The following is a 57272-nucleotide window of genomic DNA, read 5'->3' as shown; positions in this document are numbered from 1 at the left end:
AAATGCCAAGGCTAGCATACAAGAGCGCCAGCAGCGCGGGCTGACCTGGTACCCCGTCACGATTACGCAGGAAGACGTAGGCTTCGGCGGCAAAATCGTGCTGGAGCTGGAGCGCCCCGCAGGGCAGCAGGGGCTGCACCTGTTTCAGGTGGGCAAAAACGCGGCCTTGTTTGGCAACATCCCGGGCCGCGCCGCCACCGACCGCCCCACGCTCAGCGGCGTGATTACCAGCGTGCGGCGCAATAAGCTGCTACTGGCTACTAGTAAGGAAGACCTGCCCGACTGGGTACACGAGGGTGGCAAGTTAGGCATCGACCTCACCTTCGATGAGGTGAGCTACCGCGAGATGGACTACGCCCTAGGTAAAGTAATGGGCGCCTACGGCGACCGCCTGGCCGAGCTGCGCGACATCTTGCTCGGGGCCAAGCCCGCCCGCTTCCGCGCCGAAAAAGCCGATGACCTCTTCTACCCTAGCCCCCTCAACGAAAGCCAGCTGGCGGCCGTGCGCCACGTGCAAGCTGCCCAAGATGTAGCCATTATCCACGGGCCGCCCGGCACGGGCAAGACCACTACGCTGGTGCAGGCCATTCTAGAAACCATCCGGCGCGAGCGCCGGGTGCTGGTGTGCGCACCTAGCAACACGGCCGTGGACCTACTGACCGAAAAGCTGGCCGAGCGCGGCGTCAACGTTATCCGGATGGGCAACCCTTCGCGAGTGTCGGACCTGCTGCTCGAGCACACCCTCGATGCTCAGGTGATGAGCCACAAGCGCTACGGCGAGCTGCGTAGTATGCGTCAAACGGCCGAGCAGTACCGCGAAGAAGCCGGCAAGCACGTACGTCACTTTGGCTGGGAAGAGCGCGAACAACGCCGCCTGCTGAAGGAAGAGGCCCGCGCCCTGCACCAGGAGGCCGACGGCCTAGAGCGCTACATCACCGAAGACCTGCTCGAGCAGGTGCAGGTAATTACGTGCACCCTCGTGGGCGCTTCGAACCGTAACATCCGCCACCTCACCTACGAAACCGTCTTTATTGACGAGGCCGCTCAGGCCCTGGAGCCGGGCTGCTGGATACCGATTGCCAAGGCCCAGCGCGTGGTGCTGGCCGGCGACCACCAGCAGCTGCCGCCCACCGTGAAAAGCGAAAAAGCTGCCAAGGAAGGCCTGCGCGAAACGCTGTTTGAAAAGTGCATCAAGCGCCAGCCCGACGTGAGCCGCATGCTGACCGTGCAGTACCGCATGCACGAGCAGATTATGGAGTTCAGCTCCGAGCAGTTTTACGATGGCCGCCTGGTGGCTGCGCCCACCGTGGCGCACGTGGGCCTAGAGGCCTACGACCTACGCTTCGCGCCCGACCTGCCCGTGGAGTTTCTGGACACGGCGGGTTTCGGCATGCAGGAGATTACCATTCCGGAAAGCCGCTCTACGGCCAACCCCGAGGAGGCCGACCTGCTGCTCAAGCGCCTGGCCCAGCTACTGGAGCCCTATGACGCGCCCGACCACGAAGAAGACCCGCTTAGCATTGGGGTCATTGCCCCCTACCGTGCCCAGATTAATTATCTCAAAGACGCGGTGGAAGAAAACGACGAGCTCAGCGGCCTGCTGCTGCACCGGCAGCTCAGCATCGGCACCGTCGATGCCTTCCAGGGCCAGGAGCGCGACATCATCGCCATTAGCCTCACGCGCAGCAACGGGCACGGCGAAATCGGCTTTCTCTCCGACATTCGCCGCATGAACGTGGCTATGACGCGCGCCCGCAAGAAGCTGCTGCTCATCGGCGACTCTAGCACCCTAGGCGCGCATCCGTTTTATAAGGCTTTCCTAGAATACGTCGAGCGCGTGGGCGGCTACCGCACTGCCTGGGAGCTGCAAGAGTAAGCGCCATAGGTTGCTTCTTAACCAAAAAAGCGGCCGGCTGCCCTAGGGGCAGCCGGCCGCTTTTTTACTTTTCAGTCGCCATACCCACCCTAGGGCAGGTCCAGCACCGACTCGGTGTGCGGGGCGTCTGATTTGGTATTAACGAAGTGCTTTTCGGGCTTGTCGTAGTCCGACACTATCAGCTGCTTGCCTTTGAGCAACACTTCAGCGGGCTGGTCGAGCTTGCCGCCGGCACCATCCGTGTCACCGTTGCCGGCCAATATGGTGTGGGCATTGGTGTTGAGGTCGATGACTTCTATCGCGTTCAGGCGCGAATCACAGATGTAGGCCTTGTCGGTGGCGCGGTCGATAACGAGGCCATCGATGCACGGAATCTTGGGCGCAGCCACGGGCACCACCTCCTGCTTGGCGAGGCTACCATCGGGGTTGAGGGTGAGGCGGTGGAAGGTGCCATCGCCAAAAAAGCCCGTGTACAGGCGGCCTTTGCTATCGTAGTCGAGCCCGTCGGCGCCGTTATCCACACCCGTTTCGTTGACGGTGGTCGTGAACTGGGCCAGCACGTGCGGGTCCTTGGTTTTGGGCTTGAGGTGAATGGTAGTACCAGGCTTCAGCTCGGCCAGTGTAAAGCGCATAACGGCGCTGCCCTTGTCGTTGTCGGGCATATCCCACTGACTGTCCGTTACATACAGGGTGTTGCCTTTCCATACCGTCGCATTAGCGAGGCAAAAATTATCTACGGCCGTTTCGATGGTGCCGGTGGGCTGGCCGTTTTTCATCAGCACCCGCATCAGACGCGATTTATAGTCCTTGCTGTTTTCGTACTGGTTTTCGGCGTAGTAGAGGTTGCCGTCGGGGCCAAAGGCCAGGTCCATCGGCGTGGCCTTTTTGGTGGTCGGCTCTACCGGCAGGCGCCCGATAAACGGCTTGTAGCCAGTGGCCGTTAGCTCCACAATCTGGGCCGGATACTTATTGTTGGCCAAGTTGGGCACCGACAGCAGCACCCGTCCATCGGGGGCCAGCACGAGGCCATCGGGGGTGTTGAGCGAGTCGGGGAAGGTGGCCAGCAGCCGCGGCGTGGCGCCCTGGTTGGTCGTGTCGGCTTTGGCCTGGGTATCGGCCGCTTTGTCGGTAGCCTTGGCAGCGGCTTGCTGCTCAGCTGATTGCTGGGGGCCGCATGCAGCCAGCAGGCTGCCGCTGGCTAGTAGCACAGCCGCAACACGAAAGGAAGAAGAGAACATAGCGCAGGTAGAAGTAGCGGGATGAAATACTGCGTGCTGGTACGCACCCGCGGCCACCTAAGTTTTTACTACACCTTCATATTCACTTCATTATCACGAAGTGCCATCATCCGTTTCAGCTAGCAAGCTTAAATTTTGCTTAAAATTTAAGCACCTTTTTAAATAGGACTGTATTGCGAATAGGCGCCCTGGTGCTTAACAGATTATCCTAACCAAACGCCCTAGGTATGCTGCAACGCTCACCGCGGCGACACTAACCTTAACCGTAACGGTTCGTTTAGGCGCGTACTGTCACGCTTATTTCCTATTTCTTATTCGTATCATGCACGACAAACCTCTTGCCAAGCAAAATCACCAGGATAAGGTGAGCAACCCCAAAACCGAGCAGCTGGCCCAGCACAGCGACGACGGCTACGGTAAGTATCTGACCAGCAACCAGGGCCTGCGCATCAACGACGACCAGAACTCGCTGAAGGGCGGCGAGCGCGGCCCCACGCTGCTCGAAGACTTCCTCTTCCGCGAGAAGATGACCCACTTCGACCACGAGCGTATTCCGGAGCGCGCGGTGCACGCCCGCGGCGTAGGAGCCCACGGCTACTTCGAGGCCTACGGCAACGCCACCGAGCTGACCAAAGCCCACTTTTTGCAGCCCGGCGTAGTGACGCCCGTGTTCACGCGCTTCTCCACGGTGGCCGGCTCACGCGGTGCCAGCGACCTAGCCCGCGACGTGCGCGGCTTCGCCGTGAAGTTCTATACCCAGGAAGGGGTATATGACCTGGTAGGCAACAACATGCCCGTGTTCTTCATTCAGGACTCCATTAAGTTTCCCGATTTTGTGCACGCCGTGAAGCCGGAGCCGCACAACGAGATTCCGCAGGGTGCCTCGGCCCACGATACGTTCTACGACTTTATATCGACCAACCCCGAAAGCACCCACATGCTGCTGTGGGCCATGAGCGACCGCGCCCTGCCCCGCAGCCTGCGTATGATGGAGGGCTTCGGCGTGCACACCTTCCGCTTTGTGAACGCCCAAGGCAAGTGGCGCTTCGTGAAATTTCACTGGAAGCCGCTGCTCGGTACCCACTCGGTGCTGTGGGACGAGGCCCAGCAGATTTCGGGCAAAGACCAAGACTTTCACCGCCGCGACCTGTGGGCCAACATCGAGATGGGCGCCTACCCCGAATGGGAACTGGGCGTGCAGGTAGTAGAAGAGGAAGACGAGCACAAGTTCGACTTCGACATTCTGGATTCTACCAAGCTCATCCCCGAAGAGCTAGTGCCGGTGCAGGCCATTGGTAAGATGGTGCTGAACCGCAACGTAGATAACTACTTTGCCGAGACCGAGCAAGTGGCGTTCTGCCTCAGCCACATCGTGCCAGGCATCGACTTCTCCAATGACCCGCTGCTACAAGGTCGCCTGTTTTCGTACCTCGACACCCAGCTCAAGCGCCTAGGTGGCCCCAACTTCCACGAGATTCCGATTAACCGCTCGCTGGCCCCGGTGCACAACAACCAGCGCGACGGGCACATGCGCCAGACCATCAACAAAGGCAAAGTAGCCTACGGTCCCAACCTGCTCAACGACCAGTACCCCAAGCAAGCCCCGCAAAGCGAAGGCGGCTTCAACTCGGTGTATGAGCGCGTGGAAGGCCCCAAGATTCGGCGCCGCAGCAAGAGCTTTATCGACTTCTACAGCCAGGCCCGCCTGTTCTGGAACAGCCAGAGCGCACCCGAGAAGACCCACATTGTGAAGGCCTTGCGCTTTGAGCTGAGCCACGTGCAAACCGATTGGATTCGGGAGCGCACCATTGTGCAGCTGGCGCAGGTAGACCACGACCTAGCTAGCCGCGTGGCCGAAGGCCTGGGCATGGACGTGCCCTCGGCCGAAGGCATGCAGCTCAACTACGGCGCCATCGGTGCCGACGATAAGGCCGCCGACTTCCAATCGGCTCCGGCCAAAGCTAGCGTGGGCAGCTCGCCGCACCTAAGCATTGCCACCGACAGCCCCATCAACCAGGGTAAGGGGAGCGTAAAAACGCGTCAGATTGCCATTCTGGCCACCGACGGAGCCGACGTGGCCGCTATCAGCGAGTTCATGAAAACCTTTATGGACCAGGGCGCCCAAACGGCTATCATCGCCACCCACCTAGGTACGATTAAAGGCCAGGACGGCACGCAAATTCTTGTCAACTGGACGTTCCAGAGCACGTCGTCGGCGCTGTTTGATGCCGTGTACGTGGCCGCCGGCGCCCAAAGCGTGAGTAAGCTCAAGCAGGATTTTGACGCCGTGCGCTTCGTCAATGAGGCTTTCCGCCACTGCAAGCCGCTGGCCGCCTCGGCCGAGGGCATAGAGCTACTGCAAGCCGCTGCTTACCCCGGCGCCGAGGGCATCTTGGATGCCGATGGCGTAGTGACCAGCGCCGACACAAACGTGGCCGGCTTGGCCGAAGAGTTCGCTGAGGCCATCAAGCAGCACCGCTTCTTTAGCCGCGAACTAGAGGCTGTGCCTGCCTAGGCACGTTTTTTTGAATAACTGAATCCCCCGTCTCCCGTTAAGTGAGGCGGGGGATTTCTTTATGCCGTAGCTTGCGGCTACCGCCGGGCGGGCCACTTATGCAATTAGCGTAGTTGGTTGCTGCCCCTACCTTTGTTTTACACCCTAACCCCCACCCCATTTTATGGCCGCCGTTGCCCAAAACTCCGTCGTAACGCTTACCTACGACCTATCCGTCACCGACGACAACCAACAGAAAGTACTAGTTGAGCAAGCCGAAGCTGAAGAGCCCATGGTATTCCTCTTCGGCCACAGCGGCCTGCCCGAAGAGTTTGAGCGCCAGCTCGATGGCAAAAACACGGGCGATGCATTCAGCTTCTCGCTCACCCCCGACCAAGCCTATGGCGACTACGACCCCCAGGCCGTAGTGCAGATTCCGAAGCAGGTATTTGAAATCGATGGCAAAATCGATGACCAAATGCTGGAAATCGGCAACTACCTACCCATGGCCGACAACGAGGGTAACCACATGCAAGCCAAGGTAGTAGAAGTTGGCGACGAGATGGTAACCATGGACTTCAACCACCCGCTGGCCGGCATGGTGATGCACTTTGATGGCAAAGTGGTGGAGGTGCGCCCCGCCACCGCCGAAGAGCTCAGCCACGGCCACGTGCATGGCGAAGGCGGTCACCAGCACTAGACCAGCGCTCAACTAATTTTCTAACGGGAGCTACTTGCTAAGCAGGTAGTTCCCGTTATTCTTTTGGGCTCAGCCGACCCGCCAGGGACTCTCGTCTTGTTCTTGCTAGCGTTATTTTTCGCGGCTGGCCGCCTTCCGTCCTCTCGCCGCCTACGTGCCGCGCGCGCAAAGCCATCAAACACCGCTCGACTAACAGCATCTCGCTGCACACTTGCACAGTGCTTTTCTGGGAGCTTGCTAGTACCTAGAGCACGCCCTGCACCCCAATAATGGGCCTGTGCTAGCCTTCGATGCGGTTATCGCGCTGTTGGCGGGTGTTATCTTATGTTTAAAATTCAGGGCTTGGCTTCCTAGGGCCAGCTAGCTGGCCCTAGGTCGAAGAAATGGCGCAGTGGCGGCCCGGCCGCTACTTTTACGGCCGTATCTCACCTTTAGCCTCGTTGCTCATGTCGCTGCCCACTGCCCCAGCCACCACCCTACAAGACCAGGAAAAACAGCTTGCCGCCGCCGCCGCCCTGCGCTGGGTACGCGATGGGATGATACTGGGCTTGGGCACTGGCAGCACTTCGGCCCAATTTATTAAGCAGCTTGGCGTGGCCGTGCAAAACGGCCTGCGCGTGCAGGGCACCGCCACTTCGCTAGCCAGCGAGGCGCTGGCGCGCCAGCTGGGCATTCCGCTGCTTGAGCCCCGGCGCGGCCTGCGCTTCGACCTAGCCGTGGACGGGGCCGATGAGCTAGACTACCAGCTACGCCTCATTAAGGGCGGTGGCGGGGCCTTGCTGCGCGAGAAAACGCTAGAAACCGCTTCTGACTACTTGCTCGTTATTGCCGACTCCTCCAAACTGGTGCCCACGCTCGGCCGTTTTCCGCTGCCCTTGGAGGTGGTACCTTTTACCCTGCCCTGGGTGCTTGATGCGGTGGAAAAGCTGGGCGGCGCGCCCGTAGTGCGCCCTGCCGTGGGCGACCCCACCGCCGACTACCTCACCGACCAGCGCAATAACATCGTAGACTGCCACTTCGGCCAAATTGCCGACCCCGAGCGCCTGGCCCGGCAGCTAGAGCAAATACCAGGCGTGGTAGAGCACGGGCTGTTCCTAGGTCTTGCCAAGGCGGCTATTGTGGTGCAAGGCGGTCAGCCCATGGTGCTGAAGCCCGGCGAAGCCGCTCGTCCCGCCAGCGACTTTGCGGAGCTGCCCTAGATAAGTCCCTTGCTAAATCGCTTGTTTTGAGCAGGAGCTGGCTAGTTATTCTTGCGACAAGGCCCCAGTGGGCGCTTCCATACGATAGCATGGAAGCGCCCACTGGGGCCTTGTGTTTTAATAGTTATCACGCAGGCCACCGATAGGTCGCCCTCACCGAAAGTAAGCAGCGGCAGCGCTTACCAGGGCGTGGGGCCGTCCGCAGAGGAGGCCGTGCCCGTAGGGCCATCGGCCGGCAGCAGAGCCAGCCGGATAGCTTCGGCAGCTCCCTGCTCGGGGGTGTCGGTGCCAGCAAAGCCGTTGAGGTCGGTGGCCGTGTAGCCGGGGTTAGCCGAGTTCACTTTGATGGCCGTATCGCGCAGCTCGTAGGCTAGCTTCACGGTTAGCATGTTCAATGCCGCCTTCGAGGCAGAGTACCCGAGCAGGCCCCAATCGTGCTGCCCAACCAGGGTGAGCGAGCCCAACGGGCTGGATACGTTGACAATGCGCCCCGCCGCGGCCTGCTTGACGAGGGGCAACAGCGTTTGGGTGACGGCCAGGGTACCTAGGAAATTAGTTTTCATCGCCTGCTCGACGCTGCTCACGGCAACTGTACTAGCCTCCCCATCGCCAGCAACGTTGATACCGGCGTTGTTCACCAAAATATCTAGGTGACCCACCTCGCGCTGCAGCCAGGCAGCGGCTGCGTCGAGGGTAGCCTGGTTGTTCAGGTCTAGGTCGATGGCTACTACATCGCCTTCGGCCGCTAGAGCGGCTACGGCTTGCTGGCCATTGGCAGCATCGCGTGCCCCTAGGTACACCCGGCAGCCCGCCCGCAGCAGGCCACGCACTATTTCCAGGCCGATGCCTTTGTTGCCGCCAGTTACCAGCGCTATTTTCTTGTTTTCCATGTTTCCGATGTGGTTAGCCTCCTCCGTATGGCGGAGCAGGAATACCTCACAAAGGTCCGGCTAGGGTTCAGCGGGCAGACTTCGCCAGTCAAACCATCTTCTTTAGATTTCAAACGCGGCCGTACTTCGGAAGTCGCCCGGCGTCTGGGTTACCTGCCGCTTGAAAAACGTGCAGAAGTGCGCCACATCGGCAAAGCCGAGGCTATCGCCAATTTCTGAGATGGTCCAGTTGGTTTGCTTGAGCAATATTTTGGCTTCCTGCGCCAAGCGGCTGCTGATGAGCGCCGTGGTGGTTTGGCCAGTCGTTTCCTTAAGCACGCGGTTGAGGTGGTTGACATGCACCGCTAGTTGGTTAGCATAGTCGGTGGCCGTGCGCAGGCGCAGCGGCGGCTGCGGGCTCGTGCGCGGGAATTGCTGCTCTAGTAAGTCGGTAAACTGGGTCGCCACCCGCTCTGCCGCGCTGTGGGTAGCCAGCAAGGCCGGGGCCGGCTGCAACTTTTGCACGAGGTGTATCAGCTCCCACAAGTACGTGCGCAGGAGGTCGTATTTGTAAGCGTAGGTAGACTTAATTTCCTGCTCCATCTTCTGAAAAATGGCTTCCACGGCCGCGCAGTCGGCCTCGCTCACTTCCCACACGGGATAGGCCGTGGGCTGAAAAATGGGCAGCTCATCTAGCACCACGCCGCCCGCCCGGGCGGGAAGTAAGAAAGCCTCGTTGAAAATGCAGAAATACCCCTCGGGCGTTTCGGTCAGCGGCAACCAGCGGTAGGGCACGCGGGGCGTCACCAGAAACAAGGTATTCGGCCCGTCGTGCGGCGCCCGGTCGGCGTACTCCACCCGGCTGCGCCCCCGGCAGAGCGTTATTTTGTGGTAGGCCCGCCGGTTGAACGTCATTGGGGGCTGCTCGCTGGTGCGGGGCATAAAATCGGCCAGCCGAAACACATTGAAATGCCCCACGGCCTGCGCTATATCCGGCGGCGGCACGGTCCGGGGCTGGGAGGCGCTGTAAAACGTATCGAGCGTGTTAGGTTTCATCGAGATAAGGAGGGCGAGTTCGGCAGCTTCGAGTTAATACACAAGCAACTACAACCACGTGCTGCCGTGTATCAGCGCTGCGCATCTATACGCTAACTCAGTAGCATGTGTCTTACTGCTCAGCTGCATCTAAACTCCGCAGCTGCCCTATTTGTATGCTTCTTTCCACCGAAAAAGGCTCCCCGCATGACACGGAGAGCCTTCTTAATCAGGGCTGCTAATTCGCCTACCTAGGGCCTGACGTAGTGCTAGGCGCTGCGCTGCAAGTTCTTGGCAGCGGCCTCGTCCAAAAACCACGCTAGCTCGCCGCTGCTGGGCTCAATGAGCTGCGCTGGATATTGCTCGATGTCGCGGTCATGCTCCAGTATTTGCTGCACGGCTTCGGCCTTGCCGGCGCCATACACCAAGAAGGCTATGGCGCGCGCCTGGTTGATGAGCGGCGCCGTGAAGGTGATGCGGTACACTTGCTGCTCGGGCAACCATACTTCTTTCACGCCCACTGTTTTATCGTGCAGCACGGGCGTGTGCGGAAACAGAGAGGCTGTGTGCGCGTTGTCGCCCAGGCCCAGGAGCACAAGGTCAAACTTGGCTTTCTTCTCCCCAAAAAACTCTTCGATGTCCACGCAGTATTGCGCGGCAGCTTCGGCGGGCTTTAGCTCGGTATCGACGTCGAACACCTGGCTGGGGCGCACCCCTAGGGGGTCGAGCAGGGCCTTTTTCGCCATCAGGTAGTTGCTGTCAGGCGAGGACTGGGGTACGTTGCGCTCGTCGCCAAAGAAGAAATACGTTTGCTCCCATTGCACGCGCTCGCGGTAGGCGGGCGAGGCTAGCAGCTCGTAGAGCTTTTTAGGCGAGCTGCCGCCCGACAAGGCCACCGCAAACCGCCCGCGGCGCTCAATAGCTTGCGCGGCGCGGTCTACAAAGTACTCGGCCAGAGCAGTTAATACGTCGTCGGGCGTCGAAAGAATATGCAAATCCATAGGAAAAAGAACTAGGGAACAAGAAAGCTGGGTGAGTGGAGCAAGGGCAAGTAACTACCCACAGCCGGTATCTGCAGCCATTCTTATTCCCTAGGTCACTTATTTTTTGCTGCTGAGCGGAATGGTGAACCAGTGAAATCCGTCTTTAGCCACCAGCGCTTCGGCCACTTCGGGGCCCCACGAGTCGGCCGAGTAGTTGGGGAAGTTCTGGCTCGCGCGGTTCTGCCACGCGTTCAAAATCGGCATTACTAGGTCCCAGGCTTCCTCTACTTGGTCGGCGCGCATAAACAGTGTTTGGTCGCCGAGCATCACATCGAGTAGCAGGGTTTCGTAAGCCTCGGGGGCCTGCGCCACATAGGTGCCCTTATAGTCGAATACCATGTCCACGGTGTTGAGCACCATGTCCACGCCGGGGCGCTTGGCCTGCACCTGCAAACGAATGCTCATTTCGGGCTGTATACTGATAACCAGCCGGTTCTTGCGCATCGTATCCGCCATTTCGGGCGGAAAGATGGAGTGCGGCACATCCTTGAACTGGATGGTGATAATGGAGGCCGAGCGGTGCAGGCGCTTGCCGGTGCGCAAGTAAAACGGCACACCCTGCCACCGCCAGTTGTCCACGAAAAACTTCACAGCAGCGAAGGTTTCGGTGTTCGATTCGGGGTTGGCGCCAGGCTCCTCGCGGTAGCCGGGCACTTTCTCGCCCTCTATCCAGCCGGGGCCATACTGGCCGCGCACCGCCGAGTCGCGCACCGAGTCGGGCGTGAAGCGGCGCATGGCGCGCAGCACGTCTACCTTGCGGTCGCGCACTTCCTCGGCCGTGAAGTTCACGGGCGGCTCCATGGCCACAATGCACAGCAGCTGCAGCAAGTGGTTCTGAATCATGTCGCGCAGGGCGCCCGAGCCATCGTAGTAGCCCGTGCGCTCGCCCACGCCCAGCTGCTCGGTCACCGAAATCTGCACGTGCTCGATGTTGTTGCGGTTCCAGAGCGGCTCCATAATGGCGTTCGCAAAGCGGAAAGCCATTATGTTCTGCACTGTTTCCTTGCCGAGGTAGTGGTCGATGCGGTAAATCTGCTTTTCCTGAAAAATGCAGCCCAGCAGTTTGTTCAGCTCCTTGGCCGACTCTAGGTCATGGCCAAAAGGCTTCTCAATGACAATGCGCGTGCGCTCGACATCGGTAGTGAGGCCCGCCTTGGCGAGGTTCTCGGCAATGACGGGGAAGAAATTGGGTGCTACGGCCAGGTAGTAAATAACGTTGGCCTCCGTTTTCCACTCCTCTTCCAACTGCTTGATGCGGTTAGCAAATTCCTGGTAGGTATCAGCATTTTGCACGTCGGCGGCCTGGTAGTGGATGTTGGGGCCAAAGCCGGCCCACTTATCCTCTTTAGCCTCGCCGCTGCGCGAAAACTCGTTGATATCGCTCAGCATCCGCTCCCGAAACTCGTCGTCGTTGAGCTTGCTACGGCCCGTGCCGATGAGGGCAAACTGCTCGGGCAACCAGCCTTCGAGGTACAGGTTGTACAGCGCCGGCGCCAGCTTGCGGGCATTCAGGTCGCCAGTGCCGCCAAAAATGACGAAGATGGTCGGCTGCGATTTTATCTTGCTATTCATTTGGTTTAGTGCTTAGTGCTTGGTGCCTGGTACTTAGGTAGTGGTGCTCAGTGCATGGCGCCTAGGTCAACTTGTCCTAAGCACCATGCACTAAGCACTATGCACTAAACCTATTCCTTAGGCACGGGGGGCTTTTGGTTGGCTTGCTCGCCGGCCGGGGCCTCGGGCGTGCTGCGCAGGCCCGTCCACTGGGTGTGGAAGGTGCCTTCTTTACCAATGAGTTCGTAGGTGTGCGCGCCAAAGTAGTCGCGCTGGGCCTGAATGAGGTTCGAGGGCAGGCGGCCGGTGCGGAAGGCATCGAAGTAGCCAATGGCCGAAGTATAGGCCGGCACCGGCAGCCCGGCCGCGATAGCGGCCACGGCTACAGCCCGCGCCCCACCAGCCGACTCCTGCACCAGTTTCTGAACAGCGCCATCTAACAGCAAGTGCGCCAGCTCGTTATTACCTTTAAACGCATTATAAATGTCGTTCAAAAACTCGGAGCGGATGATGCAGCCGCCGCGCCAGATGCGGGCAATGGTAGCCAGCTTCAGGTCGTACTTGAACTCTACCGAGGCCCGGCTCAGCATGTGCATGCCTTGGGCGTAGGTAATAACCATGCTGAAGTAAAACGCCTGCTCTAGCTGACCTAGGAGCTCGTCGCGGTTGCCGGCCAGCTGCCCAGCGGCGGGCTGGTACTGCTGCCCCAGTTGCTCGCGCAGCTGCTTGTACTTTGAGAGGTCACGCATCGACACGGCCGTGTCCACGGTCGGGATGGGCGCCTGCAGGTCCATCGCTACCTGCGACGTCCACTTGCCAGTGCCCTTGGCGCGGGCCTCGTCCTTGATGTCGTTGAGCAGCAGGTGGTCGCTGTCGGGGTTTTTAAAGGCAAAAATGTCCTTCGTAATATCAATCAGGAAAGACTTGAGGCGGCCGTTGTTCCACTTGGTAAATACCTCGCCAATGGCCGCGTCGTCGAGACCTAGGCCAGTTTTGAGCACGCCGTAGGTTTCGGCAATCAACTCCATCAGGCCGTACTCGATGCCGTTGTGCACCATTTTCACGAAGTGGCCAGCCGCGCCGGGGCCCATGTAAGCCACGCAGGGCTCGCCGTTCACTTTGGCCGCGATGGCATCGAACACGGGCTCCATCACTTTGTAGGCTTCGGCGTCGCCGCCGGGCATCATGCTGGGGCCAAAGCGGGCGCCTTCTTCGCCGCCGCTCACGCCCATACCAAAGAAGTGCAGGCCTTTTGCGTCTAGGTCCTTATCGCGGCGCTCGGTATCGGTATAGTACGAGTTGCCACCGTCGATGAGGATATCGCCGGGGCTGAGCAGCGGCGTCATTTCGGCAATTACGCTATCCACGATGGCCCCCGCGGGCACCAGCATCATAATGGCGCGAGGCGTTTTGATGCTTTTTACGAACTCGGCGGGGTCGCTGAAGCCCTTCACAGGCTTGTCTTTACCTTCCTGGCCGAGCAGGTCAATCTGCTTCTGGCTCTTGTCGTAGCCGGCTACCGCGAAGCCGTGGTCGGCCATATTCAGTAGCAGGTTGCGGCCCATTGTGCCCAGGCCAATCATGCCAAAGGCGTATTCCGTGGGGGTGTCGCTCATCGGGAAATTAGGGATGTTGAAAGAAAAAGGGTGTCGGGAGATGCGTTCTATAACTGCCGCCCGAGGGTCCACCAGGCGGCTATACGTAAGAATGACCGGCCGTTGGCCGATTTTGGCTAGGGCGAAGATGGCCCAGCTTTGACAAATGCCAGCAATTCGGGGAAGAATACCCGAAAATCAGCCTCGTAGGCCGCGTAGTTTCGGCGTAGCTCCGCGCCCGCGGTTTCCATGCCCGAGCCCGGCGAGGCCCGGCGGCTCAGGCCCTGCAAGGCCCGCTCGATGCCTGCTATTTCGGCGTAGCCAAGCAGCCAGTTTTGCTGCACCAGATACGGAAAAAACCGCTGCACCGGGGCCGGAAACTCGGCCGCCCGGCCAGCCAGCACTGCATACACGCGCTGGGTAAATCCACCTAGGGCTTCGCCCGCATACTCCTCGAAGTTGCGCGCCAGAAAATGGTCGTAGAACATGTCGGCCACCACGCCGGCGTACTTGCCATAGCCCGCATCGCGCAGGCGGGCGGTGGTGCGGCGCACCACGGGGTGCTGGTCGGTGAAGGTATCGATGGCCCGGTGCATCCTGATACCAGCCTGCACTTCAGGTAAATACTGCTCAAACTGGCGGCCGGGTACCGAGTCGGCAATAAACTGCCCTAGCAGGTGGTCGGCGTAGGCCGGCGCGGTGGCGTCGGGGCCAGCCAGGTACAGATGAGCCAAAAAATTCATAGCAGCCGCACTGGTCCTAGTACCAGCGCTGAGGTAGTAACCGGGAAACTAGAAACCAGTTCGGCCGTAAGCACAACCCACCACCGGGCGGTGCCCTAGGCGCTTCCATGGTATTTCTTCTTTCAAAAATTCTCTTTCCATGTCTGAATCTCAAACGCCCGTCACCCACGACCTAGGCAAGCTGTTCGAAAAAATTAAGGATGTACGCATCGCTATGCTCTCGACCTACGACGAGGAGCACAAGCTGCACAGCCGCCCCATGGCCACCATCAAGCCCGACGCCGATGGCTCGCTGCTGTTCCTCACCGACAAGGACTCGGCCAAGGTGTACGAGGTGAAACAGGATAACCAAGTAAACCTGAGCTACTCTAACCCCAGCGACAACGTGTACGCTTCGGTATCGGGCACGGCCAGCGCTTACCGCGACGAAGCCAAAATCGCCGAGCTGTACACTGAGGACATGCGCGCCTGGTTCCCGAAGGGCAAAGAAGACCCAAACATCATGATTTTGAAAGTCAAAATCGAGAAAGCAGAGTATTGGGATTCGCCGAGCGGCGTGCTGTCGCGTGCTTATGGCTACCTACGTGCCGTAGCTACGGGCGAAGGCAGCGACTCGAACGACGTGAACCAACACGCTCAGGTAAAAGTGTAACTGCTTTCTGACCTGTCAGCTTTCGATTGCCGTTAAATTTTTGATTTGCAAGCGAAAGCGAGCCGCCTGTCTACAACATTACGAACAGCCACTGGAGATTCTAATCGAATTTCTAGTGGCTGTTTTGGCATTCTGCCATTTATTAAGAGCGTGTGTAGCATCTTAATGTTCGGTCATGCTAAGCCTCGCGAAGCATCTCTACTACCTTATCGAGCAGCTTTCCAGCGATGCAGTAGAGATGCTTCGCGGGGCTCAACATGACAAACAAATAAGGTGCTTTTTATAATTTCTAGACACGCCCTTAGCTAAGACCTTATGACCATTCCGCCAGAAGTAGCCGAGTTTATTGAACGAGGGATTGAGGTTGGTAAAATGTGTTTGCCGGACCATTACCCTACACCCGATAAATTCACTGAATTTCAGGCGGGTTATCGCTACAACGCCGTTACCGGCGAACCACTAACGGGAGAGCAAGCGGGCGATTTTCGGCCCTCGTGGTACGTAGTAGCGGCTAACTATTTTGATGACCCTTTTTACGTCGATTTCCTGGAGCAGGAAGCGGGCTTTCCGGTTTACTTTTCTTATCACGGGGCCGGCACCTGGACACCGCTCCGAGTTGCGGCTACGCTGCTCGACTTTACCCACCTACTTACCGAACTGGCCAAAACGGCGGACGATGCCGCGGCCTCCGTACAGCTCTTGCGCAGTATTCCTGACGCGAAAAACGAATTCTGGCAAGAAGTAATAGGAGAATATGAAACAAGTGAGCCGGAGTAGTAGGTTAGACAAAACGAATGCTCACGACCATTACTATTTTCACCCTGCAGCCCGGCCAGCGGCGCTGGGGCCTGGCCCAAATGGGCACCTCGCCCGGCACGCTAAGGAAGGTAGCGGGCCTGCGTTTTTTTCAGCTGCTGGGCAGCGGCGCGGCCAACGGCTTCGGCTTTCTGCCCAACCTCGACCGCTACGGCTTCCTAGGTGTCTGGGACACGGCCGAGGACGCTACGGCCTTCTTCACGGCGCACCCACTGTGGGCTGATTACCAGCGGCGCAGCCGCGAAATCTGGACCGCCGAATTGGCCCCCCTGCGCTCACATGGGCTCTGGAACGGTTCCAATCCCTTTGACTACCCGACCGATACCCTAGGCGACGCCTCAGAGGCCGGGCCGGTGGCGGTGCTCACGCGGGCCAGCATCCGGCTGCGGCGCGCAGCGCGGTTTTGGGGCTACGTCGAGCCCACAAGCCGGGCGCTGGCCGAGGCGCCGGGCGTGCGGCTAGCCATCGGGCTGGGCGAGCTACCGCTGGTGCGGCAGGCCACGTTCAGCATCTGGGAGTCGGCCGCGGCCATGCAGCAGTATGCCTACCGCGACGCGCGCCACCGTGAGGTGATTCAGCTCACGCGCCGCGAAGGCTGGTACGGCGAGGAACTATTTGCCCGCTTCCGGGTGCTAAGCAGCCGGGGTACGGTAGACGGCCAGGCTCCCCTGGTCAGCGACGTGGCGGCGCAGTAAAAGCCGCCCCGGCGCAAACCCAATTTCGGCCCCGCCCGTATCTTCGCATCAATCCCCGAAACCTCATCTATTCACTCTCTACTGCCCTTTTTAGCCATGCGACAGTACGATAACCTGGACGACGATAACCTCGACGACGACGATAACCTCGACACGTTTGCCCGCACGGGCGGCGCCAAAACCCGCGGCTCGGGCGAGGACCAGCTTTCGGCCAAGTACGCCGATTACCTGATGTGGCGCGACACCGGCTCCTCGCACGATGAGGCGCTGGACCTGGCCGCCATGACCGAAGAAGAATTTGCCACCGCCGAAGCCGCCGAAGACCCCGACGGAGCCAGCGGCCTTGGCCCCCTCGACGATGACGACGACCTCGACAACGACGACGATGATGACGACTTCGGCGGTAGCAGCTCATCTCGCAGCCGCAGCCGCGGCGACGACTACGACAGTGACTACTAAGCGCTGAATTTTTGAAATGCGAAAAGGCCCCGCTACTCGGTTGAGTGGCGGGGCCTTTTTTGCTAATCCTTTCCAGAACTGTCATGCAGAGCGCAGCGAAGCATCTCGCGTGGCGCAGTAAATTTTTACGTTATTAGTTACTGCACCACGCCAGATGCTTCGCTGCGCTCTGCATGACCTAGGTTACTTTTTGCCGAACACGCGCTGCAAAATGGCGGTGCTCTGTGCGGCCGGGTTTTGACGAATCTTGGCTTCTTGCTGGGCCAGCAAGATGAAGAGACCGTCCACGGTTTGGGCCGTCACGTAGTCGGTAAGGTTATTTTTGGCCGGCGTCATCAGCGGAATTTTGTTGTAGCGGTCGATGAGCTTGGCGTAGGCGGCGTTGGCGCCCACTTGGTCGAGGCTCTGCACGATGCTGGGGCGCAGGGCGGCCACCAGTGCAGCTTCCGAGTTTTTGCGCAGCAGCTGGGTGGCGGCGTCTTTGTTGCCGCTGGTCACGAGCGTGAGGGCGTCGGTGAGGGTAAGCTGCTGCACGGCATTGAGGAAGATGTCTTTAGCAGCGGGCGCGGCCACCTCAGCAGCGCGGTTCATGAGGTTAGTAGCTTGCTCCACAGCCACCTTGCCCACCGGGCCGGGCAGCGCGCTGAGAGTGGTAGCCACGAGCTGCGCATCGGCCGGGAACGGGATGCGAATGTCGTCGTTGAGGTTAAAACCGTCCTTTTCGGAAGCAAAGGCCACCGCTTTGGTTACGCCGGTAGTCAGGGCCTCTTTGAGGCCGGTATTGGCTTCGGCCTCGGTGAGCGGCGCTACGGGCGCGGGGGCCGGGGTGGCGACGGCCGCAGCTTTGGTAGCAGTGGTAGTTTTCTTTGTGGTCGTGGTTTTAGCAGCAGGTTTGGCTGCGGCTTTTTTGGTGGTTGTCGTTTTTTTGGTCGTGGTGGTCTTTTTGGTCTGGGCCACGGCCGGCGCGGCGGCGAGCAGGGCCAGGGCTAGTAGGAGATTTTTCATATAAATCAGTAGGAAAAGGCGGGCTCAAAAACCAGACGGCTCGTATAGCTGTCCTGCAAGCACCACTACGCAAAGTTGCCTAAAAAACCTTGCCAAACTCCGCACTCCCCCCTTCATGGACGTTGAAATCATGACCATCGGCGACGAGCTGCTCTATGGGCAGGTCGTAGACACCAATTCGGCCTTCATGGGCCAGCAGCTCGGCCGCCTCGGCTTGCGCGTGCGCCAGATAACCAGCGTGAGCGACCGCGCCGACGAAATAGTAGCTGCCTTGGACCAAGCCCGGCAGCGCGCCAAAGTTATCCTCACCACCGGTGGCCTAGGTCCTACCAAAGACGACCTCACCAAGCACGTGCTGGCGCGCTACTTCGGCCGCGAACTGGTGCTGCACGAGCCCACGCTGCACCACGTAGAGGAGATTTTCAAGCGCTTCAACCGCCCTATGCTCGACGTGAACCGCCAGCAGGCGATGGTGCCCGAGGGCACCGAGGTGCTGCACAACGCCGTAGGCACCGCCCCCGGCATGTGGATAGAAGACCAGGGCACCGTATTTATCAGCATGCCCGGCGTGCCCTTCGAGATGAAGCGCCTGATGCAGGATGAAGTGCTGCCCAAGCTCCAGCAGAAATTTGACCTCGCTCCTATCGAGCACGTCGTGGTCATGACGGCCGGCCTAGGAGAATCTTTCCTGGCCGAAAAAATTAAAGACTGGGAAAGCGCCCTGCCGCCCAACATCAAGCTGGCCTACCTGCCCAGCCTGGGCAGTGTACGCCTGCGCCTCACCGGCACCCCTGATGGCCAGCCCGACCTGCGCGTCCGCATGCTGGCCCTGCTGCCCGCCCTGCGCGAGCACATTGGCGAGTACATTTTTGCCGAAGAAGACTCGCCTCTCGAAGTGGTAGTGGGCCAAATCCTGAAAGCCCACAACTGGCAGCTCGGCACTGCCGAAAGCTGCACCGGCGGCGCGGTGGCGGCCCGCATCACCAGCGTACCGGGCAGCTCGGCCTACTTCCGCGGCAGCGTAGTGGCCTACGACAACGACATTAAGGAGAGCCTCCTAGGTGTGAATGCCGAGACGCTGGCCCAACACGGCGCCGTGAGCGAGGCCACCGTGCGCGAGATGGCCGAGGGCGCCCGCGCCCGCCTAGGGTGCGATTTTGCGCTGGCCACCAGCGGTATCGCTGGCCCCGGCGGCGGCACGCCGCTCAAGCCAGTGGGTACTATTTGCATTGCCTGCGCCACCCCCCACGGCACCGTGAGCCGGCAGATTAACATCGACCGCGGCCGGCAAACCAACATCGAGTACACCGCCCAGGCCGTGCTGATATTGCTGTGGCAGCAGTTGGCGGGGCATAAGGAAGCCGCGTTGCTGAAGGTGTAGCTAGTTCTAGCTTGCCTATTACCATCTGTCATTGCGAGCGCAGCGAAGCAATCGCACCTGAACGGCCGCGCTAAACAAATGCTGTTACTTTGCTCCACTACCGGAGAAGAAACCAATAAAAAACGGCTTTCAGCATCTGCTGAAAGCCGTTTTGCTTTTGTTGAAAGTCGTCCGGTTCTCTTTTTGAGAGAAGATTGAGGAATGAGGCGCGCAAGCCTGACGAGCAGCAACTTAGGCAGCCATCAACACTGGCGCTTCTACCTTGACTTCAACAGCCTGCGCTACTACCGGTGCACCGGCTAATATTTCCTCATTCGCAGCAGCGGCGTATTTCTCGAAGTTGGTGATAAACTTCGTTGCCAGCTGATTGGCTGCCCGGTCATAGGCCTCTTTATCGGCCCAGGTGCGACGCGGGTCGAGCAGCTCGGTTGGTATGCCAGGCACGGCGCCGGGCACCTGCACCCCAAACACGGGGTGCGGGCGGAACTTTACGTCGTCGAGCTGACCGGTGAGGGCGGCCGTGATGAGGGCGCGAGTGTAGCTCAGCTTCATGCGGCTGCCGACGCCATAGCCGCCGCCCGACCAGCCCGTATTCACCAGCCATACGTTTACGGGGTGCTCGTCTAGTTGGCGGCCCAGCATCTCGGCGTATTTGGTGGGATGCAGCGGCAGAAACACCGCCCCAAAGCAAGCCGAAAACGTGGTCTGCGGCTCCACTACGCCCATTTCGGTGCCGGCTACCTTGGCCGTGTAGCCGCTCAGGAAGTGGTACATGGCGTGGCTCTTATCGAGCTTGCTCAAGGGCGGCAGCACGCCAGTAGCGTCGGCGGTGAGGAAGAATATATTGGTGGGCACCGGCCCGATGCTCGGCACCGCGATGTTGGGAATGTAGTCGATGGGGTACGCCGTGCGGGTATTCTCCGTCACCGACTTGTTGGCGTAATCGACGGTGCGGGTGCCGGGCGCGAAGCGCGTGTTTTCGACGATGCTGCCAAACTTGATGGCGTTCCAGATTTCGGGCTCTTTCTCCTGGCTCAGGTCGATAACCTTGGCGTAGCAGCCGCCCTCGAAGTTGAAGATACCGCCCTGGCCGGGTAGCCAGCCGTGCTCGTCGTCGCCCACTAGGTGGCGGTTGGGGTCGGTGCTGAGCGTGGTTTTGCCGGTGCCCGAGAGGCCGAAGAAAATAGCCGTATCGCCGTGAGAGCCGATGTTGGCCGAGCAGTGCATGGGCAGCGTATCTTGCTCGTGGGGCAGCAAATAGTTGAGTACGCCGAAGATGCCTTTTTTCATCTCGCCAGCGTAACCCGTGCCGCCAATTAGAATCAGCTTTTTGGTGAAGTTGATGATAGCAAAATTCTTTTGCCGGGTGCCGTCCACGGCCGGGTCGGCCTCGAAGCCGGGCGCACAGATAATGCTGAAGTCGGCCGCCCAACTGGTATCCGCGCCTTCTTCGGGGCGCAGAAACATGTTGTAGCAGAATAGATTGTGCCAGGCCAGCTCATTCACAATGCGCAGCTTGAGCTGCGAGGCCGGGTGCGCCCCGACATAGCCTTCGCGCACGTACAGCTCTTTATCCTCTAGGTAGGCCACCATTTTCTGGTGCAGTTGGTCAAACTTGTCCGCTTCGAAGGGAATGTTGATGTCGCCCCACCACAAGCTGTTGGCTGTGTTTTCGTCGCGCACGATAAACCGGTCCTTAGGCGAGCGGCCCGTGAACTGCCCGGTGTCGGCCATTAGTGCGCCTGTGTCAGTGAGCACGCCTTCTTTGCGGCACACCGCGGCCTCTACCAGCGTGGCGGGCGGCAGGTTGAGGTAGGCATTGGCTAGGCGGCGGAAGCCTAGGGACTGCAAGCGGCTCAGAATGTTGGCGGTAGCTGACATAAAAGAGGATTGAGTGGTAAGAATGAGTTACTGAGAAGGCCATTGCGGAGCCAGGGTGATGCGTACCCCGGCCCCACGAGAGCGATAGGTGGGAATGGTAGTGGCAAAAGTACGCGAGCGAATTATAATTGTTAGCGAATTTTCGCTAACAATTATAATTCGCTCGAACTGCGGTAGCTTTGTCGATAGAAAAAAGCGGTTTAAATGCCCCTGCGGCACTTTAGGATGGCTGAGAATTTTTGAGCTGGGCTCGTGCGCGCCTTGGCTGGCTGCCTACTTTTACCTCCATCGCCCCTATCCTTATGCTAAACCACGGCCAGGTTGTCCGTCTCATTTTTGGCTTGAAGCTGCGCGAGCTGCGGCAAGAGCGTGGCCTTTCGCCAGCCGAGCTGGCCCGCGCCTGCGACTTGAGTGTGAGCTACCTCAACGAGATTGAGAAGGGCAAAAAATACCCCAAGGCCGATAAAATACTGAGCCTGAGCAAGTGCCTAGGTGTGCGCTACGACCAGCTAACGTCTACGGTGCTGCCGCGCCGCCTCGAGCCCATTGCCGACCTGCTGCAATCGCAGGCGCTGCAAGAGTTTCCGCTGGAACTGTATGGGCTGGACCCCATGCAGCTGTTCGAGCTTATCGCCAACGCGCCGGCCAAGATGAACGCCTTCATCAGCACGCTCTTCGAGATTGCGCGCAACTACGAGCTGCGCCAAGAGCATTTTTTCGTGGCCGCGCTGCGCTCGTACCGCGAGATGCACGACAACTATTTTGAGGACTTAGAGCAGGATGCGCAGGCATTTGTGGCTACTAACCACCTTACGGCCACTCCCCCCTTCGACCTAGCCCAACTCGAAACCCTCCTGACCCAGCACTACGGCTACACCATCGACCGCACCACGCTGGCCGGCAACCCGGTAGTGGTGGCCGGGCGGCTGCGCTCGGTGTTTCGGCCCGCCACCAAAACCCTGCTCATGATACCAACGCTGAGCCGAGGCCAGCAGGCGTTCGTCCTAGGTCGGGAGTTAGGCTTCAATTACTTAAAGCTGAAGGAGCGGCATTACGCCAGCCCCAACCCCCTGGAACCCCGCTCGTTTGAGGAAGTGCTCAATAACTTTCGAGCTTCCTATTTCGCGAGTGTGCTCTTGATGGAGGAAGACAGCCTGGTGCGCGACCTGCGCCAGCTGTTTGCGGCCCCCACCTGGCAGCCCGCCGCCTGGCTGGCCCTGCTCACGCGCTACGACGTGAGCCCCGAAATGTTGATGCAGCGCATTGCCACGCTGCTACCCAAGCACTTTGGGCTCAGCAGCTTATTCTTTCTGCGCTTCGACCAGGACCAGGCCGGCGCGCCCTACCGCCTCACCAAGGAGCTGCACCTTTCGCGCCTGCACAACCCCCACGGCAACGAGCAGCACGAGCACCTTTGCCGCCGCTGGGTGAGCCTGCAGCTACTGGCCGAAGGCCGCGCCCTGCCACCCACCGGCACCACCTTGCGCCTGGCCGCCGCCCAGCGCTCGCAGTACCTAGGCACCGACGACGAGTACCTGTGCTTCTCGCTAGCCCGCCTGGGCACCGCCACCGAGCCCGCCATGAGCGTGACCATCGGCCTGCACTGCGACGACAACCTGCGCCAGCAAGTAGCCTTCCTCCCCGACCCAGCCTTGCCCCTCATCACCGTCAACGAAACCTGCGAGCGCTGCCCCATAGCCGACTGCACCGTACGCGCCGCGCCGCCCACCCAGGTGCAGCAAGCCGCCCGCCGCGCCACCTTCGAGGCCGCTGTAGCGGAGTTGGTGCAAGGGTAGAATGGCCATAAGTAGACACTGCCCAAAACCGACGCCCTAGGTCTACTAATTTAGGCAGTTAGCTAGCTACGCGTGGCTTCTTCAGAGCCAGTAAGGAGTGCGTTGACACTTCGGCCACGATGGTATTGGTTAGCGTGCCGAGGCCTTCGATGGTCATGGTCACCTCATCGCCGGCTTGCAGCCACTGCTCTTGGTAAGCCGGGTCGCGGAGCCGGCCAGTGCCGTTAAGCTCTAAAAAGCAGCCAGTGCCCACGGTGCCGCTGCCCAGCACGTCGCCGGGGCGCAGGTCTACGCCGTAGGCGCAGCGCTCTAGCAGCTCGGCAAAGGTCCAGTCCATGTCGGCCACGTTGCCTTCGCTGACCTGGCGGCCATTCACGGCGCAGGTCATGCGCAGGTTGTAGGCGTGACCGGTATGGCCGGGCTTGGCGGGCAGCCGGTAAGAGGCCAACTCGTCGGGCGTGACCAGCCACGGGCCAAGGGTAGTGCAAAAATCCTTGCCCTTGGCCGGCCCTAGGTTCAGCAGCATCTCTTCCATTTGCAGGGTACGGGCGCTGAGGTCGTTCATTATCATGAACCCGCCGATGTACTCATCGGCCTCGGCCGCCACGATGTTGCGCCCCGGGCGGCACACCACGATGGCTATTTCCAGCTCAAAATCCAGCTTGTGAAAATGGTCGGGCATGCAGCGCACGGGGCCCGGCCCCTGCACACTGTGGTGGTTGGTGAAATAAAAAACCGGGTACTCGTCAAACTCGGGCAGCATGGGTACCCCGCGGTTGCGGCGGGCGGTGGCCACGTGCTGCCTGAAGGCGTAGCCGTCGCGGCAAGACATGGGCTCGTTGACGGGCGCCAGCAGTTGGGTGTCGGCCAGGGGCACGCCGGGGCGCGGGGTGCGCCGCAATAGCTGCTCAGCGGCCTGCGCCAGCGGCAGGCACTCATCCCAGCGCTGCAAAAACTCACGCATGGTGGCGGGTAGCCGCGCATCGAGGGCCTGCAAATCGTAGAGCTGACCTAGGTGCACTAGTGCGAGCCGCCCGCTGGCGCCGTGCGCATAGGTGGCTAGTTTCATAAGAAGCCGCGGCTGATTAAAGCTGATTAAAACAGATTACTGGTAAATGGCGAACGCGTTAACTGCCCGTCCCTTGCAACAAGACCCTAGGTACTCCTAACGCCCCGGTTCCAGCCAAGACTTGTAGTAGGCGCCATCGTCGAGGGCCAGCGCGGCTTCGGTGAGCTGCAAGGGGCGGAAGGTATCAATCATCACGGCCCATTCGTCGGTGCCGGTTTTGCCGATGCTGCGCTCGTAGGCGCCAGGCGCAGGGCCGTGCGGAATGCCGCCGGGGTGCAGCGTAATGTGCCCCTGCTCGATGTTGTTGCGCGACATAAAATTCCCGTCCACGTAGTACAGCATCTCGTCCGAATCGATGTTGGAGTGGTAGTAGGGCGCGGGTATCGCCTTCGGGTGGTAGTCGAAGAGCCGCGGCACAAACGAGCACACCACAAAGGCCTTGGTTTCGAACTGTTGGTGCACGGGCGGCGGCTGGTGCACCTTGCCCGTTATCGGCTGAAAGTTACGGATGTTCATGCCGTAGGGGTAGTTGTAGCCGTCCCAGCCCACCACGTCGAAGGGGTGCGAGGGGTATACCAGCTCGTGCAGTACACCCTGCTTCTTGATTTTCAGCACGAAGTCGCCGGCTTCGTCGTGCGTCTCTAGCTCGGTCGGCAGCTTGTAGTCGCGCTCAGAGTAAGGCGCGTGCTCGAGCAGCTGGCCAAAGTGGTTGCGGTAGCCCTTAGGCGTATAAATTGGGTGAAACGACTCGGTGATGAGCAGGCGGTTATCTTCCGACTCAAACTCGATTTGGTAGATAAGGCCCCTAGGTATCAGCAAGTAGTCGCCGGGCTCGAAAGCGATGTTACCCAGCTGGGTCCGCAGCCGCCCGCTGCCCCGGTGGATGAACAGCAGCTCGTCGGCATCGGCGTTTTTGTAGAAATACGCTGTGAGCGACTGGCGCGGCGCGGCCAGCGAGATGTGTACGTCGCTATTCACCAGCACCGGCGTGCGGGCCGCTAGGTAGTCGTCCTGCGGCGGCACCTGAAAGCCTTTGAGCAGCCGAGCTTTGATGTTCTTCGCCACTGCAATTTTCGGCGTCATGTCAGTTTCGCTCCGCACCTCCCGCACCGCCGTGGGCGGGCGCAGGTGGTATAGCAGCGACGACATACCCTCGAAGCCAATCGTGCCGAATAGCTGCTCGTAATGGAGCCCCCCGCCGGGCTTCTCAAACACCGTGTGGCGCGTGGCCGCCACCTGCCCCAGCTTATGATAGATAGGCATTGGTTTAATTGTTAATGGTGAATGGTTAATTGTTAATGTTGTTTAACTGGCCCTAGGTAGTCGCTGGGCAGCATTAACAATTAACCCTTAATGATTAACAATTAATCAAAGATTACCCCGGCGGTCTTGTTCACGCTCTAGGCTCTCAAATAGGGCTTTGAAGTTGCCGGCACCGAAGCTGCGGGCGCCCTTGCGCTGAATGATTTCGAAGAAGACCGTGGGGCGGTCCTCGACGGGTTTGGTGAATATCTGGAGCAGGTAGCCTTCCTCGTCGCGGTCGGCCATGATGCGCAGGCTGCGCAGGGCTTCCACGTCCTCGTCGATGTTGCCCACGTGCGCCCGCAGGTTGTCGTAGTAGCTGTCGGGGGTATGCAAGAACTCTACGCCGCGGTTCTTCAAGGCCCGCACCGTACTGATGATGTCATTGGTGGCCACCGCGATGTGCTGCACGCCCTCGCCTTCGTAGAAGGTCAGGTACTCCTCAATCTGCGACTTCTTTTTGCCCTCGGCTGGCTCGTTGATGGGAAACTTGACGTAGCCGTTGCCGCTGCTCATGACCTTGCTCATCAAGGCCGAGTATTCGGTGGTAATCTGCTTGTCGTCAAAGCTGAGAATATTGGTAAAGCCCATTACGTCCTCGTACCACTTCACGGCTTCGTTCATGCGGTTCCAGCCCACGTTGCCCACGCAGTGGTCCACATAGAGCAGGCCCGTGGGCTCGGGGTTGAAGGCCGACGTTTGGGCGGCGTAGCCGGGCAGAAAGGCACCGCGGTAGTTTTTGCGCTCCACAAAGAGGTGCACTGTTTCGCCATAGGTGTAGATGCCGGCCGTGCGCACCTCGCCGTGCTCGTCGCGGAGCGTACGAGGCTCCTGGTAGCTACGGGCACCGCGGGCCATGGTTTGCTCGTAGCTGGCGTAGGCATCATCAACCCACAGGGCCAGCACTTTGACACCATCGCCGTGCTGGCGCACGTGGTCGGAGATAACGTGGTCAGAATGCAGCGCAGTGGTGAGCACCAGCCGAATTTTGCCTTGTTGCACTACGTAGCTGGCCCGGTCGCGCACGCCCGTTTCGGGGCCGGCGTAGGCCACGGTTTGGAAGCCAAACGCAGCCTTATAGTAATAAGCTGCCTGCTTGGCATTGCCGACGTACAGCTCGAGATAGTCAGTGCCCAGCAGGGGCAAAAAATCGGTGACAGCGCGCTGCTTAAGTTCTTGGGCTACTAGGGGTTCCATGGGCGGGTGGGAGAAATAAGATGAGCTAGATGCCGCAATAGTACTGCCTGCCCCAGGGCATTGTCCAATATCAGTTTATGATAAGGCTGATAAGTATTTCTTATTACATTCGAGCATGGAATTTCGACAGTTGCGGTACTTCACAGCGGTGGCCACGGAGCTGCATTTTGGCCGCGCCGCCGAAAAGCTGTGCGTATCGCAGCCGGCGCTCAGCCAGCAAATCCAGCTCCTAGAAAAAGAGCTGCAAGTGGCGCTGTTCGACCAACACCAGCGCCAGCGCCAGCGGCGGGTAGTGCTCACGGAAGCTGGGGTCGTGTTCCTGGCCGAAGCCCAGCGCCTGCTACAACAGCACCAAGAAGCCATCGAAGCGGTGCGGCGCGTGGGCGCTCAGTCGCAAGTACTGGACCTAGGCTACTACCAGCTGCTGCGGCCCGAGCGGCTGGCGGGTATCATGCAGTGCTTCGCCCAGCACTGCCCCGAGGTGCAGTTTCACTTGCACGAGTTTCCTAACTACCAGGCGGTGCAGCACGCCCTGGCGGCGGGCCGCATCGCGGTGGGCCTTACCATGCTGCCGCTGCTGCACCCAGGCCTCACGGCGCGGCCCTTTGGGCAGGGCGAGCTGGCGGTGGCCCTGCCCGCCACGCACCCACTGGCCGCGGCCGAGGCAGTACTACTAGAACAGCTGGCGCACGAGAAGTGGGTAGAAATCAGCCGCCACCTGCACCCAGTCTACGACGAAATCGAGCAGCTTTGCCAGCGTGCGGGCTTCAGCCGGCAGGGGGCCATTGTGCAAGAAGCCTCGTCGCTAGAGCTGCTGGGCCACTTTGTGGGCCTAAGTATCGGCGTAGCCTTCGTGCCGTCCTTTTTCGACATGGGCACGCTGGCGGGGGTGGTTACGCGTCCGCTGCGGGTAGCCAATGGCTCGCCCGTGACGCTTACGCAGTGCGTGGTTTTCCAGGCCGCTCACTCAGCCGAGCCACTTTGGCAGGCCTTGGCGCAGTGCTGCCGCCTCGCTTAGGCTGAGTATTAAGAGTGTATGAGAACTGGCCATGCAGAGCCTGGCCGAAGCAGGTCGGATTGCAAAGCATTTTCCAAGAGCTGGGCACCCGCTAAATCACCTACCTCTACCTTGCCCTTACGGCCCTTTACTACCTACTTGGGGCTAGAAAAGCGACCTAGGGCCAACTCGGGCAAAACTGCGCCACCCACGCGCAACAAAAGTGCTGTAAGCGAGTATGATATTACTATATATTCATCATCCGTTCATTAACACGCTCCCCCTATGCGGCACCTACTAACGCTCCTGCTTCTGCTATCGTTATCTACTGCTTATGGGCAAGCAGTGGTGATAACGGGAATTGATAAATCTCATCAACGCACCATGGTGTGGGTTAACCAGTCGAATGGCTTCTCTGATGCGTCATATGTCAGGGCCCCTATGTATCAGAGCGTTTATACCAACGACAGTTTATTTACTATCACCACGGCGGTACTCAAGCAACCTACTTTCGCCTATTACAACGTATACCGTGGCCCAGGAGCTGACTGCTTGCTAACGCCGGGCGATAAACTAACGCTGACGCTATCGGCTGCTAAAAAACCGCAGACGCTTACTGTCGAAGGCAAAAACGCGCTTAACTATCAGTTTTGGCTAAATGCAGACCAAGTAGGTGCCGCCTTGCATTTCAATGAGAAACTGCATGCGGCCAAGAGCTGGCAGGCTCATCAGCGGGTACTTGGCCAGTACAGTCGGGCTATTGACAGCCTTATTAGCAAATATGCCGCGCGAGGGATGAGCCCACTGCTGCGTAATGCTGCCAACGCGACAAAGACAGGTATATTAGCCATACATCGAACATCGGGCTACTACAGGCAAAAGAACTGGGCTGACGCTCCGTTTCCCTCTCCCCTGGTAAAGTCGGATACGCTAAACTTTCAGCAACTCAACCAGCCCGCCTTACTTGGCTTTATGCTTTACCCAGTAGGCCTGTACGGCCTCATTCGGCTGACGGACGGCAATCGGGCCGAACACACCATTGCTAATTTTCAGGGCAATGCTCAGTTTATACGACAGCACTTTACGGGGCCAGTGCGCGATTACTTAGTGGGCATGCTTGTCAGGGATTACGCCAATGCCGAGAATAGCGGGCTAGATAAACGTACCTTGCAGCCGCTGATAGCCCGCGAAACAGCCCTTATTCAAGCACCTGCCTATAAGGCCTGGGCTACATTTAACTCAGAGTTTTATGCCAAAACCAACGAGCCGCTGCCCGCCTGGGTGCTGCAAAGCAAGCTGCTCACGGCCGATAGCACGCTGCTTTCGGTGCAGCAAGTACTAGATAAATACCGGGGCAAGCCTCTTATCATCGACTTTTGGGCTACTTGGTGTGGCCCCTGCAAGCAGGAGTTTCGGGCAGGCCGCGAGCAGGTAGCGGCCCTGAAACAGCAAGGGTACCAGTTCCTCTACATCTCCCTCGACGAGCCCAAGGACTACCAGCGCATGAAAGCCGAAGCCCGGCAGTATCAGCTTATTGACCACGCTTATAATGTAGTCAGCAATGGCAAGAAAGTGCCTCTAGCTACCTATTTCAATCTGATTGGTGGCGGCATACCTCGCTTATTGATGCTTGATGGCAATGGGGTTGTGAAGATGCTGCGTCTCCCTAATCCCAGTAACGCAGGGGCATTCAAGCAGGCAGTAGCCTTGCAGTAACGCCCGTGCACTAGTCGCTAACCTAGGCGCAGCCTTGCCAACGAGCTAGGTCTGCTCAGGAAGCCAGTACGATGCGCTTGGCCGGCATTTCCTCGGCGTAATCGTGGATGATTTGCCGCAGTATCTGCATATCCTTGGGGCAGGCCTCGGCAAATCCCTGCCAGTTGCGCAGCACTACTTCCTCCGGCATTTCTACTACCGCAATAATAGCGTCCCACAGCGCATCCCAGCTGGGGCCGTACCAGTCGGGAAACCCTAGGTGCTGCTTAAACGCTTGGTGAATGGCAACCTTGCTATCAATTCCTGCTAGGTCAATTGTTACAACATTGTTTGTCATTATTCTTGTTATTTTCTCGCTTCATTGCCTCACTAGCGTGCATTACGCTACGCTAAACTTGTAATTAATGCGCCGGCGAAGTAATGGTCTAAACTCGTTGCCTAAGCAGGTTTTATAAAAAGATAAGGGGCTGATTTATTTCTTTAAAAAAGGAATCTCTCTGGCTTGCACCACTAGGGTATCGCCGGCGACTAACTGATTGATAACAGCCGAATTAAACGTATTTTGCACGCCCTTGTAGGCCCAATAGGAGGTAGCGTAAGCAGTGGACGTCTGAATGAGCCAACTGAGCTGCGGCAGAAAGAGCTGGCCATTGTGGCGCGTAATAACTCGAATTGTTCGCACCCGGCAGTATAGGGATGGTATGCCACTGCTAGGCGGTAAAATTTGGCAGCGCTGGCCGGGCTGCTCTAGTTGCATCATACCGGATAGTTGCTCTGCCCTATCTGTTGATGAGCCCTGCAGTATGACCACAGAGTCTTTTTGTGCTAGCACCAGTCGTTGCGACGACTGGGAGGTGACGTCGGTCTGAATACTGTCTGTACGTGTTGGACCTTTATCCAAGAGTGTGACTCTATTATTCCCTCGGAAAGCCAGTATAAGAGATTGGGTAGTAGGCAGCGGTACCTCAACTCGTGAAAAGTAGGTACCAGCGTTTCTATTGCGCCGAGCTAAAAACTTATCAACCAGCATTTGATTATCAACCATCCCTGTACTGGTGTACATCATGATAGGGGCCGGTTTGATAACGGCCTCGGCTTCAAAGCTACCTACTAGCGCCGGCTGGGTTTCTCTGTCTTTACCGCAGCCAGTCAGTAAGCTAACGCTTGCGAGAAGAACGTAAAAATTATATTTCATCAACTTTATTAAATAACGCAGAATAGGTCAGTAACAAAGTAAATGAACACAGCCAAGACGAGCTAATAATTATCTTTTTTGACTGATACCTACGTAAGGCGCGTGGCAGCTACTGCCAAAATACAGCGCCGTATCCAGCACCTCGTCGCCATCGTCGGCCATTGTTTCGGCTAGTTTCTCGATGTTGAGGTTGCGCGCCGAGGCATGGAATATTTCGCGGTAGGTACCGCGCTTTTCGTAGAGCGCCAGGTGGGTGCCGCTTTCCATCCTCTCGCCATTTTTCATCACGTAGACGCAGTCCGAATCCACGATTTGGGCGAGGCAGTGGGAGATGAGCTAACGCCGCTGACAGCAGCAAAGAACAGCTATGTTACGCTGAACTTGCGCCTAAATATCTAAAAAGGCCGGCTTCTCGCGTTGAGAAGCCGGCCTTTTTAGATAAAGTCACTTAACAAGTTTCTCTACTGCGGGTAGATAGTTTGCACAGCCTTGATATCGCCGGTCGTGAAGCCCTGCCACGGTAGCACCGTTGCGTTCATCACCGAATTAGCATCGGTAGTGGGCGTGCCCGTGATAAAGACGCCCTGCGTCTGGTTGGTGTGGGTAAGGCCGTGGATGTGGCCCATCTCATGGGTCATGGTAAACTCCTTGTAGCTTGCGCTCAAGTAGTTGTACTTGGTGTTGATGGTCACCGTGTTGCCGGGGCGGCCATTGGAGTAAGGCAGGTAGGCGCGGGCAATCCAGTTTTCGTCGGCATAGCCTAGGTTCACCACCACATCGGCCGCGCTGCTGCTGGTTACCTCCCGCAAGAACAGCTTGGTACCGTTCACCGCGTTCCAGTTGGTGATGCTGGCGCGGGTCGCCGTTTTCCAATCAGCAGGCACGTCGGCATTGATGAAATAGTCGATGTTGGTGACGTAGGTGTTCGACACCAGGTAGTTCCAGCGCCACTGCTCGCCTTGCGCAGCGCGGCCGGTGCTGGCTGCCATGCGCTCCTGGGCATCGGCCGCCGTAATCAGCACGTCGCCTTCGAGTATGAAGCTTTTTTGCGCCTCATTGTACACGATGTCGCCGGCTTTCACGCCCGTCGAGGTCGCCAAAAAGGTGGTCAATTCGGCCACTGGCACGGCCGATGCGCTGTTGGGCGCCATCTCTTCTTTGCTCTTCGATTCGCACGAGAACATCAATGCCGCGCCGGCGGCCAGGCCCAGGGCCTTGTGCAATCCTACTACTTTGCGGCTCAAAATAGACTTCATCATAAAGGGGTGGCTAAGAGATGAAACGTTGGTGAATTGTCGGCGTAAAAGCTCCTCTTTAGCCAATTAGGTTCCGCCACATATCGGGCTAGGGTGCCATAACCCCACCGCCACAGGCCCAGCTTGCCACCTGCCTTTCCTCAAAACCACCCTCTACCCAAGTCCTGTGGTGTGCTCCTCTATACTAGACTATCTACTTAATTAAAAGATATTTATCTACATGATTGATAATAAAATCTCCAAATTTACGCCGCTCATTTTTCGCCGCTGATGCTTTTAGCAAGAGGGTAGCTATTTCCGCAAAAATTTTATTTCGTCTCTTCCTTTAGCTGAGCGAATGGCGTGCGTAAATCACTCGCCGACTGGCTACGCATGCCACTCCTTGCGTCCGCTCACAGCGCCGTATCCAGCACCTCGTCGCCGTCGTCGGCCATTGTTTTGGCCAGCTTCTCAATGTTGAGGCTGCGAGCTGAGGCGTCGAATATCTCGCGGTAGGTACCGCGCTTTTCGTAGAGTTGCAGGTGGGTGCCACTTTCTACCATTTCGCCTTTTTTCATCACGTAGATGCAGTCCGAATCTACGATTTGGGCGAGGCTGTGGGAGATAATAACCACCGTGCGGCCCTGCTTGATGGCGTCGAGGCTGTTTTTGATTTGCTCGGTGGCGATGGCATCGAGGCTGGCGGTGGGCTCGTCGAGAAAAATGATAGGTGGGTTTTTGAGGAACAGCCGAGCAATGGCGATGCGCTGCTGCTGCCCGCCGCTTAGCTGCTGGGCATCGCTCTGGTAGCCCCTAGGTAGGTCTAATATCTGGTCGTGGAGGTAAGCCTGGCGGGCGGCGGCTTCTATCTCGGCCTGGGTGGCGGCGAAGTTGCCGTAGCGGATATTCTCCTCAATGGTGCCCTTGAAAATGTGGTTTTTCTGGAGCACCAACCCGATTTGCTGGCGCAGAGCGTGCGTGTCGTACTCGCTCAGCGGCTGGCCGTCGAGCAGCACGGTACCGCCGTTGGGGCGGTAAAACTCGCAGAGCAGATTGATAATCGTGCTCTTGCCCGCGCCGCTGAGGCCTACGAGCGCGGTGGTTTTGCCCGCCTCGATGGTCAGGCTCACATCGTGCAGGGCGGCCGTGCCGCTGGGGTAGGTAAAATCGACGTGGTGCAGCTCAAAGCGGCCGTAGAGGTGCGCGGGCCGTAGTGGGCCGGGGCGCTCGGTCTGGTCGTCGGCATCGAGGATGGCGAAAAAGCCCTCGGCGTAGGTCAGGGCCTCGTTCATCTCGTCGTAGATGCGGTGCAGTTGCCGGATGGGCGCCGATACATTGTTGAATAAAAGTATGTGGAACATTATCGCCCCAATACTAATCTGCCCGGCCAGCACGAGGTAGGCCGTGAGCACGATGATGGCCACCACCCCAATTTGCTCCACGAAGGTTTTGAGGCCGTCGTAGCGAAAGTTGGTTCTGCGCGTCGAGAGTTGGGCTTCTTCCAGCCGGTCTTGCACGGCGAGCTGCTTATCACCCTCGTAAGCTTCACGCACAAAGCTCTTTATCACCACGATGCTGTCGATGATGCTGATGAGGCCGTGGTTTTTCTCCTCGCGCAGGCTGCGCAACTTGCGGCGGGTGCCGTTGAGGCGGTCGGCCTGCCGGTAGCTGAGCCAGAAGTAGACCGGTAGCACGGCCAGCGCCACCAGGCCGACCCACTTATTGGCAAAAAACATGACCACCAGCGCCACGATGGCGTTGGCAAAGAGCGGCAGAATATCAATAAAGAAGTTCTGCACCAGCTTCATCAGGCTCTCTACGCCCCGGTCGATGCGGGTTTGGAGCTTACCCGTTTGGTTGCCGCCCTCCGAGAAAAAGCCCAATTCATACCCTAAGATTTTGGTGACAGCCGCCTCGGCCAACGCCCCCGACACGCTGATGCGGATTTTTTCGCCATAGTACTTCTGCCCGAAGGTGATACCCGTATTTACCAACTCCTTACCCAGAAGCAAGCCACTCACCCACAGCAGCATATGCCAGCCTTCGGCCAGCCCCTGACCTCGGTTGAGCAAACCCTGCACCGTATCGACGGTGTAGCGCAGCACAAACGGGTTGACCTGCGCGGCCAGCGAGCCCACCAGCGTGAGCAGCAACGTACTGACAACCAGCGAACGGTAGGGCCGCACAAAGGGTAGCAGGCGTTGAATAATTTGCCAAAGGCTCATGGGCACGCGGGGCAAGGGTGAGCCGGTTAGACGGGCGCGCTAGCCAGCAGGTTATTTCCCTAGGTATACTAATTGGCACGCGCTTGGAGTTAGGAGCAACGTAGCAGGGCGCTACCGCTGGCTTGGCCAGCTGCTTTTCTCTCCTTTCATTCTGCTCTTATTATGTTACGGACTGCCCTCTTCATCAGCGGCTTCATTGGCCTATTGGCCACCGCCACCGTGGCCGCTCCTACCGAAAGCGCTTCTACTACCTGGCGGGGCCGGGGCTTTCGGCGCCACCGCCCCAGCCAGGGCGACTACGTACCGGTATACGCCACCTACCGCTACCACAGCCGCGAGCAGCGGGGTTTGTTTGGCTTTTTGCACCGCGGAAATCCGGCCGCTCGACACCATAGCAATAAGCCGCTTAAGCACGGTTCTAGCGGCCGCAAACACACCACGGGGCTATTTTAAGCCAACGAATTTCCATCCATTCGCAACGTTTATTCGTATGGCGGCTTATGAAAAAACTACTTTTTAGCACTGCTGCTGTTGCCTTGGCAGTAGCTGCTGCGGCCCCGGCCGCTCATGCTCAGTCGGTTCGCTTTGGCCTCAAGGCTGGTGCCAACCTCTCGAATCTTTCGGGTGACCTCGTGCAGCAGGACCAGTACAAAAACCGCTTTGGCTTCCAGGGCGGCGCCATCGTCAACCTAGGGCTGATAGACGACGACTTCCTGGCTATCCAGATTGAAGGCTTGTATTCGCAAAAAGGCTTCAAGTATGCTGACCGGCAGTACACGTTTCTTAACAACACCATCCGCAACACGGGCAACGTACGCTACGATTACCTCGATGTGCCCGTGCTCTTGCGCCTCAAAACGGGCGGTGTGTTCTTCGAAGCTGGCCCGCAGTATAGCTACCTGCTAAGCATCAGCAACAACCGCACCCAAACCCTGAACGGCAATACCGTGAGCTCTGTCAGCTCGCAGACTTCTGACCTCGACCGCGTGAAGCGCAACGAGCTAGGCTACGCCGCTGGCCTGGGCTTCCAGGCTGAGTCGGGCTTCTTGGTGGGCCTGCGCTACAACGGCGCCTTCACCGATTTTGCTAAGGATGGTTACAGCAACGACGAGTTTCGCAATGCCCGCAACTCGACCTTCCAGGCGTATGTAGGCTTCATGCTCGGCGGCAAATAGACCGCAGATTCAAACGGATTTTTAGGATTTAACGGATGCGCCGGCCGGCGGCAGGCTGACTCCGCAACTGCATTGGCTAGCTTAGGCTGCCTAGGTTGTTAGATTACACAAAAAAGGCCACTCCTAGGCAGGAGTGGCCTTTTTTGTGGCAGCTTGGGCAGCAGACAGCTTAGCTGGCGTTGGAGTTAGCTTTTAACTTCAGCTTACCGTCTTTGGCTTTGAGCTTGCCGTCTTTCATGCCGTGGCCGTGGTGGCGGTTGGCCGCCAGGGTGGTGTATTTTGCAAACTGCTCGGGCGTTAGCACTTGCTTGAGCTGGTCGCTGTACTTGGCGCGGTTGGCCTGCATCTGCTCGCGGGTGGGGCGGGTGCTGGCATCGGCGCGCAGGGCCTGCATTTCCTGGGCGCGGGCCGCCATAATCTGCTCTACTTTGGTTGATTGGTCGGCGGTCAGGCTCAGTTCCTTGCTGAGGCGCTTAGCCTGGTGCTGCGCCATTTCCTGGGGCGAGCGGCGGGGGTGGTCGCCCTTCTGGGGCGGAGTGGTTTGGGCGGCTGCGCTAAACGAGATGGCAACCACGGCGAGCAGGGGCAACAAAAACTTTTTCACGAAAAAAGATTGAGAAAGAGTGGAAGGATAGGGATATGACTACAGGCAGGCTTTCAGCAGCATAGCTTCATTACAAATAATCGGCAAGCAATTAGTTGTATCAGCCATCCATTGTTTATCACGGCCTGACCCAGCTTATACAAACCCCCGGCCGAAAATGACCAGCCCAAAAAACCTACGGGCGTATGCCCCCTACACCCCGACCAACAGCCCGGATTTCCAGACCTAGGCCGCACCAGTTCCTTTTTTCACCGCTCCTAGGTAGCTAAGCGGCCCTGCCACCAAGCCCAACGCCCCCCAGCTAGCGGCAAGCACTAGTTGGGGGGCGTTGAGGTCGCTCCCTGTTCGTTATTGGCTTAAGCACAGTCCCACAGACCGCTACGGCCCGCCATCAGATGCGCAACAGCACTTGCAGCTGGCAGCCCGGCAGGGGCTGCGGCAGTGCTCGGGCCGGCAGCTGCGATACCGACACGGTGCCCCAAATGGGAGCCGACGTTGCCGAAGTGCGCCATACGGCTGGGGTTGACCAATGTGCTCGTGGTGGTAAATGTGTTTTCATAACTAGGAAAATGGAGAATTATTACTGCCTGGGCCCAGGATACCATCCTACTGATTTATAGCACAAAGCCAGGTCAATACACAAAGCAACGACACATGCTGAAGCCATCCAATACCCATAAGCAGGTATTTATGAAGAATAGCTGATTAATGCAACGCAGCTGTCTACTTAGGCCTCTGACCTAGACATTTAGCTGGGCCACCACTCAGCTCGTGCGCGGTAGCGGCGGGGTATGAGGGGCGCCGTGCGGGGCCCGCTAACCTTGGCATACCAAACCCGGTTCACTTTACGGCTACCTTTGCAGCCACAAGCTCCCTCCCACTCTACTCTCTCTTAATCCCCCCGACCTTTTTTATGGCCCGAGTGGAAATGACGATGCCCAAGATGGGCGAATCCATCATGGAAGGCACCGTACTCAAATGGCTCAAGCAAGTTGGCGATGCCATCGAGCAAGATGAATCGGTGCTCGAAGTAGCTACTGACAAAGTAGATACCGAAGTACCCGCCCTGTACGCTGGCACGCTGGCCGAAATACTGGTGCAAGAAGGCGAAGTGGTGGCCGTAGGAGCCCCCATTGCGCGCATCGAAACGGATGCCAGCGCCGCAGCCGCAGCCCCCTCGCCGCTGGAGGAAAACAACGACCTGGAAGAAGCCAGCGCCAACCCACCCGTAGCCGACCCCGACAATATTCCGCCGCTGCCCACGGCGCCCCCCGGCCCCGCCGATGTGCCCTACCTGCCCAGCCCCGGCACTCCGGTAGGCGTGCCCGCCCCGGCAGCCCCTACCTCCGACGAGCACCCCGTGCAGGCTGGCCGCTTCTACTCGCCGCTGGTGCTCAGCATCGCCCGCGAAGAAGGCGTGAGCATGAGCGACCTAGAGCGCCTGCCCGGCACCGGCCAGGAAGGCCGCGTAACTAAGAAAGATATTCTGGACTACGTAGCCGACGGCAAAAAGCCTTTGGTGCCCACGGCCACCGCTCCAGCGCCCGCCCCTGCTCCGGCAGTCCCTGCGGCTCCAACGCCTCCAGCACCAGTTTCAGAGGCACCCGCCCCGCCGGCGCCCGCAGCCCGTCCTAAGGACCAAGAACCCACGCCGCAGCCAGCCGCCAAGCCCCAAGCACCTAGTCCTGCTGCCAAGCCCGCCCCCTCGGTATCAGGCAACCAGGAGCTGGTAGAGATGGACCGCATGCGCAAAATGATTGCGCAGCGCATGGTTGACTCCAAGCGCATCTCGCCGCACGTGACGAGCTTCGTGGAAGCCGACGTGACCGAGCTGGTGCACTGGCGCAACAAGCACAAGGATGCCTATAAGAAGCGCACCGGCGAAAACCTGACCTTCACGCCGCTCTTCGTGTGGGCCGTGGCCCGCGCCATTCAGGATTTCCCGGCCATTAACGTGTCGGTCGATGGTGATTATATCATTAAGAAGCGCGACATCAATGTGGGCGTGGCCGTGGCACTGCCGTCGGGCAACCTAATCGTGCCGGTCATTCACAACGCCGACCAGCTCAACCTTAATGGCCTGACCAAGAAGGTTAACGACCTAGCTAACCGCGCCCGCCAAAACAAGCTCACGCCCGCCGACCTAGAGGGCGGCACATACACGCTGAGCAACGTGGGCTCGTTTGGCAACGTCATGGGCACGCCCATCATCATGCAGCCGCAGGTGGCTATTATGGCCGTGGGCGCTATTAAGAAAAAGCCTGCTGTAATCGAAACGCCCCAGGGTGACCTCATCGGCGTGCGGCACTTTATGTTCTTGAGCCACAGCTACGACCACCGCGTGGTCGATGGCTCCCTAGGTGGCTTGTTTGTGCGCAAAGTGGCTGACTACCTCGAGCAGTTCGACCCAAACACGACGATTTAATTTCTTAAAAAAGGCTCAATAAACGTCTGTCATGCTGAGCCTGCGAAGCATCTTTTTACGGCTGAGATAATCTAGCGTGAAAAGATGTTTCGTAGGCTCAGCATGACAGACGTTTTTGGTACGGCCTTGCTACACTCATGAAAAATATTCTTTTTATCGCGGCCCTGGTCGTTTCCCTAGGTCTTATTGGGTTTCTCTACCAGCGCCTCAGTGCTACGGAGGCCGCGCTGAAAGAAGCGCAGAAGCACTTCAACGACTGCCAGCAAGTCACGTTTCAACTTCAAAACCAACTGAGTGCCGACGAAAAAAACGCGGAGGCCCAAGGGACCACCGCGCCTTCCGTCAGAAAGTAAGCCAGAGCAGCACTTCGTTTTGCACCTAGGTCCTACCCTACGCCAAACGGAGTGCCACTCGTTCTTGCTTATGATTTTTCGCCTAATAGAAGCAGCATAAACGCGTACTGCCGCGCTACATCGTGCAAGGCCTTGAAGCGGCCCGACGCGCCGCCGTGGCCCGCCTCCATGTCGGTGTGCATGAGCAGCAGGTTCTTGTCGGTCTTGGTCGCGCGCAGCTTGGCCACCCACTTGGCGGGCTCGAAGTACTGCACCTGCGAGTCGTGCAAGCCGGTGGTAACGAGCATATTGGGGTAAGCCTGTGCCTTCACATTATCGTAGGGCGAATACGAGAGCATGTAGTCGTAGTACTGCTTTTGGGCGGGGTTGCCCCACTGGTCGTACTCGCCAGTAGTAAGCGGAATGCTCTCGTCCGACATGGTCGTAACCACGTCTACAAACGGCACGGCTGCAATTACGCCTTTGTAGAGGTCGGGGCGCATGTTCACCACCGCACCCATAAGTAGACCACCGGCGCTGCCGCCCATAGCGAATAGCTTCGTGGGCGAGGTGTACTTCTGCTTCACTAGGTACTCCGAGCAGTCGATAAAATCGTTGAACGAGTTGATTTTGTGCAGCATGCGGCCATCCTCAAACCACTGGCGGCCCAGCTCCTGCCCGCCCCGGATGTTGCAGAGCACGTAGGCAAAGCCGCGGTCGAGCAGACTCAGGCGCGCGGCCGAGAAGGTTGGGTCCATCGATGCGCCGTAGGAGCCGTAGGCGTATTGCAGCACCGGGCTGTTGCCGTCCTTCTTGAAGCCTTTTTTGTAAACGATAGACACGGGGATGAATTTGCCATCCCGCGCCTTCACCATGAGGCGCTCTTCGGTGTAATTGTTCTTGTTGAAGCCACCTAGGACCGGCTGCTCCTTCAGCAGGGTTTGCTGGTGGGTGGCCATGTTATAGTCGTAGGTCGAGGTCGGCGTAGTAAACGACGTGTAGTTGAAGCGCAGCTGCTGGGTGTCAAACTCCGGATTGACCCCGATGCTCGACGTATAAGCTACCTCATTGAATTTCAGATACTCGTCCTTTTTATCCTGCCACCGAATCACGCGCAGCTGCAGCAGGCCGTCCTTACGCTCGTTTAGTACGAGGTAGTCTTTAAACAGCTCCATACCAGCAATGAACGCCTCAGAGCGGGCCGGAATCACGTCCTTCCACGCCGTCTTGGCCGTGTTGGTCAGCGGCGTGCTCACGATGCGGAAGTTCGGCGCCTGGTAGTTGGTACGCACGTAGAACTGTCCGTTGGCATCTTCTACCTCGTACAGATGGTCGGTTTCGCGGGGCAGAAACACCTTAAATTCACCGGCCGGCTTGTTCGCATCGAGGTAGCGCACTTCTGAGGAGAGCGAACTAGTGAGCGAGATTTGCAAGTATTTCTTTGACTTGCTACGGCTGATGTGCGTGTAAAAAGTATTGTCTTTTTCCTCGTACACCAGCGCATCCTGCTTGGGGTCGGTACCTAGGGTGTGGCGGTATATCTGGTAAGGCAAGAGCGTGTTCACGTCCTTTTTGGCATAAAAGAACGTCTTGTTATCGGCTGCCCACACGCCGGCTCCCTCCACGTTAGCGATTTCATCGGGGTATAAAGTGCCGGTTTTCAGATTTTTGAAGCGCACCGTGTAAAGGCGGCGGCTCACAATGTCGGTACTGTAAGCCAGCAGCTCATTGTTATCGCTCACCTCATAGCCCCCAATGGCAAAGTAGGTGTGACCCTTGCCCATCTCGTTGCCATTGAGCAGAATTTCTTCTGGCGCCTGCTGGCTGCCCTTTTTGCGGCAGTAGAGCGGATACTCGCCGCCCGCTTCGTAGCGGGTGTAGTAATAGTAGCCGTTGTCGCGGTAGGGCACCGACTGGTCGGTTTCCTTAATGCGGCCGCGCATTTCCTGAAACAGCTTCTCTTCCAGGCCCTTCACGGGCGCCATTTGCTGGTCGAAGTAGGCGTTTTCGGCCCGGAGGTAGTCGAGCACCTGCGGGTTTTCGCGCTCGTTGAGCCAATAGTAGTTATCAGTGCGCGTGCCGTTGGGCGACACGAGCTGCTTGGCCTTTATGGTGGCCACCGGTGGTTGGGGCATAGTCGTGGTAGTAGTGGCCTGTGCCTGCGCAGCGAGGGTCGCCAGCGTACCTAGGCAGCCTAGCCAAAGAGTAGGTAGTACGTTCATGGGCAGAATAAAAGTTGGTAAGCCCAAATAAACGACTATTAATTCGTTCTTACGTCTTATTTTTTACTTTTGAACTCTCACTATAAAAGGGCTAGACTCAAAGCAAATATCCCCCTCACACAGTGCCAGGGCCTGTATGAGGGGGATACTCAGTTAGGAAGCTTGCTTAGGTTACAGCGCACCTAAGGCTTGCTCCAGCGCCGCGATTTTGCTTTCGGCATCGGCTAGCTTCTGGCGCTCGCGCTCCAGCACGTCGGGCTTGGCATTGGCCACGAATTTCTCGTTGCCCAGCTTTTTATTCACCGAGTCGCGGAAGCCCTTGGCGTACTCCAGTTCCTTTTCGACGCGGGCACGCTCAGCGGCAGGGTCTACCTGCATGTCGAGCGGCACAAAAAACTCGGTGCTGCCCTGCACGAAGCCTACGGCACTGGCCGGCGCTTCACTCACAAATGACAAGTCGCTGAGGTTAGCCAGCTTGCTGATAAGGTTGGCGTACGCCTGCACCTCGGTGGGGGCGTCAGTTTTCACGGCTAGGTCCACCTGCTTGGTGGGGCCGATGTTCTTCTGGTTGCGCACGTTGCGCACGCCAGCCACGATGGCGAGGGTGCGCTCCATTTCGGCCAGCGTGGTGGCGCTGTCGGCGGGCGCGGTGGCTTTGGGCCAGTGCGCTACGCACACGTAGTCTTTAGGGCCGCGCTCGGCCAGCTCGTGCCACAGCTCTTCGGTGATGAAGGGCATGAACGGGTGCAGCAGCTTAAGCAGCGTTTCGAGGAAATCTACGGTGGCGCGCAGTGTCTCAGCATCGATGGGATGCTGGTAAGCAGGCTTCACCATTTCGAGGTAGTACGAGCAGAAGTCGTCCCACACCAGCTTATACACCGTCAGCAGGGCGTCGCTGATGCGGAACTTGTCGAAATGCTCATCGATGACCACCATGGCGTCGGCCAGCTTGGCCTCAAACCACTTCACAGCCTGCGCATTAGCAAAGGGCAAGTTATTGTCAGCTTCCCAGCCTTTCACCAAGCGGAAGGCGTTCCAGAGCTTGTTGTTGAAGTTGCGGCCCTGCTGCACCAGCTTCTCATCGTAGAGCAGGTCGTTGCCGGCTGGGGCCGAGAAGAGCAGGCCAGTACGCACGCCATCGGCCCCAAAGTCGCGGATGAGGTCCAGCGGGTCGGGCGAGTTGCCGAGCTGCTTGCTCATCTTACGGCCCTGGGCATCGCGCACAATACCAGTGAGGTACACGTTGCGAAACGGAATTTCCTTGCGGAATTCCAGCCCGGCCATAATCATGCGGGCAATCCAGAAAAAGAGGATGTCAGGCCCCGTCACCAGGTCGTTGGTGGGGTAGAAATAGTTGATGTCGGCGTTGTCAGGGTCTTCGAAGCCATCGAACACCGAGATGGGCCACAGCCACGACGAAAACCAGGTATCGAGCACGTCCTCGTCCTGGCGCAGGTCGCTGGCTTGCAAGCTGCTGTTGCCGCTTTGCTCGCGAGCTAGCCCTAGGGCCTCTTCCTCACTGAGGGCCACCACAAACGAGCCATCGGGTAGGTAGTAAGCCGGGATGCGTTGCCCCCACCACAGCTGGCGCGAGATGCACCAGTCGCGCACGTTTTCCATCCACACCCGGTAGGTGTTCTTAAACTTGGGCGGGTGCAGCTTGATGGTGTCATTTTCGACTACTTCGAGCGCGGGCTTAGCCAGGTGCTCCATTTTCAGGAACCACTGCAAGCTCAGCTTGGGCTCAATCACGGCGCCAGTGCGCTCCGAAGTCTGCACGATGCTGGCGTACTCCTCGATTTTATCGAGCAGCCCGGCTTCTTGCAAGTCGACCACGATGTTGCGGCGGGCCGCAAACCGGTCCTGGCCCACGTACAGTTCGGCCTTCTCGTTCAGCGTACCATCGTCGGCCAGAATATCGAGCACCGGTAGGTTGTGCCGCAGGCCGATTTCGTAGTCGTTGAGGTCGTGCGCTGGCGTTACTTTCAGCGCGCCCGTACCGAAGTCTACGGCCACGTAGTCGTCCTGAATAACCGGAATTTCGCGACCTAGGAGCGGAATGCGCACGCGCTGCCCGGCCAGGTCCTGGTAGCGCGGGTCGGTGGGGTTCACGGCCACGGCCACGTCGGCCATGATGGTTTCGGGGCGCGAGGTAGCCACCGTGAGGAAGCGACCAGGCTGACCCACTACCTCGTACTTGAGGTGGTACATCTTGGCCATCGTGTCCTTCGGAATCACTTCCTCATCGGAGATGGCGGTGCCGCCGCGCGGGTCCCAGTTCACCATGCGCACGCCTCGGTAAATCAAGCCCTTGCGGTACAAGTCCACGAACACGCGCAGCACGGCCTCGGTCAGCTTGGGCTCCATCGTGAAGCGCGTGCGGCTCCAGTCGCAGGAGGCGCCGAGCTGCTTGAGCTGCTCCAGGATAATGCCGCCATACTTGTCTTTCCAGGCAAAGGCGTGCTCCAGAAACTGCTCGCGGCTCAGGTCTTTTTTCTCGATGCCCTGCTCCTTGAGCATAGCCACTACCTTGGCCTCGGTGGCGATGCTGGCGTGGTCGGTACCGGGCACCCAGCAGGCTTCTTTGCCCTGCATACGGGCGCGGCGCACCAGCACGTCCTGAATGGTATTGTTGAGCATGTGGCCCATGTGTAGCACGCCCGTCACATTGGGCGGCGGTATCACGATGGTGTAGGGCTGCTTGCGAGGGTTGACGGTGGCTTTAAAAAAGCCCTGCTCCTGCCAGCGCTGGTACCATTTGGCTTCAACGTCGGCGGGCGAATAGGTTTTGGCGAGAGACATGCTAGGAATTTTCGGCTACTAGCAGGCAAAAGTACGGCGGGGTAGTAGCTGTTAATCTTAACAGCTTAACTAAGTACTCCGCAGCTTAGCCAAATTAAATGCGAATTGTAGTTCGAGTTCTGATACTGGCAACGTGCTAGAGCCCCCTAGCGCTTCGATAAACAGCAGTGCCCCTAACTGTAGCATGCGCCAGTTTTTCTCCGCTGTTTTATCGCCATTTCGTTGTGCTTCCGCAATCTGTGTATCACACAACAGACTGCCCGTTAATCGACGTTTTAAGGCCGCACTCTTCTGCAAGCGCTCGGTTTCGCTACCTATTTGAAAGGTTTCAAGGATAGTAGTGGCACACGCCTGTGCTTGCATTGGCTGACCAGCATCGATGCGAAGTTTCCACTCAAGAGCTAATGTCAGCTCAACCCACGTCCAGAGGTTATAGTTGTTCTGAAACGCAATATCATTGAGAAGCTGACACGCTTGGAGGCATAAATCTGGCTGCTCATGTACATATAATAGGTAAGCTAAATTTTTGGCCCGTTCCAAAGGGTCAGAAGCAGTGGGTTTGAAGCTCTTGGCTAAGCTAGTTGCCAAACGGGCCACCTTTGGTATGTTACCCATCTGAGCAGCAATAGCTGCAAATACTTTCCTCTTGGCTTCAATAGGCACTTCCATAACAAAAACTCTGATTTTATCATCGCAAATTCAAAATACATACCTCCTACCGCACTGTTTGCAACTTCGTATTACGATTAACCTAATGCCCCTTACTTTCCCCCCAGCCACCGCTGCCCGCGACGACCTCGACGGCCTACTTCTCCTAGGTGGCCAGCCTACCGTCGAAAACCTGCTAGCGGCCTACGCGCAAGGCATTTTTCCGTGGCCGGTGCCGGGGTGGCCGCTGGCCTGGTTTTGCCCACCTAGGCGTGGCATTTTGCGCCTAAGTGAGCTGCACGTGGGGCGCAGCCTAGCACGGGCGCAGCGGCAGTCGCCGTGGCGCATCAGCTTCGACGAGGCTTTTGGGCAGGTGATGCGGGCGTGCCAGGCGCAGCCCCGCCCCGGCCAGGACGGCACTTGGATTACGCCGCAGCTGGTGCACAGCTACGAGGCGCTGCATGCTGCTGGCCACGCGCATAGCGTAGAGATTTGGGACGGCTCCGAGTTGGTGGGCGGCCTCTACGGCGTGGCCGTGCGGGGCGTATTTGCGGGCGAAAGTATGTTTCACTACCGCCCCAACGCCTCCAAGCTGGCTATTTTGGCCTTGGCAGAGCACCTACGGGCCCGAGGCGCTAGCTGGTTCGATATCCAGCAGCTCACGCCGCATATGGCAGCCCTAGGTGCGGAAGAAGTGTCGCGCGACGAGTTCTTGCGGCTGCTAGCGGCCGAGCAAGACAGCCGGCGAAAACTCTTCTAACAATCGTGCTAGCGCTCTTACTCTCGAGACATGTTGTTGGTTAGCGCTGTAAGCAGCTTGAGCTTATCAGCAATGAGCAACAAAATAAAAATCGTAACCGAGAGCCCTAGCGAAGCGAAAACCAGGATTGCGAAGTACTTGACAGTCCACTCCAAAGCTACTTTCAGCCGGTGAATGAAGCTAATGCTTTTCTCAGTTGCGCCTTCATAAAGCGAGAATTTAACCGTGCAGAATTCATTCTCTGCGTCGAAGTTGCCAAGCTCTACGCCTAGCTCCTGCAGCTTCTCTTCTATCTCCAAAATTTTGTCGTTGAGCGACACAAAATCGGCAATTTGCCCGCCCTTCGATTTTAGCTCGTTCAACGATTGCAGCGTTTTCTCAATCGAAACCTTCTTCGCGTTGAGCTGCCGATACTCGTTGGTTTTATCAACTTTGGTGATTTCCGTGGCTTTTACCGAGCCTATTTGCTGAATTTCCTGGTAAAACTTATCGAACATGGCTGGGGGTACGACTATCAACAAGTGAATTTGCCGGTTGCCCTTCTGCCCTAGGTTTTGCTCATATTGAATAATAGCCTTGTAAGCCAGCGTTTTCGCTTTAACTAACTTCTCGTCCTGCCCAAACTCGGAAGTCTTGGATTTCACCGAAGCCGTTTTCTCAAACTTCTGGTTGGAGGCGATGCTGGCCGAAGCTGCTACATCCTTTTTCAAGGCTATTTTCTCGGGGGCAAACTTCTCAGAGGCGTAGTTGCGGCGCAAGTTTTCGATGCTACTAAAGAAGTCATCGCTGTAGTCATCGCCGCGGCCGGTGCTCGTGGCCACGTACCCATATAGCAGCCGGAAAGCCAGCAAGACGATAAAAATAGCCCCATACCAGCGGCCTACTTTCCAAAATTTTCCTTTGAGGTTGGTCATCGACGCACTGCGCAGCTAATGAAGCTGCAAGTTGCATTAGCTCATGCTTCTACCAAAAAAAACACCTTCGCTTGCCGCACCCGTAGGCTGGCAAACGAAGGTGTAGCTAAGCGGCGCGCAAAAACTTACGCGGCCGTTTTGTGCAGCCACGCCTGCTTTTGAGTTAGGCGCTCGCGGGTTTCGCGGTGGTCGGGGTCATCTACGCAGCAATCGACGGGGCACACGGCGGCGCACTGCGGCTCTTCGTGAAAGCCTACGCACTCGGTGCATTTATCGGTCACGATATAGTAGTATTCGTTCGATACCGGGCGCTGGGGGTCGGTACCACCAACTTGCTTGCCATCAGCCGTTTCTACTTCTTTGAGCTTGGTGCCATCGGCCCAGCGCCACTGGGCGCCGCCCTCGTAAATAGCGGTGTTGGGGCATTCCGGTTCGCAGGCACCACAATTGATGCACTCGTCGGTTATCATGATGGCCATTGCCGTCGTCTCCTTATGCTAATGAGTAATTTTGCTAGTCAAGCTGCCGCACTGTACGTAAAAACTACAGTCGCGGCTGCATTGCGCCCTCAAAGGTAGGGCGCATCCGGGCTTGCCGCTACCCCTTCCCTATGCTGAACCATGCTTCCCGCCTCGCCGCATTCGCGGCCCTAGGCCAACGCCTCGCTACCCTTACCGAAGATGAACTCACCGACCTAGCCGCTCGCGCCCGCAACCGCAACGGCTGGTTTGACCTGCCCAACGTGCGCGCTGCCATCGCGGGCATTGCCCACCTGCTAGCCGAGCCCCAGCTCAGCCAGTGGGCCGGCCGCTACCCCGCCGAGCCCACCGAGCCCCGCCAAGTAGGCGTGGTAATGGCGGGTAATATTCCGCTCGTGGGCTTTCACGACTTGCTGTGCGTGCTCGTCAGCGGCCACACACTGCTGGCCAAGCCCAGCAAAGAAGACACTGTGCTGATGCTCTGGATTGCGAAGGAGCTAACCGAAGTTGAGCCAGCTTTCACTGAGCGTATTCAGTTCGTGGAGCGCCTCAACGCGGCCGATGCCTTCATCGCCACCGGCTCGGATAACACAGCGCGCTACTTCGAGTATTACTTCCGCAACAAGCCGCACCTCATCCGGCGCAACCGCACCAGCCTAGGTATCCTTACGGGCCACGAAACGGCCGAAGAGCTGGCCGCCCTAGGTCCCGATATTTTTCAGTATTACGGCCTGGGCTGCCGCAATGTGAGCAAGCTCTACGTGCCCGAGGGCTACGATTTTGTGCCCCTACTCGACGCGCTGCAGCCCTACCACCGCGTGCTCGACCACCACAAGTACCAGAACAACTACGATTACAACAAGAGCATTCTACTGGTGAATGCGGTGCCGCACTACGATAACGGCTTTTTGCTACTCACCGAGCGCGAGGCTATCGTATCGCCCATTTCGGTAGTGCACTACAGCACTTACACCCAAGAGATTGACTTGCTCGACCAGCTCACCAACGTGGCCGCCCAAACGCAGTGTCTCGTGTCGGCTGGGGGGCGCTACCCCGGTTCGTTCCCGTTTGGCCGGGCACAGACTCCCGGCGTGGCCGACTACGCCGATGGTATCGATACTATGGAGTTCCTGGCCGCCGAAGTGTAACCAAAATTGGCCCTAGGTTGGTACACTATAAGTAATATTGCCCGCACCAAGCTGCATCGCGGCTAAACAGGCAACTTGGTTTTTGCTTCATACTAAAAGCAGAACTGCTTGCGTAAAGTAGTAGTCGCAACTCATTATTCACTTTCTGCCGCTGTTCCTCTATGTTTGCTCCCACCACCGACCAGCCCATTGAAACCGTTGACAAAGAGAGTATTCCCACGCTCCGATTTTCTCAAGAGGATGTCCTGACCGACCAGGCTGCCCTAGAGCGCCGCAGCGCCGATGCTGAGCGTGCCTCCCGCCTGGGCAATGCCTACCACGGCAAGCTGGATATCTTTTTTCAAACCGCCGACGGCCAGCCCAAGCGCGTACAAACCGCCGTGTGGGGCGCGCATCCCGAGTATCTTACGCTAAAAGCCGGCATCATGCTCCCACTCCGCGCTGTGCTGGGGTTTGACTTCTATTAATCGCAGATTCGAACGGATTTTTAGGATGTAACGGATACGCCCACTGCGCGGGCTGACTAGCTAACTGATGAAACCGCACACTAAAAAAGCCGCCCCGAAAGGGCGGCTTTTTCTGGTTGTTACTCGACCAGCTAATCAGCCCGCGCAGCGGGCGTATCCGTTACATCCTAAAAATCCGTTCGAATCTGCGATTATAGGAGGGCTAGGGTGCGGGCTATCAGACGGTCGACGATGTCGCCCGCGTCTTTGGCAAACTCGCCGGTGGCGCGGTTGGCCACGATGGCGTTGAGGCTCAGCACCTCGTGGCCCAAGAGCTGCCCTAGGGCATAGTAGCCAGCGGTTTCCATCTCGAAGTTGCTGAGGCGGAAATCACCTTCCGGGCTTTGGTGGCGGAAGCTTTGCAGGCGCTGCATGTAATCGGGCTGGCGCAGGTCAAGGCGCAGGCGGCGGCCCTGCGGGCCGTAGAAGCCGGGGCACGTCACAGTGTTGCCGATGAGCAGGTCGCCGGCCAGCTGCTCGCGCAGCAGGTCGGAGCCACGCACCACGTAGGGGGCAAAGGGCAGGTCCAGCGAGTTTTGCAAGTCCTTGGCTACCTGCGTTTCGAGGCCGGTTTCCATGAGCGGGTAAAATTGCATCAGCGAATCGAGGCCCACGGCGTGCTGGGTGGCCAGCAGCGCGCCCACGGGCACATCGGACTGGAGGCTGCCGCTGGTACCTAGGCGAATGATGCGCAGGTTCATGCGCTCCTCGTGGGGCCGCACAGTGCGCGACATAAAGTCGATGTTCACCAGCGCATCCAACTCGTTCATCACGATGTCGATGTTATCAGTGCCCATACCGGTGCTCAGCACCGTGAGGCGCTTGCCGCGGTAGTAGCCCACGTGCGTCACAAACTCGCGGTGCACGCCCTCAAACTCGATAGAATCGAAATGCCGGCTCACCTGCGCCACCCGTGCCGGGTCGCCCACCGTCAGAATAGTGTCGGAGATGTGGTCGGGCAGCAGATTGAGGTGATAAATCGTGCCGTCGGCGTTCAGAATGAGTTCGGATTCGGGAATCATAACTAGGTTATTACTTAAAAAAGTGTCATGCTGAACGCAGTGAAGCATCTCGCGTGGTGCAGCTATCCTTTATATTCTAGATTAGTGCACTACGCGAGATGCTTCACTGCGTTCAGCATGACAAACGACAAAAATCGCACTACCCTCTATACGACGCCAAGCCTTGAGCCGGTGTGTAGTGGTTGCTGATTTTTGGGTACGTGCCCGTGCCATCGTAGGGGCGCTTGTCGGGGTGCGCGGCGCAGGCCTCCGAGCAGGCGCCGGCCAACTGCTCGCCGCAGCTTTCGCACAGCGGCAGGTGGGCGTTGCAGTGCGGGTTGGCGCAGTTGATGAGGCGGGGCGAAGGCTGCTGGCAGTGGTGGCAGCGCGAAATGACGGTGGGGTTCACCGTGTTTACGTCCACGGCCACGCGGCCATCAAACACGTAGCACTGGCCGTCAAAGTCTTCGCCGCCTACCTCGTGGCCGTATTTGATGATGCCGCCGTGTAGCTGGTACACGTTTTCGAAGCCCTGCTCTAGCAAGAAGGCGCTGGCTTTTTCGCACTTCACACCGCCGGTGCAGTAGGTCAGAATCTTTTTATCCTTGAACTCCTGCAAGCGTTCGACGCGCTCGGGAAAATCGCGAAAGTTCTCGATATCCAGCGTTACAGCATTTTTAAAGCGTCCTAGGTTGTATTCGTAGTCGGAGCGCACGTCGACCACCACCACGTCGTCGCGGTCTTTTAAGGCCTTGAACTCTTGGGGCGTCAGGTGCTGGCCGGTTTTTTCGTGGGGCCGCACGTGGCGCAGGCTGCTGTGCACAATCTCATCTTTTAGCCGCACATGCAGCTTCTGGAAGGTGTGGCCTTCGACTTCGTCAATCTTAAACTCCAGCGCCGCAAAGCGCGGGTCGGCCTTCACGGCGGCCATGTAGCCGGCGCAAGCCTCGCGGGTGCCCGACACAGTACCATTCAGACCCTCGGCCGCCACGATGATGCGTCCGCGCAAGTCTAGGTCGAGGCACAGCCGATGGTGCTCGTCGCGGAACTGCTCAGGGTTTTCGAGAGGCGTATAGCAATAATAGAGAAGGACTTGATAGCTCATAGTTGTTAGTTGCTCGTTGTCCGTTATCAGTTTCGCTGTTGTCCGCTATTACAACTCTATTAGTAGGCATTAACAACGGACAACAAGCAATTGACAACAAAAATTTACACCTGCTTGGCCGGATTGCCGAATACAGTTTGGTTAGCGGCTACGTCGGCCACTACTACTGAGCCAGCGCCTACGCGGGCCTTGTCGCCCACTTTCACGCCGGCCACCAGCACTGCGCCGGCCCCTACAAACGCGCCCGCGCCTACGCTGGCTCCTACGCCTACCTGCGCGCCCGTACCCAGCTGGGCATAGTCACCGATGCTGGCCTGGCCTTCGACTACGGCATTGGCACCCACCAAAATGCCCTGCCCTAGCTTGGCCGTGGCAGCCACTACTGCATTGGGGCCTACGTAGTTGCCGTGGCCCAGCTCGGCGTGGGTCGATACGCTGGCGCGCTGATGAATACTGTTGACGGGCACCACTTCGTAGTCGTCGCGCAGCATCTTGGTGAGGCTGCGGCGGCTGGCGGTGTCTTCGGTGGCCACGAATACTTCGCACTTCTTGCCGAGCAGTTTTAAAAGCTCGCCGTCGTCGGTATTGCCCATTACGGGCACGTCGAGCAGCTCGGTATTGTGCAGCTTGGGGTCGTCGTCGAGAATGCAGTACACGACCACATCGTTGGAGAGAAACGCATCCAGGGCGGCCGTGCCGACGGCCTGCGCGCCGAGAATGATAACGGGGTTTTCCATAAAAAGCAAAGTTACGCGTTGCGTGCAGCAGTAAACAGCGCAGCCGGCCTATTAGCTCCCTCGTTTAGCCACCTAGGCCTAGCCGCCGCAGTAGCTGGCGGGCGTAGTCGTTTTGCAGCAGTAGCCATAGCAGCCACGGCAGCAGCACCGTGCGGTAGCGCAGCAGTGTTCCTAGGTTAGGCGTACTCAGGCCGATGAGGCCGGCTAGCACCACGCAGTACAGCAGCAGAGCCAGCACCAAGGCCGCCGGCAGCCGGCCAGGCCGGCCGCGCCACGCGGCAATGGCTGCCATGGCCAGCAGCCCGACTATTAATAGGTTTTCGAGCCCGACAGCCACATACCGCAGGGCCGCCGACTCGCCCAGCCAGGGGCGCACCAGGGCCTGAGCGGTAGCCAGGGGAAAGTGACTCGCCATGCTACTCACGGTAGGGCGTAGGCTACTGTATACTAAGTGCGGCCGCCCTGCCGAAGTGGCCAGGCCGTGCACGTAGTTTTCCCACAGCTGGCTCGTGACGAAGGCTTTCGACACTGGCTCGCCACCCACCGCTACAACCAGCGCGCCGGCTAGCACCAGCCCGCCTAGCAGCACCAACCCTTGGGCACGCCACCCGGCCTGCAGCCAGCCCCGGCGCTCGGCTAGCACTACCACGGCCAGGCCGAGTAAACTACCTAATAGCGGCAGCGCAAAAAAATAGCGCAGCCGCACGTGTAGCCAGGCCAAACCTAACAGCAGCATCCAATCTAACCATTTTGCAGTCACTGTTTTGCGGCTAAGTAGCAGATTGATTACTACCGATACTAACACTGCACCGCTGCCCAGCACCAGCGTTTCTTTAGCGATACCCGACGACCACCACACTACGGATGGCCACAGTAGAAAAGCGACTACACTCGCCCCTAGCGGCGCTACCGGCCACAGCTGGCGCAGCGTACACACTAGCCACCAGCAAGCCACGCCGCATCCTAGGCTTAAATACACGCCATTCAACCAGAAGCTACCGAGTGTAACAAGGTTTAGTAAGGCTAATATCTTGCTGATGAATAAAGTGTTAGACCATTGATAAACCTCCAAAGGGTAAGTGCCATACCACACGTGCCGCCCCTGCCATAGCGCAGTCCAACCAACGGCCGGCTGCGTCCAGAGTCGCGCTGTAAAGCCCTGTCCCCAAGCGTGCATAAACTGCGCATCAGAGCTGTGCTGGAGCACGCCAGCCGCTACGCGCAAGGCCAGCGCCGGCAGCAGCCAGCGCCGCAGCTCTGGTTCAGCCCGGCGGTATTCGCGGCGCAGCCACCACCCTAGGGCCAGGGCGGCGAGCAGGTTTAGCAGAATGGCTAAGATTAGCTTCATCGGCTGATACGCAAGCGTCCTGGGTCGCCGCCCACCAGCCGCCCGCCGATGGCGCAGTGTAGGCAGCGCCGCGGCTGGCAGTAGCCCTTATTCAGGGCCAGCAGGCCCTGCGAGTCGGCGGCCGTGCGGTGCTCAAACCCTAGGGCCTGGTAGAGGTCGGTGTACTGGTTGTGCTCGGCGGGCAGCTCGTTCAGCAGCGTTATGCTATTTTCAACCAGCTCGGGCTGGCCGGTGTGGCGGGCGTAGGCCACGCGCAGTGGCACTACCACGTTAATAATCAACAGCTCAATACTGCTCTTGCCCAGCCCTGGCACCTTGCCCGGCCGGCCGGGCCGGAAGTGCTGCTGCCAGTACGCGGGGGCCGGCGCACCCGCAAAAAACTCGCTAAGCGCCAGCACACTCTGCGCTGTCAGCAGGGCATCGAACAGCGCGGGGCGGCGGTGCAGCAGCCCCACCAGCTGCCCCAGCCGCACGGCCGGGAAATTGGCGGGCCGCAGGCGCAGGTAGTTCCACTCGTGGGCCGCCAGCGCGGTGGGCCCTAGGTTGTATTTATGGCTCAGAAAATCGTATTCCCGCCGCAGGTCATGCAGGTAGTCGTCAGCCGCGGTTTCGGAGGTTTCGACCAGCATACCGGCTTGCCCAAACAGCAGGGCTTCGAGTTGGCGTTGGTCGTGGCGGTGGCGACGCACCAGGGGCAGCGGCACCGCCTTGGCGAGGCGGGCCAGGGGCTCGCTGTTTTTTTGGAAGCCAAAAGCCGCCATCAGGGCGTGGTAAGTCGTGGCTTCCCAGTCGTGCCCTAGGTGCTCGTGCAGCGCGGCTAGCGTATCAGCCTTTTGCTCTATGCGCTCTAGCAGCGCCCGCTCGGTCATCATGGTGCGCACCAGCATGGGCACTTGACCGAGCAGTGGCGCGCAAGGTAGCGCGGCAGCGGTTGGCGCCTGCATCAGGGCCTCGTAGCGGCTTAGCAGGTCGGACGCCAGGCGCGGGGCCAGCGCCAGGGCCGGAATGAGGCTGCCGTTGGTGCGGTGCACGTCGGCATCGGCGGCGTGCACCACGTGCAGCACTACTTGGTCGTATTTCTTGTCAGTTTGGTGGTTATGCCGCTGCCAGTCGCTGGCCCGCAGATGGATTTCAACGGCACCGTTCCATTCTACGTCGCCGAGGCGCAGGCGGGCGTTGAGGAAGTCGGGGCCTGCGTCGGCATTGCGCTGGCCGGGGCGCAGCACCTGTATTTCCTCGCCGCCGGTAGTGCGCAGGTCACCCTTGTCGAAGTATTGGTGCTGCCAGACGTAATGGAGGAAATCTTCTTTCATTAGGACAATAAGAACCTAGGGCAATTTGCCAGCAATAGCGCTCCGTAAAAGTAAAACGCCCCGCTTCGGACTGAAGCAGGGCGAGTTAAAAATCGGCACCTAGGTGCTGGTTAAGCAGCTGGCAAGCGTCCTGGGGTATCCTTACCGCAGGTCAATTACCTTCACGCCAGGGTACTGGGCTTTGTCAAAAGCGAACGTGCTGGCCGTGACGGGCACATTGGGCTTGAAGTTATTGAGGGTGAAGGTAGTGCGCGTGCCGTTCTTCTTGAAGGTCTTCACGCTGTGGATGGCTTTGTCGGCCGTACCCACGATAATCTGCACCTTGAACACGTCGTTTTTACGGTCTTCCGGCGAGAGCTCGATGAGGTCGCTGGCCACGCCACCGTCCTTAAGCGACTTCACGTAGGTGTACTTGTAGCCCTTCTTGTACATGGTGTACATCTGGGCCGGCGACATATCCTGGTTGGTGGGGTCGGCCTCGGCGACGTTCACCTCGTTCTCGTTTTTGAGGTACGTCCAGGTGGTTTTGCCGTCGTTGATAACCTCTTGGCCATTCGCCTTGAGGTGGTATTTCTGGCCGCTCACGGTCACGTCGCCGCTCAGGTTTTGCTTGAGCTTAGCGGCGGGGTTTTCCAGGGTTTGGGTGAAGCCTGCCTGAAACGATTTGAGGGCGGTGTATTTGGCACTAACGGCATCGAGGATTTTACCGGCTTTAGGGTCTTGCTGCGCGGCGGCGGGCAGGGCCAGGGTAGCGGCCAGCGCCAGCAGGGAAAATTTCTGAGTCATGGGGAATAGAAAACCGGGCTAGTTGAGACCGGATGAAACTGCCTTACGCAAAAGCGGGGCCAAAAGTAATCGAACAAGCAATATTTACCAGTTAAGCAGCTAGCAAGCAACCTTATAGATAACGAGGTCTACTTCCTTTTCAGAAAGTAGACCTCATCTGTCACTTGCTATTTGGCAGCTATCAATTACTTGGGCAGCGTGTTCAGCAACTGCTCGAGTTGGTACTCGTCGGGGATGAGCACATCGCGCTGCTTCGAGCCTTGGAAAGGGCCCACGATGCCGGCGCGCTCCAGTTGGTCGACGATGCGGCCCGAGCGGTTGTAACCTAGCTTGAGCTTGCGCTGAATAAGCGAGGTAGAGCCCTGCTGGTGCAGCACAATGCAGCGGGCCGCTTCCTCAAACATCGAGTCGCGCTCGCTTAGGTCGAGGTCACCGGCATCGCCATCACTGTCGCCATCGGCACCGGCTACTTCGGGTAGCAGGTAAGCATCGGGGTAGCCCTGCTGCTCGCCGATGTAGTCGCACACGCGGTCTACCTCGGGGGTGTCGATGAAGGCGCACTGCACCCGGATGAGGTCCGAGCCCGCTGAGAACAGCATGTCACCCTGGCCAATGAGCTGGTCGGCCCCACCGGTATCCAGGATGGTGCGCGAGTCGATTTTGCTGGTCACCTTAAAGGAAATCCGGCAAGGGAAGTTGGCCTTGATGATGCCCGTAATCACGTTTACGCTGGGGCGCTGGGTAGCCACGATGAGGTGAATACCGATGGCGCGGGCCAGCTGCGCGAGGCGCGCAATGGGCGTTTCGACCTCTTTGCCAGCCGTCATCATGAGGTCGGCCAGCTCGTCGATTACCAGCACGATGAACGGCAGGAAGCGGTGCCCCTTCTTGGGATTGAGGCGGCGCTCCACAAATTTGAGGTTGTACTCTTTGAGGTTGCGGCAGCCAGCTTCCTTTAGCAGGTCGTAGCGGCGGTCCATCTCCATGCACAACGAATTTAGCGTGTTCACTACCTTCTTGGTGTCAGTAATGATAGCCTCCTCGGTGTCGGGCAGCTTGGCCAGGAAGTGGCGCTCAATCTTATTGAAGATACTGAGTTCTACCTTCTTCGGGTCAACTAGCACAAACTTGAGTTGAGCGGGGTGGCGCTTGTAGAGCAGCGAAGCCAGAATCACGTTCAAGCCCACCGACTTACCCTGGCCAGTGGCACCTGCCATCAACAAGTGGGGCATCTTGGCCAAGTCGGCCACGAACACTTCGTTAGTGATGGTGCGGCCGAAGGCCACCGGCAGGTCCATTTCGGAGCGGGCAAACTTCTCGCTGCCCAGCACCGAGCGGATGCTCACCATCTCTTTCTTGGTGTTCGGCACCTCGATACCGATGGTGCCTTTGCCCGGAATCGGGGCGATGATACGGATACCTAGGGCGGCCAGGCTCAAGGCAATATCATCTTCCAGACTCTTGATTTTGGAGATGCGGATACCGGCCTCGGGCACAATCTCGTAGAGCGTAACCGTGGGCCCGATGGTAGCCTTGATGCTGGCAATGGCGATGCTATAGTGCCCGAGGGTCTCGACGATACGGTCCTTATTGGCTTCTAACTCTTCTTTGGTTACCTGGGCTTTGGCTACACCGTAGTCATTGAGCAGCTCCAGGGTCGGGAACTGGTAGCGCGAGAGGTCGAGCGTGGGGTCGTAGTTGACGTCGGGCATGGCGTCGGCGTCTTCCTGCTCGTCGGCTACGGCCGCAATGTCGGCCCCGGCATTGGGGTCGAGGTCGTCGCGGCTGGGCACGGTTATCTCCAAGCTGGTGCTTGGCACCTGGGGCTTGGGGCTAGGCGTGGGCAGCGGCGCGTTGGCATCAGCCAAGTCGGCCAGCGAGAGCGGCGTCGGAATGCTAGGCGCTAGCGGCGCTGCTACTTCGGGCTCAGCCTCGGGCAGCTCGAAAGAGAAGGCCGGCCCTGCGGCGGCCACTGGCGCAGCGGCTGGTGCGCTCAGGGACGTGGTGGCCAGCGCAATGGGGGCTCCTACTCCACTCGCCAGGGGTAGCTCGGCACTGGGCTCGTCGGCAGGGTCACTAGCTATTTCCAGGTCTAGGCTCGGGCTCGCCAACGGCACGGGGGCTTTGAGCGGGCTGGGGCGGGGCGCGGGCTCATACTCGGGCTCACGGGTGGGCAGGGGCTCGTCGTCTTCCTCTGCTTCCAGCACCGCTACTTGGCGGGTGGGGGTTGGGGCGGGGCGGGGCGCAGCTTTGGCGGTGGGCGTAGGGGCGGTAGCGGGCATTGGCGCCAGCTCTTCATCTAGCTCCTCCTCTTCTTCGTCTTTGCCGCCTAGGTTGAGGTCCAGGCTAGTGATGTTGAAGAAGTACACCACGAATGCCAGCAGCCCAAAGGCTAGCAGCAGCACCGTGCCCCAGCCGATGAGCGACTGCAGCCAGAAAGCCATTTCGTAGCCTGCGCCGCCGCTGAGCCAGTCGAAGCGGTGAGCTTCCAGCGGGTCGGTGCCGGGCTGCTCCATCTGCACTACCACGTAGCCCAGCAAGGCGCTGGTCCACAGCATGGTAAATAGGCCCAGCGCCAGCACGTAGCTCACCGAGCCTTTGGCCCGCCGAAACACGATTTTGTAGCCTAGGAAGAATACTATCGGAATCAGGGCGTAGGCCGATAGCCCAAAGCCCCGGTAGATGAGCTTCTCGGAGAGCCAAGCCCCGAGCAGACCCAGCCAGTTACCCGACTCCTGCCCGGCTTCCTTCACCGGCATGGTACCTAGGGCGGCCACAATGCTTTGGTCGGCGCGCCCGCTGAACAGGAACGAAGTAAACGCGATAGTGAGGTACAGCGAGCTCAGCAGCAAGCCAAAACCCACCATGAGGTGAAAGCGCCGGTCGCGGAGCAGCGCCAGCACGTTGCCCAAGCTGGGGCGCGGGCCTGCTGGGCGGGCGGGCTTGGGGGCCGCAGCGGGGCGGGCTGCCCCACCGCCCGTGGCCCGGGCGCGGGGCGCAGCG

Annotated in this window: 50 protein-coding genes (1 of these 50 running past the window's edge); 19 read left to right on the top strand and 31 right to left on the bottom strand. The window is 58.6% G+C overall.

Going from position 1 to position 57272, the window contains the following annotated elements; translation table 11 throughout:
- Positions 1-1876: the 3' portion of an AAA domain-containing protein gene (locus JAO77_RS21360; RefSeq protein ID WP_370550321.1), read on the top strand. 116 nt of this gene lie to the left of the window's left edge; only the last 1876 of its 1992 coding nucleotides appear in the window; its start codon lies off the left edge, out of view; its stop codon occupies positions 1874-1876.
- A gap of 89 nt (positions 1877-1965) precedes the next feature.
- Here the strand turns inward: JAO77_RS21360 and JAO77_RS21355 are convergent, their stop codons facing one another.
- Positions 1966-3114: an SMP-30/gluconolactonase/LRE family protein gene (locus JAO77_RS21355; protein WP_198992508.1), complete on the bottom strand. Its 1149-nt coding sequence runs from the start codon at positions 3112-3114 to the stop codon at positions 1966-1968.
- A gap of 322 nt (positions 3115-3436) precedes the next feature.
- Between JAO77_RS21355 and JAO77_RS21350 the strand changes: the two genes are divergently transcribed.
- From JAO77_RS21350 to rpiA, 3 genes are all read left to right on the top strand, one after another.
- Positions 3437-5629, top strand: coding sequence for a catalase (locus tag JAO77_RS21350; RefSeq protein ID WP_198992506.1), 2193 nt, complete (start codon positions 3437-3439; stop codon positions 5627-5629).
- A gap of 163 nt (positions 5630-5792) precedes the next feature.
- Entirely contained in the window at positions 5793-6308 is a 516-nt protein-coding gene (locus tag JAO77_RS21345) for an FKBP-type peptidyl-prolyl cis-trans isomerase (RefSeq protein WP_198992504.1), read from the top strand.
- 446 nt (positions 6309-6754) lie between these two features.
- Positions 6755-7507, top strand: coding sequence for a ribose-5-phosphate isomerase RpiA (gene rpiA / locus JAO77_RS21340; protein ID WP_198992502.1), 753 nt, complete (start codon positions 6755-6757; stop codon positions 7505-7507).
- A 179-nt stretch (positions 7508-7686) separates the two neighbouring features.
- Here the strand turns inward: rpiA and JAO77_RS21335 are convergent, their stop codons facing one another.
- The 6 genes from JAO77_RS21335 to JAO77_RS21310 form a co-directional block, all read right to left on the bottom strand.
- Entirely contained in the window at positions 7687-8397 is a 711-nt protein-coding gene (locus tag JAO77_RS21335; RefSeq protein WP_198992500.1) for an SDR family oxidoreductase, read from the bottom strand.
- Positions 8398-8499: 102 nt separating this feature from the next.
- A complete protein-coding gene (locus JAO77_RS21330; protein WP_198992498.1) occupies positions 8500-9432 on the bottom strand; it encodes a helix-turn-helix domain-containing protein in 933 nt (310 codons plus the stop codon).
- Between the two features lie 248 nt (positions 9433-9680).
- Complete coding sequence (gene pgl / locus JAO77_RS21325) at positions 9681-10412, bottom strand: 6-phosphogluconolactonase (protein ID WP_198992496.1); 732 nt, start codon at positions 10410-10412, stop codon at positions 9681-9683.
- A gap of 99 nt (positions 10413-10511) precedes the next feature.
- Positions 10512-12026 carry a glucose-6-phosphate dehydrogenase gene (zwf, locus tag JAO77_RS21320; protein WP_198992495.1) on the bottom strand — a complete coding sequence of 505 codons (1515 nt, stop codon included), beginning with the start codon at positions 12024-12026 and terminating at the stop codon, positions 10512-10514.
- A 110-nt stretch (positions 12027-12136) separates the two neighbouring features.
- A complete protein-coding gene (gene gnd / locus JAO77_RS21315) occupies positions 12137-13621 on the bottom strand; it encodes an NADP-dependent phosphogluconate dehydrogenase (RefSeq protein WP_235998550.1) in 1485 nt (494 codons plus the stop codon).
- Positions 13622-13737: 116 nt separating this feature from the next.
- Entirely contained in the window at positions 13738-14343 is a 606-nt protein-coding gene (locus JAO77_RS21310; RefSeq protein WP_198992493.1) for an acyl carrier protein phosphodiesterase, read from the bottom strand.
- A gap of 139 nt (positions 14344-14482) precedes the next feature.
- Between JAO77_RS21310 and JAO77_RS21305 the strand changes: the two genes are divergently transcribed.
- The 4 genes from JAO77_RS21305 (at position 14483) to JAO77_RS21290 (ending at position 16965) form a co-directional block, all read left to right on the top strand.
- The gene (locus tag JAO77_RS21305; protein WP_198992491.1) at positions 14483-14995 is read left to right on the top strand and encodes a pyridoxamine 5'-phosphate oxidase family protein; all 513 of its coding nucleotides are present in this window, start codon (positions 14483-14485) and stop codon (positions 14993-14995) included.
- A gap of 315 nt (positions 14996-15310) precedes the next feature.
- Positions 15311-15772, top strand: coding sequence for a hypothetical protein (locus tag JAO77_RS21300; protein WP_198992490.1), 462 nt, complete (start codon positions 15311-15313; stop codon positions 15770-15772).
- 17 nt (positions 15773-15789) lie between these two features.
- Positions 15790-16506, top strand: a complete 717-nt coding sequence (locus JAO77_RS21295) for a spheroidene monooxygenase (RefSeq protein WP_235998549.1) — start codon at positions 15790-15792, stop codon at positions 16504-16506.
- Between the two features lie 96 nt (positions 16507-16602).
- Positions 16603-16965: a hypothetical protein gene (locus JAO77_RS21290; protein WP_198992488.1), complete on the top strand. Its 363-nt coding sequence runs from the start codon at positions 16603-16605 to the stop codon at positions 16963-16965.
- A 183-nt stretch (positions 16966-17148) separates the two neighbouring features.
- On the opposite strand, the gene JAO77_RS21285 is transcribed toward JAO77_RS21290, so the two are convergent.
- The gene (locus JAO77_RS21285; protein ID WP_198992486.1) at positions 17149-17970 is read right to left on the bottom strand and encodes a DUF4197 domain-containing protein; all 822 of its coding nucleotides are present in this window, start codon (positions 17968-17970) and stop codon (positions 17149-17151) included.
- A 115-nt stretch (positions 17971-18085) separates the two neighbouring features.
- On the opposite strand from JAO77_RS21285, the gene JAO77_RS21280 reads away from it, so the two are divergent.
- Complete coding sequence (locus JAO77_RS21280) at positions 18086-19351, top strand: competence/damage-inducible protein A (protein ID WP_198992484.1); 1266 nt, start codon at positions 18086-18088, stop codon at positions 19349-19351.
- Between the two features lie 231 nt (positions 19352-19582).
- On the opposite strand, the gene pckA is transcribed toward JAO77_RS21280, so the two are convergent.
- On the bottom strand, positions 19583-21232 hold the full coding sequence (gene pckA, locus JAO77_RS21275; protein WP_198992482.1) for a phosphoenolpyruvate carboxykinase (ATP): 1650 nt from the start codon (positions 21230-21232) through the stop codon (positions 19583-19585).
- Between the two features lie 302 nt (positions 21233-21534).
- Here pckA and JAO77_RS21270 point away from each other — a divergent pair, with 302 nt between their 5' ends.
- On the top strand, positions 21535-23028 hold the full coding sequence (locus tag JAO77_RS21270; RefSeq protein ID WP_198992480.1) for a helix-turn-helix domain-containing protein: 1494 nt from the start codon (positions 21535-21537) through the stop codon (positions 23026-23028).
- Between the two features lie 58 nt (positions 23029-23086).
- On the opposite strand, the gene JAO77_RS21265 is transcribed toward JAO77_RS21270, so the two are convergent.
- The 3 genes from JAO77_RS21265 to hppD all read right to left on the bottom strand — a co-directional run bounded on the left by JAO77_RS21265 (position 23087) and on the right by hppD (position 26596).
- Positions 23087-24097, bottom strand: coding sequence for a fumarylacetoacetate hydrolase family protein (locus JAO77_RS21265; RefSeq protein ID WP_198992478.1), 1011 nt, complete (start codon positions 24095-24097; stop codon positions 23087-23089).
- Between the two features lie 96 nt (positions 24098-24193).
- The gene (locus JAO77_RS21260) at positions 24194-25360 is read right to left on the bottom strand and encodes a homogentisate 1,2-dioxygenase (RefSeq protein ID WP_198992472.1); all 1167 of its coding nucleotides are present in this window, start codon (positions 25358-25360) and stop codon (positions 24194-24196) included.
- A 105-nt stretch (positions 25361-25465) separates the two neighbouring features.
- Positions 25466-26596 carry a 4-hydroxyphenylpyruvate dioxygenase gene (hppD, locus tag JAO77_RS21255; protein ID WP_198992471.1) on the bottom strand — a complete coding sequence of 377 codons (1131 nt, stop codon included), beginning with the start codon at positions 26594-26596 and terminating at the stop codon, positions 25466-25468.
- 115 nt (positions 26597-26711) lie between these two features.
- Between hppD and JAO77_RS21250 the strand changes: the two genes are divergently transcribed.
- Positions 26712-27614: a LysR family transcriptional regulator gene (locus JAO77_RS21250; RefSeq protein ID WP_198992470.1), complete on the top strand. Its 903-nt coding sequence runs from the start codon at positions 26712-26714 to the stop codon at positions 27612-27614.
- A gap of 951 nt (positions 27615-28565) precedes the next feature.
- Entirely contained in the window at positions 28566-29309 is a 744-nt protein-coding gene (locus tag JAO77_RS21245) for a TlpA family protein disulfide reductase (RefSeq protein WP_198992469.1), read from the top strand.
- A 55-nt stretch (positions 29310-29364) separates the two neighbouring features.
- Here JAO77_RS21245 and JAO77_RS21240 read toward each other — a convergent pair whose 3' ends face one another.
- The 5 genes from JAO77_RS21240 to JAO77_RS21220 form a co-directional block, all read right to left on the bottom strand.
- Entirely contained in the window at positions 29365-29646 is a 282-nt protein-coding gene (locus tag JAO77_RS21240; RefSeq protein ID WP_198992468.1) for a barstar family protein, read from the bottom strand.
- A 135-nt stretch (positions 29647-29781) separates the two neighbouring features.
- The gene (locus tag JAO77_RS21235; protein ID WP_198992466.1) at positions 29782-30504 is read right to left on the bottom strand and encodes a hypothetical protein; all 723 of its coding nucleotides are present in this window, start codon (positions 30502-30504) and stop codon (positions 29782-29784) included.
- Between the two features lie 69 nt (positions 30505-30573).
- Entirely contained in the window at positions 30574-30813 is a 240-nt protein-coding gene (locus JAO77_RS21230; protein WP_198992464.1) for an ABC transporter ATP-binding protein, read from the bottom strand.
- A gap of 152 nt (positions 30814-30965) precedes the next feature.
- A complete protein-coding gene (locus tag JAO77_RS21225) occupies positions 30966-31763 on the bottom strand; it encodes a M57 family metalloprotease (protein ID WP_235998548.1) in 798 nt (265 codons plus the stop codon).
- Positions 31764-32152: 389 nt separating this feature from the next.
- Entirely contained in the window at positions 32153-33964 is a 1812-nt protein-coding gene (locus JAO77_RS21220; RefSeq protein WP_198992461.1) for an ABC transporter ATP-binding protein, read from the bottom strand.
- Between the two features lie 162 nt (positions 33965-34126).
- Between JAO77_RS21220 and JAO77_RS21215 the strand changes: the two genes are divergently transcribed.
- Complete coding sequence (locus JAO77_RS21215; RefSeq protein ID WP_198992460.1) at positions 34127-34417, top strand: hypothetical protein; 291 nt, start codon at positions 34127-34129, stop codon at positions 34415-34417.
- Positions 34418-34464: 47 nt separating this feature from the next.
- Entirely contained in the window at positions 34465-35139 is a 675-nt protein-coding gene (locus tag JAO77_RS21210; RefSeq protein ID WP_198992458.1) for a porin family protein, read from the top strand.
- Positions 35140-35308: 169 nt separating this feature from the next.
- On the opposite strand, the gene JAO77_RS21205 is transcribed toward JAO77_RS21210, so the two are convergent.
- Entirely contained in the window at positions 35309-35743 is a 435-nt protein-coding gene (locus JAO77_RS21205; protein WP_198992455.1) for a DUF4890 domain-containing protein, read from the bottom strand.
- 391 nt (positions 35744-36134) lie between these two features.
- Positions 36135-36302 (bottom strand): hypothetical protein, encoded by a 168-nt coding sequence (locus JAO77_RS21200; protein WP_198992453.1) that lies wholly within the window; start codon positions 36300-36302, stop codon positions 36135-36137.
- 354 nt (positions 36303-36656) lie between these two features.
- On the opposite strand from JAO77_RS21200, the gene JAO77_RS21195 reads away from it, so the two are divergent.
- Positions 36657-38168 (top strand): dihydrolipoamide acetyltransferase family protein, encoded by a 1512-nt coding sequence (locus tag JAO77_RS21195; RefSeq protein WP_198992452.1) that lies wholly within the window; start codon positions 36657-36659, stop codon positions 38166-38168.
- A gap of 137 nt (positions 38169-38305) precedes the next feature.
- Complete coding sequence (locus JAO77_RS21190; protein WP_198992450.1) at positions 38306-38521, top strand: hypothetical protein; 216 nt, start codon at positions 38306-38308, stop codon at positions 38519-38521.
- A gap of 68 nt (positions 38522-38589) precedes the next feature.
- Here the strand turns inward: JAO77_RS21190 and JAO77_RS21185 are convergent, their stop codons facing one another.
- From JAO77_RS21185 to JAO77_RS21175, 3 genes are all read right to left on the bottom strand, one after another.
- Positions 38590-40722 (bottom strand): S9 family peptidase, encoded by a 2133-nt coding sequence (locus JAO77_RS21185; RefSeq protein ID WP_370550320.1) that lies wholly within the window; start codon positions 40720-40722, stop codon positions 38590-38592.
- Between the two features lie 171 nt (positions 40723-40893).
- Positions 40894-43524, bottom strand: a complete 2631-nt coding sequence (locus tag JAO77_RS21180; RefSeq protein ID WP_198992448.1) for a valine--tRNA ligase — start codon at positions 43522-43524, stop codon at positions 40894-40896.
- Between the two features lie 69 nt (positions 43525-43593).
- Positions 43594-44193 carry a DUF6707 family protein gene (locus tag JAO77_RS21175; RefSeq protein WP_198992444.1) on the bottom strand — a complete coding sequence of 200 codons (600 nt, stop codon included), beginning with the start codon at positions 44191-44193 and terminating at the stop codon, positions 43594-43596.
- Positions 44194-44278: 85 nt separating this feature from the next.
- Here JAO77_RS21175 and aat point away from each other — a divergent pair, with 85 nt between their 5' ends.
- Positions 44279-44932: a leucyl/phenylalanyl-tRNA--protein transferase gene (aat, locus tag JAO77_RS21170; protein ID WP_198992443.1), complete on the top strand. Its 654-nt coding sequence runs from the start codon at positions 44279-44281 to the stop codon at positions 44930-44932.
- A 17-nt stretch (positions 44933-44949) separates the two neighbouring features.
- Here the strand turns inward: aat and JAO77_RS21165 are convergent, their stop codons facing one another.
- Positions 44950-45846, bottom strand: coding sequence for a DUF4349 domain-containing protein (locus tag JAO77_RS21165; RefSeq protein ID WP_198992442.1), 897 nt, complete (start codon positions 45844-45846; stop codon positions 44950-44952).
- 125 nt (positions 45847-45971) lie between these two features.
- Positions 45972-46325, bottom strand: a complete 354-nt coding sequence (locus JAO77_RS21160; RefSeq protein ID WP_144843532.1) for a 4Fe-4S binding protein — start codon at positions 46323-46325, stop codon at positions 45972-45974.
- Between the two features lie 131 nt (positions 46326-46456).
- On the opposite strand from JAO77_RS21160, the gene JAO77_RS21155 reads away from it, so the two are divergent.
- Together JAO77_RS21155 and JAO77_RS21150 are read left to right on the top strand one after the other, a co-directional pair.
- Positions 46457-47473, top strand: coding sequence for an acyl-CoA reductase (locus tag JAO77_RS21155; protein ID WP_370550319.1), 1017 nt, complete (start codon positions 46457-46459; stop codon positions 47471-47473).
- Positions 47474-47634: 161 nt separating this feature from the next.
- Positions 47635-47940 carry a hypothetical protein gene (locus tag JAO77_RS21150; protein ID WP_198992441.1) on the top strand — a complete coding sequence of 102 codons (306 nt, stop codon included), beginning with the start codon at positions 47635-47637 and terminating at the stop codon, positions 47938-47940.
- Between the two features lie 191 nt (positions 47941-48131).
- On the opposite strand, the gene JAO77_RS21145 is transcribed toward JAO77_RS21150, so the two are convergent.
- The 7 genes from JAO77_RS21145 to JAO77_RS21115 all read right to left on the bottom strand — a co-directional run.
- On the bottom strand, positions 48132-49001 hold the full coding sequence (locus JAO77_RS21145) for a nucleoside phosphorylase (RefSeq protein WP_235998547.1): 870 nt from the start codon (positions 48999-49001) through the stop codon (positions 48132-48134).
- Between the two features lie 139 nt (positions 49002-49140).
- The gene (gene trhO, locus JAO77_RS21140; protein WP_198992439.1) at positions 49141-50085 is read right to left on the bottom strand and encodes an oxygen-dependent tRNA uridine(34) hydroxylase TrhO; all 945 of its coding nucleotides are present in this window, start codon (positions 50083-50085) and stop codon (positions 49141-49143) included.
- A 104-nt stretch (positions 50086-50189) separates the two neighbouring features.
- Positions 50190-50822, bottom strand: a complete 633-nt coding sequence (locus JAO77_RS21135) for a DapH/DapD/GlmU-related protein (RefSeq protein WP_198992438.1) — start codon at positions 50820-50822, stop codon at positions 50190-50192.
- A gap of 64 nt (positions 50823-50886) precedes the next feature.
- Complete coding sequence (locus JAO77_RS21130) at positions 50887-52170, bottom strand: hypothetical protein (protein WP_198992437.1); 1284 nt, start codon at positions 52168-52170, stop codon at positions 50887-50889.
- Positions 52167-53483: a DUF2851 family protein gene (locus JAO77_RS21125; RefSeq protein WP_198992436.1), complete on the bottom strand. Its 1317-nt coding sequence runs from the start codon at positions 53481-53483 to the stop codon at positions 52167-52169. The genes JAO77_RS21130 and JAO77_RS21125 overlap by 4 nt, the downstream gene beginning before the upstream one ends.
- 141 nt (positions 53484-53624) lie before the next feature.
- On the bottom strand, positions 53625-54269 hold the full coding sequence (gene lolA1, locus JAO77_RS21120) for an outer membrane lipoprotein periplasmic chaperone LolA1 (protein WP_198992435.1): 645 nt from the start codon (positions 54267-54269) through the stop codon (positions 53625-53627).
- A gap of 185 nt (positions 54270-54454) precedes the next feature.
- Positions 54455-57272 (bottom strand): FtsK/SpoIIIE family DNA translocase (locus tag JAO77_RS21115; protein ID WP_235998546.1); only part of this gene is annotated, 2818 nt, incomplete at its 5' end.

Origin of the sequence: Hymenobacter sp. BT559 (assembly GCF_016427535.1) — a bacterium.
GTDB lineage: Bacteria > Bacteroidota > Bacteroidia > Cytophagales > Hymenobacteraceae > Hymenobacter.
The sequence above is the reverse complement of the archived record's forward strand: the minus strand, read 5'-3'. Positions and strand labels throughout refer to the sequence as shown.

Coding starts and splice junctions, on each gene's coding strand:
- JAO77_RS21210 (WP_198992458.1), top strand. CDS start 34,465: ATGAAAAAACTACTTTTTAGCACTGCTGCTGTTGCCTTGGCAGTAGCT.
- JAO77_RS21330 (WP_198992498.1), bottom strand. CDS start 9,432: ATGAAACCTAACACGCTCGATACGTTTTACAGCGCCTCCCAGCCCCGG.
- zwf (WP_198992495.1), bottom strand. CDS start 12,026: ATGAATAGCAAGATAAAATCGCAGCCGACCATCTTCGTCATTTTTGGC.
- JAO77_RS21150 (WP_198992441.1), top strand. CDS start 47,635: ATGTTTGCTCCCACCACCGACCAGCCCATTGAAACCGTTGACAAAGAG.
- JAO77_RS21345 (WP_198992504.1), top strand. CDS start 5,793: ATGGCCGCCGTTGCCCAAAACTCCGTCGTAACGCTTACCTACGACCTA.
- JAO77_RS21180 (WP_198992448.1), bottom strand. CDS start 43,524: ATGTCTCTCGCCAAAACCTATTCGCCCGCCGACGTTGAAGCCAAATGG.
- JAO77_RS21335 (WP_198992500.1), bottom strand. CDS start 8,397: ATGGAAAACAAGAAAATAGCGCTGGTAACTGGCGGCAACAAAGGCATC.
- JAO77_RS21155 (WP_370550319.1), top strand. CDS start 46,457: ATGCTGAACCATGCTTCCCGCCTCGCCGCATTCGCGGCCCTAGGCCAA.
- JAO77_RS21290 (WP_198992488.1), top strand. CDS start 16,603: ATGCGACAGTACGATAACCTGGACGACGATAACCTCGACGACGACGAT.
- hppD (WP_198992471.1), bottom strand. CDS start 26,596: ATGGAACCCCTAGTAGCCCAAGAACTTAAGCAGCGCGCTGTCACCGAT.
- rpiA (WP_198992502.1), top strand. CDS start 6,755: ATGTCGCTGCCCACTGCCCCAGCCACCACCCTACAAGACCAGGAAAAA.
- JAO77_RS21270 (WP_198992480.1), top strand. CDS start 21,535: ATGCTAAACCACGGCCAGGTTGTCCGTCTCATTTTTGGCTTGAAGCTG.
- JAO77_RS21300 (WP_198992490.1), top strand. CDS start 15,311: ATGACCATTCCGCCAGAAGTAGCCGAGTTTATTGAACGAGGGATTGAG.
- JAO77_RS21175 (WP_198992444.1), bottom strand. CDS start 44,193: ATGGAAGTGCCTATTGAAGCCAAGAGGAAAGTATTTGCAGCTATTGCT.
- JAO77_RS21285 (WP_198992486.1), bottom strand. CDS start 17,970: ATGAAAAATCTCCTACTAGCCCTGGCCCTGCTCGCCGCCGCGCCGGCC.
- JAO77_RS21220 (WP_198992461.1), bottom strand. CDS start 33,964: ATGAGCCTTTGGCAAATTATTCAACGCCTGCTACCCTTTGTGCGGCCC.
- JAO77_RS21215 (WP_198992460.1), top strand. CDS start 34,127: ATGTTACGGACTGCCCTCTTCATCAGCGGCTTCATTGGCCTATTGGCC.
- JAO77_RS21265 (WP_198992478.1), bottom strand. CDS start 24,097: ATGAAACTAGCCACCTATGCGCACGGCGCCAGCGGGCGGCTCGCACTA.
- JAO77_RS21240 (WP_198992468.1), bottom strand. CDS start 29,646: ATGACAAACAATGTTGTAACAATTGACCTAGCAGGAATTGATAGCAAG.
- JAO77_RS21260 (WP_198992472.1), bottom strand. CDS start 25,360: ATGCCTATCTATCATAAGCTGGGGCAGGTGGCGGCCACGCGCCACACG.
- JAO77_RS21135 (WP_198992438.1), bottom strand. CDS start 50,822: ATGGAAAACCCCGTTATCATTCTCGGCGCGCAGGCCGTCGGCACGGCC.
- JAO77_RS21225 (WP_235998548.1), bottom strand. CDS start 31,763: ATGATGAAGTCTATTTTGAGCCGCAAAGTAGTAGGATTGCACAAGGCC.
- gnd (WP_235998550.1), bottom strand. CDS start 13,621: ATGAGCGACACCCCCACGGAATACGCCTTTGGCATGATTGGCCTGGGC.
- pgl (WP_198992496.1), bottom strand. CDS start 10,412: ATGGATTTGCATATTCTTTCGACGCCCGACGACGTATTAACTGCTCTG.
- JAO77_RS21280 (WP_198992484.1), top strand. CDS start 18,086: ATGGACGTTGAAATCATGACCATCGGCGACGAGCTGCTCTATGGGCAG.
- JAO77_RS21195 (WP_198992452.1), top strand. CDS start 36,657: ATGGCCCGAGTGGAAATGACGATGCCCAAGATGGGCGAATCCATCATG.
- JAO77_RS21245 (WP_198992469.1), top strand. CDS start 28,566: ATGCTTTACCCAGTAGGCCTGTACGGCCTCATTCGGCTGACGGACGGC.
- JAO77_RS21185 (WP_370550320.1), bottom strand. CDS start 40,722: ATGAACGTACTACCTACTCTTTGGCTAGGCTGCCTAGGTACGCTGGCG.
- JAO77_RS21165 (WP_198992442.1), bottom strand. CDS start 45,846: ATGACCAACCTCAAAGGAAAATTTTGGAAAGTAGGCCGCTGGTATGGG.
- JAO77_RS21190 (WP_198992450.1), top strand. CDS start 38,306: ATGAAAAATATTCTTTTTATCGCGGCCCTGGTCGTTTCCCTAGGTCTT.
- JAO77_RS21130 (WP_198992437.1), bottom strand. CDS start 52,170: ATGAAGCTAATCTTAGCCATTCTGCTAAACCTGCTCGCCGCCCTGGCC.
- JAO77_RS21145 (WP_235998547.1), bottom strand. CDS start 49,001: ATGATTCCCGAATCCGAACTCATTCTGAACGCCGACGGCACGATTTAT.
- pckA (WP_198992482.1), bottom strand. CDS start 21,232: ATGTCAGCTACCGCCAACATTCTGAGCCGCTTGCAGTCCCTAGGCTTC.
- JAO77_RS21125 (WP_198992436.1), bottom strand. CDS start 53,483: ATGAAAGAAGATTTCCTCCATTACGTCTGGCAGCACCAATACTTCGAC.
- JAO77_RS21350 (WP_198992506.1), top strand. CDS start 3,437: ATGCACGACAAACCTCTTGCCAAGCAAAATCACCAGGATAAGGTGAGC.
- lolA1 (WP_198992435.1), bottom strand. CDS start 54,269: ATGACTCAGAAATTTTCCCTGCTGGCGCTGGCCGCTACCCTGGCCCTG.
- JAO77_RS21310 (WP_198992493.1), bottom strand. CDS start 14,343: ATGAATTTTTTGGCTCATCTGTACCTGGCTGGCCCCGACGCCACCGCG.
- aat (WP_198992443.1), top strand. CDS start 44,279: ATGCCCCTTACTTTCCCCCCAGCCACCGCTGCCCGCGACGACCTCGAC.
- JAO77_RS21200 (WP_198992453.1), bottom strand. CDS start 36,302: ATGAAAACACATTTACCACCACGAGCACATTGGTCAACCCCAGCCGTA.
- JAO77_RS21355 (WP_198992508.1), bottom strand. CDS start 3,114: ATGTTCTCTTCTTCCTTTCGTGTTGCGGCTGTGCTACTAGCCAGCGGC.
- JAO77_RS21305 (WP_198992491.1), top strand. CDS start 14,483: ATGTCTGAATCTCAAACGCCCGTCACCCACGACCTAGGCAAGCTGTTC.
- JAO77_RS21250 (WP_198992470.1), top strand. CDS start 26,712: ATGGAATTTCGACAGTTGCGGTACTTCACAGCGGTGGCCACGGAGCTG.
- JAO77_RS21295 (WP_235998549.1), top strand. CDS start 15,790: ATGCTCACGACCATTACTATTTTCACCCTGCAGCCCGGCCAGCGGCGC.
- trhO (WP_198992439.1), bottom strand. CDS start 50,085: ATGAGCTATCAAGTCCTTCTCTATTATTGCTATACGCCTCTCGAAAAC.
- JAO77_RS21235 (WP_198992466.1), bottom strand. CDS start 30,504: ATGAAATATAATTTTTACGTTCTTCTCGCAAGCGTTAGCTTACTGACT.
- JAO77_RS21160 (WP_144843532.1), bottom strand. CDS start 46,325: ATGGCCATCATGATAACCGACGAGTGCATCAATTGTGGTGCCTGCGAA.